Below are 40,939 nucleotides of genomic sequence, written 5' to 3'. Positions count from 1 at the left end.
CCACCGGTCACGCGTGACACCAGCCCGCTTTGCAGCAACACCGCCTGCCAGCGCAGAGCGGCGCTTGCGCCCTCGACGCGCAGCTCGAGCCGCAGGTTGACGCCCGCGCGCTCGATGTGCGCCAGGGCGAGCAACAGCGCGCCCGCCGGTGTGGCCGAGCGCAGCACGCGCGAGCGGAAGGCACGCGCGTCGCGCCAGCCCGCGAAGCCGCGCCCGTCGAGGAAGACCTGCGGCGTCGCGACGATCTTCGCGCCGGGCTGCGCCTGCGCGAGCGCCTGCTGCCGGTGCGACGATTCGGCCAGCGCAAAGCGGTCCTTCCAGCCCTGGTCGTCGAAGTAGTCCACATGCCAGACGACCGGCACGATCTCGCCATCCGCCTTCAGCCCGTTGAAGAAGCGCTCAGCCGGCGGGCAGGCGTCGCAGCCCTCGGAGCTGAACAGTTCGGCCAGCACGATGTGGCGCGCCGGTGGCGCCAAGCGGCAAACGAGCGCTGGCGCCGAAGCCGCGAGCGCCAACGCGATCAGGGTGCCGGTGGCGAACATGGCGGGCGGGTTCAGAAAGTCCAGTTGGCGCGCAGGTAGACGAAGCGGCCGCGCGGGTCGGCGTAGGTCGGGTCGTAGCCCGCCTGGAAGAAGGACTGTCCGCCGTTGTTGGTGTAGGGCGGGTCGGTGTCGAGCAGGTTCTTCACGCCCAGCGCCAGTTCGAACTGGCGGTTGAAGCGGTAGCTGGCCAGCAGGTCGTAGGTGGTGTAGTCGCTGACGTGGTGGTAGCGGTAGTTCGGGTCCTCGGTGTCGTCGAAGGTGCCGGGCACGTCCTTGTAGCCGGTCTGGAAGTTCTGCGCGAAGGTGGCCGACCAGGGCCCGAGGCGCCAGTTCAGCGCGAGGTAGTGCTTCCAGCGCGGCACGATGCCGGCCGCGTTCGCGCTGGCCAGGCTGTTCGCGTCGGCGATGCCGGGCGAGAACGTGCCATCCAGGTCCTGCACGTCATAACGGCTGAAGTACGTGCCACTCAGGCTCAGGCCGAAGCTGCCGAACTCGGTCCTCGGCAGGCGGATCTTCGCGTCCAGGTCGACGCCCTGGATCTTGGTCTGCCCGAGGTTCAACGCGATCTGGTCGATGCGGGTGATCGGCCCGGGCAGGTTCGGGAAATCCGGCTGCACCGGGCCGCGGTGCACGAGGTCGCCGAAGCGCTCGATGTCGCCCAGGATCGCGGCCACCGGCACGCCGGGGATGATCGTGTTCTTCAGGTGGATGTCGAACGCATCGAGCCCGATCGAGACGCCGCTGACCGGCTCGAGCACCAGGCCCAGCGTCGCGTTGCGGCTGCGCTCGGGTTTCAGATCCGGGTTGCCGCCGGCCAGGATGGGGAACTGCGTCGCGCAGTCGTTCGAGCTGTTGTTGCCGTCGATGCCGCAGCGCAGCGGGTCGCTCTGGCCATTGGCCGTGACGCCGCTGACCTGCGGGCCATACAGGTCGGTCAGGCTCGGCGCGCGAAAGCCCCGGCCGACCGAGGCGCGCACCAGCACCTGGGGCGTGGGCTGCCAGCGCACGCTGGCCTTCGGCGTGGTGGCCGAGCCCGAGCCCTGGTACTTGTCGTAGCGCGCGGCGACGTTCAGCTCCAGCCCTTTCAGGATCGGCGCGTTCAGCTCGCCGAACACCGCGGCCACCTTGCGCGAGCGGTCCACCGGCAGGAAATTGCCGCCGTAGCCGGTGATGTCGCCCGACTGGATCGCCGCGCTCGGCGCCGATTCGTAGGATTCGCGCCGGAACTCGCCGCCCAGCGCCAGGCCGAGCCCGCCGCCGGCCAGCGCCATCAGCTCGCCCGAGCCGCGGCCGGACAGGCTGGTCAGGCTGGTCTGGTTGACGTAGGCGTTGCCGTGGAACTGCGTGGCCTCGGCCAGCGCCTGCACCTCGGGCGTGTTGGGGCCGAAGAAGTTGACCTGCCCGCTGTTGAGCAGCGGCAGGATGCCGCTGTACGACGGGTAGCCATGGTTGACCCGCTCGGTGACCTTGGAGGCGCTGTGCAGCAGCGCGCCGTCCCAATCCCAGCCGGCGAAGGTGCCGCGCACGCCGAGCACGCCGCGCACCGGCTCGATGATGTCGGTGATGTCGCGGTCGCCGGCGAGCACCGCGCGGTAACGCACCAGCACGTCGGGCAGCGCCTGCCCCGCGCCGACCACGCCCTGCACGAAGTCGGTCGGATAGTAGGGCGAATCGGGCTTGAGCACGATGGTCGCGCTGCCGTTGTACGGCGCCACGTTGAACAGCGGGTGGTTCGGCGGCAGCGCGAACTGGTCGGAGATCGGCACCGGCTGGATCACCGTGTGCACCGTGTTGCGGGCCAGCGAGAACTCGCCGAAGGCTTCGAAGTCATGGCCCAGCGGCACGATTGCATTGGCCATGAAGCCCAGGCGTTCGGTCGGCGGGATCAGGCTCACCGACGGCGAGGGGTCGTAGCGGCACACGCCCGGCCCGAACAGCGGGCTGGACACCGAGGGCGCGCAATCCGGCGCCAGCGGGTTGTAGGTGTGGCCGTTGATGACGATGTTGGCCGGGAAGGCGTTGCCCGAGGTCACGTCGTTGTTGTGCGCGACGTTGATGCTCGAATCGGCGAAGTCGCGGTCGCGGCCGTACAGGCCGTCTTCCTTCTGGTAGGTGCCGATCAGCGTCAGGTTGTAGCCGTCGGCCGCGGCGTCGCCATGGCCCCAGACGGCGCTGAAGCGGCCGATCGCACCGTCGCCGTGCGTCGAGCTGCCGTACTCGGCCGAGAACTCGCCGCCGCGCAGGTCGCGCCGCAGCACGAAGTTGATGACACCGGCCACCGCGTCGCTGCCGTAGACCGCCGAGGCGCCGTCCTTGAGGATCTCGACGCGCTCGATCGCCGCCAGCGGGATCGAGTTGACGTCGACCGACACGCTGTCGCCGATCGCCCCGAAGGCGCTGACGCGGCGGCCGTTGATCAGGATCAGCGTGCGCGTGCCCGACAAGCCGCGCAGCGAGGCACTGGCGATGCCACCGGTCGTGGCGCCGGCGGCCATCGACGCGGTGACCACGCCGTTGCTGGTGGCCGCCGAGATGCGCGTGAGCAGCTGCTCGACGTTGGCGGCGCCGGTGGCCTGGATGTCCTCGCGCCGCAGCACCTGCACCGGCAGCGCGGTTTCGGCATCGATGCGCTTGATCGACGAGCCGGTGATCTCGACACGCTGCGGCGCCTGGCCGGCCGCGGGTTCCTCGGCGGCGGGTGCCTGGGCCAGCGCGGGCGCGGCGGCGCCGACGGCGATCAGGGCCAGGGTCCTCTTCACGCTCTTCAAGTTTCCCACGGCGTTCTCCCCACGGATGGATGCATCCGCTTCGCCGCGATCGTAGGAGTGGCCCATTGGCGCCGATGGGCCCATTCGGCCGGGGGCCCATGGGCCCATTGCAGGCGGTCGGCGACCGCGCGCGTCAGTCGTCTTCGCGCTCGCGCCGGCCGCCGCCGCGGCCGCGCTCGTCCGGCTCGACGCCCGGGTCGCGGTGGCACTCGACGCAGTCGGTGAAGTCGCTGATGCCTTCTTCTTCGTGCTCGCCGCGGATGTTGGCCTCGGTGTGCTCGTGGCAGCCGTAGCAGGTGTAGCGGCTGTAGTCGTTGGCCTCGTGGCAGGTCACGCAGTCGGTGTCGTGGTCACGGTCGAGCACGAAGAACCGGTCGTGCTCGAAGGTGGCGGGCTTCCAGCGATCGGCCGTGTGGCACGAGCCGCAGTTGCCCGTGATCTTGCGGTGCAGCTTGTCGTCCGGCGCGTCGTGGCAGCTGTCGCAGCGCTCGCGCACGATGGGGCGCAACAAGGCGTGCGAGAAGGGCTTGCGGCTGCGCTGGCTGAGCTTGGGGCCCTGGTGGTCGCTGTGGCAGGCCACACAGTCCTGCTCGATCAGCTCCTGGTGGAACGAGGTCTTCAGGCCCTTGCGCGGCAGCGCCACGCCCTTGGTCGTGCGCAGGCCGATGTCGGCCGTGGCGTGGCATTCGATGCACAGCGCCGACGCGGCGCCGCGCCAGGGCGCGTGGCAGGCGAAGCAGTCGGTCGCGAGCTCGGCGTGGCCGCGCGACAGGTGGCCGGGGCTGACCATGAACTCGGGATAGGCGAAGACCAGCCCCACCAGCACGGCCAGGTTGGCCGCGATGACGGCGAGCAGCCAGCGGCCCTTCATTTCCAGCCCCAGAACAGGAACACCGCGAGGATGTGGGCCAGCGCGAGCACGCCGAAGGCCAGCGTGATCGGGAAGTGGATCACGCGCCACTTGCGCACCGCGTCGAAGGTCAGGCTGTCCCAGTAGGTGCGGTCTTCCAGCTCCTCGGCCGACAGGCCCTGCTGGCGCATGTGCTGGCGGGCTGCCTCGAGGCGGTGGCGCGAGCGATCGAGCAGGAACTTGCCGGTCAGGCCGCTGGCGACATTGACCAGCATCGCGCCGACGGCCAGCCAGCCGAGGATCGCATTGAAGTGGATGCCGGCATGCACCAGCACCAGCAGCGAGCCCGACCAGGCCAGCGCCTCATGCCAGCGCAGCAGCCGGGCCGGCTGGCCCGAACTGATCAGCTTGCGCTTGCGCAGCGAGTAGCCGAACGAGGCCAGGATCAGCAGCACACCGGGGATACCCAGCCAGCGGCCCAGCCAGGCCAGCGAGAACAGGTGTAGCACGGTGTCGGCCAGCGCCGTCGCGCCGACCAGCAGCCCGAGATAGAGCACGAAGGGCAGGACCTCGCGCCGCATCAACCGGGCTTGGATCGGCATCAGGCCTCCAGCACCAGCGCCGACTGGGGCCGGCCGACGCACAGCAGGCAGTGGCCCGGTGCGATGTCGTGGTCCGGCGGCTCCGCGTAGCTCACCGAGCCGGACAACAGCCGGGTCTCGCAGCTGCCGCAGCCGCCCGAGCGGCAGCCCGATTCGACTTCGATGCCGTGCCGCTCGGCGAAGTCGAGCAGGTTGCCGGCCTGGGCATCCCAGTCCAGCGTGCGGCCCGAGCGCTCGAAGCGCACCTGCAGCGCGGCGGCCACGGTGGGGGCGGCCGGCTGCGCGGTGGGACGGCGCACCGCGGCCGGTCCGAAGGCTTCGTGGTCGATGTCGGCCGCCGGCACGCCCCATTCGGCCAGGCCCGGCACCAGCGTGTCCATCATCGCGGCCGGGCCGCAGACGTAGAACTGGTGGCGCCCGTGCGGCAGCGTCCCGCGCAACAGCGCGACATCGACGTGGCCGGCGTGCTGGTAGTCCACACCCTGCCGGTCTTCCGGCCGGGGCCGGCTGTAGGCCACGTTCAGCGTGAGTTGCGGGTGATCGGCGGCGAGCTGCGCCAGCGCCGTCTTGAAGGCCTGCTCACCGCCGTGGCGAACGCCGTAGTACAGGTGGACCGGCCGGCCAGGCTGCGTCGCCAGGCACCAGCCGAGCATGCTCATCATCGGCGTGATGCCGATGCCGCCGGCCACCAGCACCACCGGCACCGCGGGGTCGGGGTCGATGAAGAAGCGGCCGCCCGGCGCACGCACCTGCAGCACATCGCCCGCGTGCACCTGGTCGTGGAGGTGATGGGAGGCCACGCCCGGCGGCCACGCGGGCTCGCCGGGCGGCGCCGGGACGCGCTTGACGGTGATCCGGTAGTGCGTGGGCAGCGGCCGGTCCGACAACGAATAGCAGCGCGTGACCGTGCGTTGCCCGCCCGGTGCCGACGCGTCGGGCATCGGCAGCGCGAAGGTCAGGAACTGGCCGGGCTTGAACTCGGGCAGCGGCGCGCCGTCGACCGGCTCGAGGTAGAACGAGCACTGGGTGCCGGCGGCGTCCTCGTACTGGCGCGAGGCCACGCGAAAGGCGCGCGTGCCGGGCCAGGCGCCGGTGCTGGGCGCTGGCGGCGCCGCCATGAACGCCGGCTGCGCCGGCCCTGCCGCGGCAGGGCGCCGGCGCCACAGCGCGAGGCCGGCGCCGAGCGCGACCTGCAGCAGCAGCGCGAGAAGAATCCACGCCAGCAACTGGCTGGCGCTCGTGGGCGGAAGGTTGAAGCTGGGCATGGGGCGCCGTGTTGGTCGATTGTGGTCGGGGGCACCACCGGCCGGGCCTGACGGCCGTCAAGCCGGCCGCACGGCGCCCTGCGGGGCTCAGCCGTTCAGACGCTCATCGGCACGAAGTCGGCCTTGCCGACGTTGCAGTCGGGGCAGCGCCAATCGGCCGGCACCTCGGCCCACGGCGTGCCGGGGGGGATGCCGTGATCGGGCCAGCCGGCGGCTTCGTCGTAGACCAGGCCGCACACCATGCAGACGTAGACGTTCATCGTGATCTCCGGGGTTGGGTGAAGGGAAGGGGCGTCAGTCGTCGCCGCGCTCGTGCTCGGCCGTGGCGCCGCTCCAGGCCGAGGCCGGGATCAGGCCGCTGGGCGACTGCTGCCACTGCCAGGCGCCGAAGGCCAGCACGGCCAGCAGCAGCAACGCGGCCACGCCCTTGCGCGGCTGGCGAACGAGATCCGGGCCTGGGCCGGGGAGGCGGCCGGTGAGCATCGGCGCGGCCAGGTTGCGACGCCGCAGCAGGCTCAGGCCGGCGATCAGCGCCAGGTGCGCCAGCACGACGATCAGCACCGTGTTGCCGAAGAACTCGTGCAGCTCCTCGAGCCACTCGCCCCCGCCGAACACATCGCCCCAGTCGTCGTAGACGGCATAACCGCTGAGCGACAGGGGCAGCACCAGTGCGAGCAGGGCCACGACCGCCAGCGCCATCGCCAGGTTCTGGCCCTGTCGCCAGTCGATGCCCCCCGGCGCGCCGCGCCGGGCCAGCGAGCGCAGCCAGGCCGGTGCGCTGCCCAGCTTGCGCCACATCAGGCCCAGGCCGGCATGGCGCGGGCCGAACAGGCCGTAGAGCACGCGAAAGACGAGCAGGCCGGCCATGATGTAGCCGAGCGTGACGTGCATTGCGCGCCAGCGCTCGCCTTCGGCGCTGAGGTAGGCCCCGGCGAAGCTCAGTGCGAAGAGCCAATGGAACAGGCGGGTCGGCGCGTCGGTGACGCGGCGACCCGCGGCCGGCGCAGCCGCGCTGCGTGCCGGGCCGGCAGCCACCGGCTGAAAGGTCGGGTTGGAGCTGGTGGATGACATGGGCGTCCTTTCGTTGAATCAGTCGTTCCAGGCGCGGCGCTGGCGCGCATCGAGGCCGGCGGGGAGCTTCAGCCGGTCGTCGTCGAACTGGCCCTTGTCGGCGCCGATGTGGCAGGCCGCGCAGTTGGCGGCGCTCTGCACGCTGGGCAGCTTCCAGACCGCCAGGGCGATCTCGTCGTGCTTGCGCTCGAACCAGGCCGAGCGGGTGATGCGGTCCTCCGGCGGCGGCGTGGCGCTGACGCGCTTGTAGCGGCCGGCGTTGGCCTGCAGCCAGGTGGCGAGCTGCTGCACCGTGGCCGGATCGAGCGATGCATCGGTGCCGTAGTGCTTGTCCAGCCCGCCCATGATGCGTTGCCAGGACTTCGCCGGCAGCATGCCGGGCGGGTAGGCCGTGTGGCAGGACGCGCACTCGGCGACATAGGCCGGTGGCATGTCGGCCGGCATCTGTCGGCCGCTGTCGGCGCGCGCGGCGCCCAGGACAGCCAGACCGAGCACGGCGGCGGCCAGCCAGGTTCGGGGCAAGGAATCGAGCGTCATGGCATTTCCGGCAGTTGGGGGATGGGTCAGGGCTTCAGGCCGATCAGGTAGGCCATCACGTCGGCCTTCTCGCCGGCACTGCACTCGCGCTTGAGCACGTCGCCGCAATTGCGGCGGAACCACTTGTCGACCTTGGCGGTGTCGGTGAACGTGCGCGGGTTGAAGGCCGGTGCGAGCGGGTCGATCGCCTTGCCGGTGCTGGCGTGCTTGCCGCCGGCGGTGGGCGGGTTGCCGTGGCACGACGAGCAGCTCCACTCGCCGCCGTGCCGGCTGGTGAAGAAGGCCTGGCCGCGAGCCGCCTGGCCGGGCGTGCCGGCCGCGGTGTTCCAGCGCTCCTGCTGCTGCGCGGGCGAGGTGTCGGCGGCGCGCACGGCCATCGGCGCCAGCGCCAGGCCCGTCAACGCGGCGCACAGCAGGTGACGCCAGCTCGGGTTCGGGTGGGTCGATCTCATCGCAACTCCTGGTGGCACCGGCAAGGCGCCGGTCGATGGAGGGCATTCTTCGAGCGCGTGCTTGAAGCAATGCTGAAGGGCGCGTTCATCCACCGTTCAGACTCGCCTGCCCACAATGGCCACATGCCTTCCAGCCGCCTGCCTGCCCCTGTCGACCGCCCCGCGCGGCTGGGGCGGCGTGCGCGCACCGTGCTGGCCGGCTTGCTGGTCGGCTTCGCACTGCTCGCCGCCCAGGCGGGCGAGCGCGGGGACCATGAGCGGGCGCGCGCGGCCGTCCAGGCCGGCGAAGTGCTGCCGCTGCCCACGGTGCTGGAACGGCTGCAGCGCTCCCACCCCGGGCAGGTGTTGGCACTCGAACTCGACCAGGAGGACGGGCGCTGGATCTACGAGATCAAGCTGCTGCAGACCGACGGCCAGTTGCTCAAGCTCGACCTCGATGCGCGCACCGCCGAGGTGTTGACCATCCAACGCCGGCGCGGACCCACCTCACCAGACAGGAGAAACCATGAACCAACGCGATAGCGCAGAACACTACGGGCGGATGTCGATCGGGCTGCACTGGCTGATGATGGCCCTGCTGGCCGCGGTCTACGCGTCCATCGAGCTGCGGGGCCTGTTCCCCAAGGGCAGCGACCCGCGCACGGCGATGAAGGCCTTGCACTTCATGCTCGGCCTGACGGTGCTCGGCCTGGCCGTGGTGCGCCTGATGGCCCGCATCACCGCGCCCACGCCACGCATCGAGCCCGAGCCGTCCACATGGCAGAAGCGGCTGGCCACGCTGATGCACGCCGCGCTGTACGGGCTGATGATCGGCCTGCCGATCATCGGGTGGCTGCTCCTGAGCGCGAAGGGCACGCCCATCCCGTTCTTCGGCCTGGAGCTGCCGGCGCTGATCGCGCCGGACAAGGGCCTGGCGGAGCAGCTGAAGGAGGTGCACGAGGCGCTTGCCACGGCGGGCTACTTCCTCATCGGCCTGCACGCCGCGGCGGCCCTGTTCCACCACTACCTGGTGCGCGACAACACGCTGCTGCGGATGCTGCCCAGCAGGGGGTAGATTCGGCCTCATGAGAATCCTGCTGGTCGAGGACGAGCCCACGCTGCGCGCCCAGCTGCGCGCCGGCCTGCAGGATGCCGGCTACGTGGTCGACGAGGCCGACAACGGCCGCGACGCCCAGCACCTGGGCGAGACCGAATCGTTCGATGCCGCCGTGCTCGACCTCGGCCTGCCGGTGCTCGATGGCCTGAGCGTGCTCAAGCGCTGGCGCGAGGCCGGCATCACGATGCCGGTGCTGATCCTCACCGCGCGCGACAGCTGGCACGAGAAGGTCGCCGGCATCGACGCCGGCGCCGACGACTACCTCGCCAAGCCCTTCCACATGGAGGAGCTGCTGGCGCGGCTGCGCGCCCTGATCCGCCGCGCCCAGGGCCTGGCGTCGCCGCTGCTGCGCTGCGGTGCGCTGGCGCTGGACACGCGCAGCGGCCGCGTCACGCTCGATGGCCAGCCGATCAACCTGACCAGCCACGAGTACCGCCTGCTGTCCTACCTGATGCACCGGCCCGGCAGCGTGGTCTCGCGCACCGAGCTGACCGAGCATCTGTACGCACAGGATTTCGACCGCGACTCGAACACCATCGAGGTGTTCATTGGCCGCCTGCGCAAGAAGCTGCCTGCCGAGACCATCGAGACCGTGCGCGGCATGGGCTACCGGCTGGTCGCGCCGCCGTGAGCCCGTCTCGCCACCGCTGGACGCGCTCGCTGCGCTTTCGCCTGCTGGCGGCCACGCTGGTGGCCTTGCTGGTGGCCCTGCTGCTGGCCGGCGTGCTGCTCGCCGGCCTGTTCCGCGAACACGTGCAGGGCCAGTTCGCCGCCACGCTGCGCACCCAGCTCGACCAGCTCACCGCGCGCCTCGAGTTCGATCCGGCCGGCCGGCCGGTGATCGACCCGCAGGCGCTGACCGACCCGCGCTGGTCCAGCCCGTACTCCGGCCTGTACTGGCAGCTCGATGCCGCCGGTGCCACGCCGCAGCGCGGCGTGCTGCGCTCGCGCTCGTTGTGGGATGCCGAGCTGGTGGCCGAGGCCGACGCACTCGCGCCCGGCGCGGTCCACGTACACGAGATCGCCGGCCCCGGCGGCACGCGGCTGCTGCTGGTCGAACGCACCGTGCGGCGCGACGACCCGGCCCGCACGCCGTGGCGGCTGCTGGTGGCCGCCGACCTGCGCGAGACCGACGCCGCCGTGGCCCGCTTCAACGGCGTGCTGACCGTGTCGCTGGCCGCCTTGCTGGGCCTGCTCGGCGCCGCCGCGGTGGCGCAGGTGGCCGTGGGCCTCGCGCCGTTGCGCGCCCTGGAGCGCGCGCTGGCGGACGTGCACGAGGGCCGCGCGGCACGGCTGGAGGGGCGCTTCCCCGCCGAGGTGCAGCGCCTGACCGACGACTTCAATGCCGTGCTCGACCGCAACGCCGAGGTGGTCGCGCGGGCGCGCACCCAGGCCGGCAACCTGGCCCACGCGATCAAGACGCCCCTGGCGGCGATGGCACAGGCCGCCGACGCGGCGCGGCAGCGCCCCGAATCGGCCGCCGAGCTGGCTGCGCTGGTGCAGGAGCAGGTGGCCGTCGCGCGGCGCCAGGTCGACTGGCACCTGGCGCGCTCGCGCGCGGCCGCGGCGCAGGGCGTGCCGGGCGCGCGGGTGGCGCTCGCGCCGGTGTTCGCGGGCTTGTGGCGCGTGCTGCAGCGGGTGCACGCCGAGCGTGGCCTGATGCTCGCCGGCGGGCCGATCGACCCGGCGCTGGCCTTTGCCGGCGAGGCGCAGGACCTGCACGAGATGCTCGGCAACCTGCTGGACAACGCCTGCAAGTGGGCGCGGCACGAGCTGCGCGTGTCGGCGGCGCCGCTGGCCGATGGCCGGCGGCTGCGCATCGTGATCGACGATGACGGCCCCGGCATCGACGCCGGCCGCCGTGAGGCGGTGCTGGCGCGCGGGGCGCGGCTGGACGAGTCGGTGCCCGGCAGCGGCCTGGGCCTGGCCATCGTGCAGGAGCTGGCAAGCCTGTATGGCGGCGAACTGGCCCTCGGCCGCGCCGACGCGGGCGGCCTGCGGGCCGAGCTGACCCTGCCGGCGGCGCCGGCCGTCAGCGCCCCAGCAGCCCCTTGAAGACACGCCCGACGCCCTCGACCACGCCTTCGAGGCTGACGCCCAGGGCTTCGGCCAGGCCGGTCGCGAAGCGCATCGCCAGGCTGTCGTTGATCGAGAAGCCGGGGTCGTCGAGCCGGCCTTCGAGCGTGAACCTCAGCTCGATGCGGTCCTGCCGCTTCAGCGCCACGAGCGCGGCCTGGCGCGACATGCCTGCGAAGCGGTCGAGCACGCCGGGGCCCTCGGCCAGCTCGAGCCCGGTCAGCGTGATCTGGCCCGGTGCCTTCAGGTGCTGGTCGTGCACGCGGGCGTCGAGCGTCAGGTCGAGCAAGCCCTTGCGGATGCCGCCCTCGGCCACCTTGAGCAGGTAAGGCTGCAGCGCGAGCAGGTCGGCGCCCTGCAGGCGCGCTTTCAACTGCGCCTCGCGGGTGGCGGGGGTCAAGGTACCGTCGAGCGACAGCCGGCCGTCATGGGTCGGGCCCTTGAAGACGGCATCGAGCTCGATCTGCATCGCTTCGTCGAGGGCCGGCAGCGCCAGCGTGTCGAGCGTCGCGTTCAGGTCGGCCAGCCGCACATGGTGCGGCCGCGGCAGGCGCAGGCTGGCGTCGTAGAGGTCGACCTGCACGTGCCGGAGCTCGACGTGGTCGATCCGCACGCGAATCGGCTCGGCCGGTGCGCTGGCCGCAGGTGCCGGCGCATGCGCGGCGGACTCCAGCATCGACGGCAGCACGCGCAAGCGCCCGTCGCGCGTGCGCAGCAGCACGATGCGCGCGTCTTCGATCTCGATGCGCTGCACACGCCAGGCGCCGCTGAAGACGCTGCCGAGGTCGGGCCGCACGTGCACGGCACGCGCATACAGCTCCTCCTCGGCCGGCCAGCCGGGGCCGGCACCCGCACGCAGCTCGCGCACCGTCAGGCCGGTCAGGCCGAGCTCGATCGCGCCGACGCTGGCGCGTGGGCCCAGTGCCTGCAGCAGCGCGCCGTTCAGGCGTTGCAGCGCGACGCGGTAGACGACGAACAGCGCCGCGAGCAGCGCGAGCACGATCAGCGAAACGATCAACGGGCGACGGTGAGACATGGTGGCATTGTCGGTGGGGCCGACAATGGCTCGCGATGAACACCCGTCCGGTCTCGCAGGGCCAGGCGCCGCGGCTGCTGGGCGTCGATTTCTCCAGCGCGCCGCGCGCGGCCAAGCCCATCGTCGTGGCCTGGGGCCGCTGCGCGGGCGCCGTGCTGCGGCTCGAGGCGATCGACACGCTGCCCAGCCTGGAGGGCTTCGAGCAACTACTGCACCGACCCGGCCCCTGGGTCGGCGCCTTCGACCTGCCCTTCGGCCTGCCGCGCGAGCTGGTCGAGTCGCTCGGCTGGCCGGCCGAATGGCGCGCGCTGATGCAGCACTATGCGGCCTTCAGCCGCGACGAGATCCGCGCGACCTTCGCCGCCTTCTGCGCGGCGCGGCCGGCCGGCGCGAAATTCGCCCACCGTGCCTGCGACGGGCCGGCCGGCTCGTCGCCCAGCATGAAGTGGGTCAACCCGCCGGTGGCCTTCATGCTGCACGCTGGCGTGCCGCGCCTGATCGACGCCGGCGTGCACCTGCCGGGCCTGCACGCGGGCGACCCGCAGCGCGTGGCGCTCGAAGCCTACCCCGGCCTGCTGGCGCGCGAGCTGATCGGCAGCCGCTCGTACAAGAGCGACGACAAGGCGCGCCAGACCCCCGAGCGCCTCATTGCCCGCAAGGACATGGTCGACGCGCTCGAGCAGGGCCGCACCCGGCTCGGCTTGCGGCTGAAGCTCACCCATGCGCAGCGCGACGCGCTGGTGGCCGACGCGAGCGGCGACCGGCTCGATGCGGCGCTGTGCCTGATGCAGGCCGGCTGGGCCAGCAGCCGACCGAACTGGGGCCTGCCGGCCGACCTCGATTCGCTCGAAGGCTGGATCGTCAGCGCGTGACGCGCGCCCTCTGCCACGGCTTGTTACAGTCGGCTCAGGTTGTGGGGGGACGGGATTGAACTTGCTGCTGGTGGATGACCACGTGCTGTTTCGCGATGGTTTGGCGATGCTGCTGGCCCACCATTGGCCGGCCTGGCGCCTGCACTGCGTGGGCACGATCGCCGAGGCGCTGGCCGCCGTTGGCGAGCATGCGGATCTGGATCTGGCCGTGCTCGACCTGGCGCTGCCCGACAGCGCGGGGCTGGACGGCCTGGTGCGCCTGCGCGAGGGCGCGCCGGAGCTGACCGTCGTCGTGGTCTCCGCCGACGAGCGGCGCGAGACCGTGCTCGCCGCGATCGACGCCGGCGCCGCCGGCTTCATCGGCAAGACGGCCGACACGGCGGTCTTCCTGGGGGCCTTGCGCACAGTGCTCGGCGGCGGCGTGTGGCTGCCGGCCTCGGTGGTCGGCGAACCGCCGGCATCGTCGGCCGCTGCGGACGAGGCGCTGCAGAGCCTCACGCCCCGCCAGCGCGAGGTGCTGTGGCGGATCCTCGAAGGCAAGTCGAACAAGCACATCAGCCGCGACCTCGACATGGCGCCATCGACCGTCAAGACCCACCTGGCCGAGATCTACCGGCGGTTGGGCGTGCGCTCGCGCACCCAGGCCGTGGTGGTGGCAGCCCGCCTGGGACTGCGGCTGGAGCGGGTCACACTGGCACGTTGAGACGGTCGGCTGCCAGCAGCCCGGCCAGCGCATCGACCAGCCGCGCGCCGTCGAAGGGCTTGTGCAGCACCGGCACGCGCAGCGCGGCCTGGCGCGCCAGGTCCTGCGGTGCGGTGCTGCCGGTGATCAGCACGGCGGCGACGGGCAAGGGCGCGCCCGCGCGCACGAGCGCGATGCAGCCAGCGCCGTCGCCGTCGCCGAGATGGTCGTCGCAGACCAGCGCGTCGGGCCAGTTCTGCGCCTCGGCCAGGTGGGCCGAGAGCGCGGCATGGCCGTCGAAGGCCCGGACGCGCGCACCACGCCGCGCCAGCAGCTCGGCCAGGGCCTCACGCAGCGGGGCTTCGTCCTCGACCAGCCAGATGGTCGGCTCGCCCGGCCATGGCGCCGGCGCGGCCGGGGCGGCGGCGGGCCGGGTTTCTTCGCGCGGCGCGGGCTCGGCGCGCGGCAGCTCGACCCAGAAGCACGAGCCACGGCCGAGGCGCGACCGCACGCCGCGCGCGTGGCCGAGTTGCCGCGCCGCGCGGTCGACGATCGCCAGTCCCAGCCCCAGGCCCTTGCTTCGCCGGCCGGCGGGCGAGGGCAGCTGCGCGAACTCCTCGAAGATCAGGCCGTGGTGTTCGGGCGCGATGCCCTGGCCGCGGTCCCAGACCTCCAGCCGCACGCCCTGCGCGCCGCTGCGTCGCACGCCCACGAGCACGCCGCCGCGCTCCGTGTAGCGCAGCGCATTGCTGACGAGGTTGCGCAGGATCTGCTCCAGCAGGGCCGGGTCGCTGTGCACCCAGGCGCTCGTCGGCCGCAAACGCAGCGTCAGGCCGCGTGCCTGGGCATGCGCCAGCTCGTGCCCGGCCACCGCGTCGAACAGGGCCTGTACGGCGACCGGGCGCCGGTCCGGCGGCCGCGTCGGTGCGTCCATGCGCGACAGGTCCAGCAGGCGGTCGAGCAGCGCCCCGAGCGTCGAGGCCGCTTCGTGTGCGCGCTCGACCAGCGCACGCAGGGCCGGTGCCATCGGCGTGCTGCGCGCCATCTCGAGCAGCAGGCCCAGCGTCGCGGCCGGTTGGCGCAGGTCATGGCTGGCGGCCGCGAGAAAGCGCGTCTTGGCGGCGTTGGCGGCTTCGAGCTCGCGTGTACGCTCGGCCACGCGCTGCTCCAGCCGATGCGTCAATCGCTCGGCCTCGTCCATGCTGGCGATCATCCGGTCGAGCAGGATCAACGCGTTGACGCTCAGCGCCACCGGCATCACGTAGGCCAGCGCGAAGGTGTGCGTGATCGGCAGCCATCCGTTCTGGAACATGTAGTCGTGCACCCCGGCCGCGACGCAAGCCAGCAGGCTGGCCGCGAGCACGTAATGCACGCGTCCGCCGGCGAGGTGGGCGGCACGCCAGATTTCGCGCACCGCCAGCAGCGCGAGCCCGATCACGAACGGGTAGACGACCACCCGCAACGCCTGCACGGCCGAGGTCGGCGTGGCCGCCGCGAGCAGCACGGGCGCCGCCATCGCCAGGCCGAGCCAGCGCGGGGCGCCGCGCCCCGGGGTCAGGCTGCGCGCGTAGGCGAACAGCAGCAGGGCCGTCCATGGCTGCGCGCAGAAGAAGGCACGCTCGACGATCCAGGCGGGCGCGCCCGGCAAGTCGCCGAAGTAGCTGTAGTTGCGCAGCGCCCCGATCAGCCCCAGCGCGCCGAACAATCCCAGCGACACCTCGCGCGGTCGGCGCCAGCGCACCATCAGCATGGTCAGTGCGATCACCATCGTGGCCATGTTCGCCGTGCGCGGCACTTCGCGCTCCCAGACGAGGCCCATTTCGTGCCGCTGCCGCATCAGGCCGGCCGGGCCGAGCTCGACGACCGACAAGCCGCCGCGCACGTTGTAGTCGACCTCCAGCCGCAGCTCGTTGCTGCCGGCGCGCAGAAACTGGGACGGCAGGTCGATCAGCGCCGGCACCGGGCCTCGCCGATTGCGGGCCGGTTCGTCCTGAACCGGCGTGCCGTTGATCCACAGCTGCCGTGTCGGGCTGACGCGGGCCAGCCGCAGCGCCCACAACCCTTGCGGAGCGGCCGGCAGCTCGAACTGCAGGAGGTACTCGCCATGACCGCTCGTGTGGCCCAGGCGCGTCCCCCAGGCATCGGGCAGCAGCACCTCGCGCGCGGGATCGTCCGGGCGGGCGCGAAAGGCCGCCGTGGCCAGCCGCTGCACCGCCGCATCGCCTGCCGGCGCGCCGGCGTCCGGCGCCGGCGCGGTCTCGGGCGCGTGCCGCCAGGCCCACAAGACGCCCAGCACCGCGAGCACCAACGCCACGGCCCAGGTTCGGGCCCCACGGCCCCGCGCGATCGATGTCATGGCGCCGAGTATCCGGGCACGCGCGGGTGAGGTGCGAGTCCGGCCCTCAGGAGCAGGCGTCGGACCCGGCGCTGTAGGTGCCGTTGCCGATGGTCGCCGAGTTGCCCGACACCGAATACGACTCGCGATACGGGCCCTCGCTGATGGTGCCCGAGTCGTAGTTGTAGTCGCTGTTGCCGGTCATCTGCTGGCGGGTGATCGTGTAGGTCACCGAGCTGCTCGAGTTGTCGACGGTGTAGCTGATGTCGCTGATCAGGCATGACCCGCCGTCGAACGAAAGCGTGCGGATCTCGCCGCTGCCGCTGGCGCTGCTGCTGCCGCCGGAGAAGGTCCAGCTGGTGGTGAGGCTGCTGCTGTACCAGGTGCCCGCCAGCGGGTTGGCCGGGCCGGCGTCTTCCCCGCCGCCGCAGCCGGCGGTGCCGGCCAGGGCCAATACCGCCAGCGACATGCACAACGCGCGGCCCTTCGACAGGGCCTTCGAAATCCTGGCCCCGGCTGTCGAGGCGGGCATGGCAACGAGATTCTTCATCATGAGCTCCGTGGAGGGTGAGGGATGCGTGCCCACCTCCGGCGGGGCACGTGCAGTCACGTTAGGAAACCGCTGCGGCCGCAGGCATCGGCCATTCGGTGGATGCCGCCACAATGCAGCGCATGAACAGGGCGGATGCGCGGATTCCTTCACGGCGCTTGGCAGCCGCTCGCCGGTCGTCCGCCGTGCCGAATGAGCGGGCACGCTGAGGCCTGGTTCGCCCGCCGCGGCTGGCAGGCCTTTGCCTTCCAGCGCGAGGTCTGGTCGGCGATGGCGGCCGGCGAGAGCGGCCTGCTGCACGCCAACACCGGCGCCGGCAAGACCTACGCGGTGGCCTTCGGCGCGATCGACCGCATCGAGGCGGCTTCCGGCCGAGGCGCGCCGCCGCTGTCCGTGCTGTGGATCACGCCGATGCGCGCGCTGGCGGCCGACACGCTGCGTGCGCTGCAGTCGCCGCTGGCTGAACTGGTGCCCGCGGCGACGCTGGGCCTGCGCAGCGGCGACACGCCCTCGGCCGAGCGCGCCCGCCAGGACAAGCGCTGGCCGACCGTGCTCGTCACGACGCCGGAGTCGCTCAGCCTGATGCTGACCCGGCCGAACGCTGAAGGCGAATTGCGCAGCGTGCAGACGGTGATCGTCGACGAATGGCACGAACTGATCGGCAGCAAGCGCGGCGTGCAGGTGCAACTGGCGCTGGCGCGGCTGGCGCGCTGGAACCCGGGCCTGGTCACCTGGGGACTGTCGGCGACGATCGGCAACCTGGGCGAGGCCATGGCCACGCTGCTCGGGGGCGATGGCGGGCGCCTGGTGCAGGGCCGCGTCGACAAGACGCTGGTGATCGACACGCTGCTGCCCGACGAACCCGGCCGTTTCACCTGGGGTGGCCACCTGGGCGCGCAGATGCAGCCGGCGGTCGTGCGCGAGATCGAGGCCAGCCCGGGCACGACGCTGATCTTCACCAACGTGCGCTCGCAGGCCGAGATCTGGTACCAGCTGCTGCTCGCAGCGCGGCCCGACTGGGCCGGGCAGATCGCGCTGCACCACGGCTCGCTCGACAAGGCCGTGCGCGAGTGGGTCGAGGCGGGGCTGAAGGCCGGCACGCTGCGCGCGGTGGTCGCGACCTCGTCGCTCGACCTGGGCGTCGATTTCCTGCCGGTCGAGCGCGTGATCCAGATCGGCTCGGCCAAGGGCATCGCCCGGCTGCTGCAGCGCGCGGGCCGCTCGGGCCATGCGCCGGGGCGGCCGAGCCGGGTCACGGTGGTGCCCACGCACACGCTCGAGCTGGTGGAAGCAGCGGCCTCGCGCGAGGCCGCGCTGGCCGGCCATGTCGAGCAGCGCCGCTCGCCCGACAAGCCGCTGGACGTGCTGGTGCAGCACCTAGTCACCGTGGCGCTGGGCGGCGGCTTCACGGCCGACGCGCTCTTCGACGAGGTCCGGCGTGCCTGGGCCTACCGCGGCCTGGCGCGCGACGAGTTCGACTGGGCGCTGGCCTTCGTCGAGCGCGGCGGCGTGAGCCTCACCGCCTACCCCGAGTACCACCGCGTGCGCTGGGTCGAGGAGGAGCAGAAGTACCGCGTGCCCGACCGCGGCATCGCGCTGCGCCACAAGCTGCAGGTGGGCACGATCGTCGGCGACACGGCGATGAAGGTCGCATGGCTGTCCGGCGGCACGCTGGGCACGATCGAGGAGAGTTTCATCGCGCGCCTGTCGGCGGGCGACTGCTTTGTCTTCGCCGGCCGCGTGCTCGAGTACGTGCGAACCCGCGAGATGACCGCCTACGTGCGCAAGGCCACCAAGCCCAAGGGCCGCGTGGCGGTGTGGAACGGCGCGCGGATGGCGTTCTCCACCGAGATGGGCGATGCGGTGCGCACCGCGCTCGAGCGCGCCGGCAGCGGGCCCGGCGGCAGCCTGGTGCTGGACAGCCCCGAGCTGAAGGCGGCCGGCCTGATGCTCGATGCGCAGCGGCGCCTGTCGCGCCTGCCCGAGCCGGGCCGGTTGCTCGTCGAGCGCTACCGCTCGCGCGAAGGCCACCACCTGTTCGTCTACCCGTTCGCCGGCCGCAACGTGCACCTCGGCCTGGCGGGCCTGCTGGCCTGGCGGCTGGCGCGCGACGAGCCCAACACCTACTCGCTGGCCTTCAACGACCTCGGCTTCGAGCTGCTCGGCGCCAAGCCGATCGCGACCGAGGCGCTCGAGGCCGGTCATGCCTTCGCGACCGACCATCTGCTCGACGACCTGCTCGCGAGCCTCAATGCACGTGAGCTGGCGCAGCGGCGCTTTCGCGAGATCGCCCGCGTCGCCGGCCTGGTCTTCACCGGCTACCCCGGCGCCAGCAAGGGCGCGCGCCAGCTCCAGGCCTCGTCGTCGCTGTTCTACGAGGTGTTTCGCAAGTACGACGCCGGCAACCGGCTGCTCGCCCAGGCCGAGCAGGAGGCCTTGTCGCAGGAGTTGGAGCTTGCCCGCATGGGCCAGGTGCTGGAGGCGCTGGCCGCGCAGCGCATCGCCTGGGTGGAGCTGCGCGCGCCAAGCCCCTTCGCGCTGCCGTTGATGGTCGAGCGGCTGCGCGAGCGCCTGACCAACGAGAAGATGGCCGACCGGCTGGCCCGCATGATCGCCGAGGCCGAGCAGCGTCTCGACGCGCCGGCGGACACGCGGCGGCGCGGGCCCCGCTCCTACAATCCGACGCCAACATGAGCCCATTCGGCAAGGCCTGGCGCCTCGCAGCCAAGACACGGCTGGCGACTTACCTGATCGCACTGTGGCAGTTGGTGCGCCACCCCGAGACGCCGCGCGCCGCCAAGCTCGTCGCCTGGGGCGTGCTGGCCTACGCGCTGAGCCCGATCGACCTCGTGCCCGATTTCATCCCGGTGCTCGGCCAACTCGACGACATCATCCTGATCCCGCTCGGCGTCGCGCTGGTCGTGCGCCTCGTGCCCCAGCCGCTGTGGCAGGCCTGCCTGCGTGAAGCCGAAGCCCGCGCCGAACGCCTGCCCAGCCTGTGGTGGGGCGCGCTGCTGATTGTGCTGGTGTGGCTGGCGCTGCTCGGGTTGGTCGTCTGGTGGGTGGCGACGACGGTGTCAGCAAATCCTTGATGCCGGCGGCGACGGCGGCCCGGTAAGATCTGGCGCCTGAAAATAGCCACCCAGGGAGGGGAAATGCGAGCTATTCGAGCCTGCGCGACAGCGCTGGTAAGCCTGTGCCTGTTCTTGAGCGCCTGCGGCGGCGGCGATCGGGGGGTGACTCCCCCTGCGGAGTTGCCGGGCGCCATCAGCATCGCCGGCACCACCACCGTAGAGGCCGATGCACCGACGCCGTTCAGCAGCGATGTTGAGACGGCGGACGATCGATTGACGTTCACCTGGGATTTCGGCGACGGCGGCACGAGCCGCGAGCCGTCACCCAGTCATCAGTTCCGGGCCCCCGGTGAGTACGAGGTGACGCTGACAGTCAGCAACGACGCGGGCGACTCTCGACGCGCTGCGCTCAAGGTCACCGTCGGCCACTACGCGATGGTGCAAGACCTCTTGTGCAGCGGCCCGGACCAGAAGGGCTGGTGCTGGCAGCGACCGCGGCCCATGGGCAACACGATCGAGGACATTGCCTTCGTCGATGCGACGACCGGCTGGGCGGTCGGTGAGGCCGGGCAGATTCTCAAGACGGTGGATGGAGGCACCACGTGGTCGGCGCAGGCATCGCATGTGACCGATCGCTTGATCAAGGTTCGGTTCGCCAGCGCCACCGTGGGTTGGGTGGCGGGCGACAACGGTGCACTCCTGCGGACCAGCGATGCCGGTGCCACGTGGACGCGCCAGACTTCGGGCATGAGTCAGCCGTGGGGCTCCTACAACGTGGGGCTGGTGGTTCTGGATGAGCAGCGCGCGGTCGTGACGCCAGGGTATTGGGGCTCGCGTTCAACCATTGACGGAGGGCAGACCTGGATCGACGCCGCGGTGACGCCGAACCAGGTGACCGCGGACGGCACGCTGTGGGAGATGGACTTCTACTGGCTACGCAAATCCGGCAATCTTGGCGCCGATGAATCGACCGTATCGTTCGACGGCAGCCTGGCTGGGCAGTATCTGCGACGGTTCACGATGGGCAGCGAGCGCCATGGTCTGCTGATGGTCTACGACTGGAATACCTCGACCGAGTTGATGAGGCGAACCTCTGACGGTGGCGCGTCGTGGATGACGATTGCCGCCACTGGCCTGCCTGGCGATGTGAGCTATCTGAAGCTCTTCGGCGCCAATGATGCTTGGGCCGTGGCCAGCGGGGGCATGTATCGCAGCACCGATGGGGCCAGTTCATGGATACCCGTCGCGCGCCCGACGGGCGCCTCCTACTGGGAACTCGACGCGCTCAGCGCCCAGGACGCGCAGACGGCGTGGTTCCCCCACGAAAACGGCTACTACTTGACCAGCGATGCGGGCGCGCACTGGACCTGGCTGCACGTCGAACAGGAGCCGTCTTGGCCGACGAGCCTGGCGAGCAGCGCGGGTGCCTTGTGGCTCCGCTACTCGGAGCGCATGTACCGGTCGACCGATGGCGGCACCACCTGGACCCAGGTGTTCGGTGCAGCGCCCGATGAGAGCGCGTCCGGCTTGAGTGCTGTGTGGTTCTTCGACAGCAAGAAGGGCCTGGCAGTGGGCACGGGGGGCTGGATGTTCGAGACGGCCGACGGTGGCCGGCAGTGGGCGCGCAAGTCACTGACGGGGCAGCCAGGCTACCTCAACAGCAGGCTGCAGTTCCAGTCGTCGTCGTTGGGGTGGATGTCGGGCGCCTGGGGTGTCAGCAAGACGACGGACGGCGGTGCAAGCTGGTGGTCGCCATTGACGAGCGCCGGGTTCGCGTACGTCGAGGACTTCCACTTCGTCGATGCCAGGAACGGCTGGGCCATCTCGAATCGGCAGGACGTTTACCGGACCACCGATGGTGGCGACAGCTGGAGCTTGCAGGCGAGGCTGCCCTCGTCCAGCCTTGGCGTGCGTTTCGTTGACGACAGGGTGGGGATCGTCGTGGGCTATGGCGGGGCGATTCGCCGGACCAGTGACGGCGGCGCGACCTGGAGCCTGCGCCCGACCGATGTCTTCGCGGACCTGCGCCGCGTTGCGTTTGCCGATGCGAGCACCGGCTGGGCCGTTGGCGACGGTGGCGCGGTGGTGATGTCTGCCGATGGTGGCCTGACGTGGTCGCGCGTGCCAGTCCCGACAGCGGCCAACCTGCACGATGTGACTTTCGTCGACCCGATGCACGGCTGGATCGTGGGCGACGGGGGCACGGTGCTGGCCACTGCGGATGGCGGCACTACCTGGAGTGTGCAGTCCAGCGGCTCGGCGCTGGGAGTGTTGAGTGCCTTTTTCCTTGACGCCTATACCGGCTGGCTTGTCGGCGAGGGCAGCGCGGTGCTGGCCACTGCCACCGGCGGGCGCTGATCTCCGGGGCGGGACGCTTTCGCTGACGGCTACTTCACACTGACCCAGCGCAGCTCGGCCGTGTCGTTGGCCCACTGCACGAGGCTGACCTTCTTCGCCATCGCCCAGGTCAGCGTTCGGCGGTACAGCGGCACCATCGGGAGATCCTCGCCGATCAGGCGCAGCGCGTCGCCGGTCAGCGCGCGGCGGCGAGGCAGGTCGGGCTCGATGCGGATGGCGTCGATCAGGGCGTCGAGCCGCGGGTTGCTGTAGTTGCCGGCGTTGAAGGTCCCGGCGCCCCCGGGGCCGCGGGTGTGGAACAGCGCAAACAGCGTCGACCACGGGTCGGGCTGGGGCGTGAAGCCGAACTCGACGAAGCTCGCGCTGGCCTGGCTCAGCTTGGGGAAGAACTGGTTGGTCGGTGACGAGCGCAGCGCCGTGCGGATGCCGACCTGCGTCAGCATCGCGGCGGCGGCCTGGCAGACGTTTTCGCGGTAGGCGATGTTCACGCAATCGAGCGTGACCGAAAAGCCGTTCGGGTAGCCCGCCTCGGCGAGCAGCGCGCGGGCCTTCGCGGGGTCGTAGGGCAGGCGGCGGTCGAGTTCGCGTGGCGAGCCGTCGAGCAGCGGCGAGACGAAGGCGCCGGTCGGCCTGGCCTGGCCGCGCAGCACCTTGGCGACGATCAGGTCGACGTTCAGCGCGTGGTAGACGGCGCGGCGCACGCGCAGGTCCTTGAAGGGGTTGCGGCCCTTCAGGTTGGAAAATTCGAGCTCGTCGCGCTGCTGGTCGAAAGCCAGGTACTGCTCGCCGATGTCGGTCGTCTGCGCGAGCTTGAGCTGGCCCTCGCGCTTCAGGCGCTCGACGTCCTGGAATGGTGGGTCGAGCACCAGATCGACCTCGCCGGAGGCCAGCGCCGCCAGGCGCGTGGCATCGGAGCGGATCGGCACGAAGCTGACCTCGTCGACGTTGCCGTTGCGCTTGTCGCCGCGGCCCCACCAGACGGGGTTGGCCTTCAGCACGGCCCTCACGTCGGGCTCGTAGCGCTCCACCTGGTAAGGGCCGGTGCCGTTGGCGTTGCGCACCGCGAAGGTTTCCTGCTGGCCGGCGAAGTCCTGCGCCTTCTCGACACCGTGCTTCACCGCCCAGGCACGGCTCATGATGCACCAGTACTGCAGCTTCTCGGGCAGCATCGGGTCGGGCGCGGCGAGCAGCAGATCCACCGTCAGCGGGTCGAGCGCGCGGGCGCCCGTCACGCCCTGGAGCTGGAAGCCGCGCTGCGAGGGCGGCGCGAGCGCGCGCTCGACCGAGAAGACCACGTCGTCGGCGGTGAAGGGCGTGCCGTCGTGGAACTTCACGCCAGGGCGCAGCTTGAAGCGCCAGGTCGTCGGGTTCGGCTGGCTCCAGCTCAGTGCCAGCGCCGGTTCGAGCCTGAAATCGGCATCGCGGCCGACCAGCGATTCATAGACCTGGTAGACGACGCGCGAGTGGTACAGCAGCGCCAGCGCATGCGGGTCCATCGTCTGCGGGTCGAACCCGCTGGCGATGCGCAGCGTGGCGGCTTGGGCGGGCAGCAGGCCGGCGGCCAGCAGCAGGGCGCCGGCCAGCCGGCGCGCAGTCGAGAGCAGCAGGGGCATGGGCGGCGGGCCTTCGGTGCGGTTCCGCCGCAGTGTCGGGGCCGCGGCCCCGCGCTGTCAAAGGTTGGCCAGCAGCAGTTCGTTCCAGAGGAAGGGCTGGATCATCGCCCACCACTTGCTGGACAGGTCGATCGGCACGGTGTGGCCGCCGTTCGGCGTGGGCACCTTGGTGCAGCTGTCGCCGGCATTGTTGAAACTGTCGCAGGTGGGCACCACGTTGCCGTCCCAGGTGGCGCCGGTCGTGCCATCGGTCGGGTCGGCGTGGAACATCAGCACCGGCGCGTCGGAAGCGTCGAAGTGCAGCAGGCCGCTCGAATCGAACTGGTCGTCGATCAGCGTCGCACCGGTCGAGACCACCGCATTGACCTTGGCCGAATAGCCCGTGTAGTCGTTGGACGTGCCGGTGAGCTCGTCCGCCTGTACCGCATCGATCAGCCCCAGGGCCCCACCTGCCGAGGTGCCGACGATCGCGACGCGCGTGGTGTCGATATGGTAAGTCGCGGCGTTCTTCTTCAAGAAGCGGATGGCGTTCATCACGTCGTCGGCGGCCTCGACGATCGCGGTTTGCCGCAGCTCGGGACTGTCGGTGTTGTTGGGTGTCAGCCGGTAGTTGACCGAGGCGGTGACGAAGCCGGAGCTGGCGTAGCTCAATGCGTCGGCAGTACGGTCTTCCTTGCCGCCCGAGTTGAAGCCGCCGCCATGCACGAACACCACCAGGGGCATTGGCGTGACGCTGGTCGCGTTCGGCGGGACCCAGACATCCATCAGCAGCGTCAGCGTGCCGGTGCCCAGCTCGCTCGCCTTGCGGGCGTCCGAGGTGTACTGCGCGCCCGCGGCATTCGGCCGCTGCGAGAACTCGATGTTGCCGTGACTCTGGATCTGCGCCGCCTGGAAGACCGCCGACTGGAAATACTGGGCAACGCCCTGGCTGCCGTTGCCGCCGCCTCCGCAAGAGGCGAGCATGCCGAGCAGCGACAAGGTCAGGGCAGAGAAGTAGGTACGCATGGTGGGAGCATCCGAGTCGGGATTGGCGGTATTGTGACCAGCCCAGGCAACGCGCATGCCCACGAGACTGTTGTCGGTGGTGAACGGGTGTTACGTCAAGATTTGTGTCGCGCCGCGCCTGCCCTCGGGGCGCGTGGGGGCTCACTTCCTCATCAGCGTGCTCTTGCCGAAGAGGCTCTCGATCAGGTCGACTGCGATCGTGGCGGTCTTGTTGCGAACGTCCAGTGCCGGGTTCAGCTCCATCACGTCGAGGCTGGCCATGCGGCCGGTGTCGGCAATCATCTCCATGCACAGCTGGGCTTCGCGGTAGGTCGGGCCGCCGGGCACGGTGGTGCCCACCCCGGGCGCCACGTCGGGGTCGAGGAAGTCGACGTCGAAGCTGACGTGCAGGTGGGTGTTCGCGTCCAGCGTCGCGAGCGCCAGCTCCATCGTGTGGCGCATGCCCATCTCGTCTATGTAGCGCATGTCGAACACCTCGAGCCCGACCTCGTGGACGAATTTCTTCTCGCCCGCGTCGACCGAGCGGATGCCGATCTGGCGGATCCACTTCGGGTTGATCGCCGGCACCTGGCCGCCGATCTCGATCAGCTCTTTCGGGCCATGGCCGCACAGGCAGGCCACTGGCATGCCGTGGATGTTGCCGCTGGGCGTGAGCTCGTGGGTGTTGAAGTCGGCGTGGGCATCGAGCCACAGCACGCGCAGCTTCTTGCCGGCGTCTCGGCAGTGGCGCGCCACCGCGCTGATCGAGCCCAGGCCCAGGCAGTGGTCGCCGCCGAGCAGGATGGGCATGCGCCCGCCGGCGAGCTCGCTGTAGACGGCCTCGTGCACCAGCCTGTTCCAGGTCACCACCTCGTCCAGGTGGCGGTAGCCCTCGACCGGCGCCTGCCAGGGATTCGGCGGGCCGTTGAGGTTGCCGCGGTCGATCACCTCCAGCCCATGGCTCTCGAGGATCGGGCCGATGTTGGCCACGCGCAAGGCCTCGGGGCCCATGCTGGCGCCGCGCGCGCCGGCGCCGATGTCGGTCGGCGCGCCGATAAGGGAGACTTTCTTCAGCATGGCGGCGATTGTGCGGGTTTCGGCCCGGAGAAGAATGCGTCCGATGGGCCGTCAGGCCGGATTTTCGTCGGCCTCGTCGAGGCCGTAATCTTCGGCCAGCACATCCCATGCCTCGTCAGCGGTTTCCACGAAACGGAACAGCTTTTCGTCGCCCGGGCTGATCATGCCGGTCTCGATCAGCAGGTCGAAATCGATCAGCCGCGTCCAGAACTCGCGGCCGAACATCAGGATCGGGCGGCGGCGGCACTTGCCGGTCTGCATCAGCGTCATCGCCTCGAACAGCTCGTCGAGCGTGCCGAAGCCGCCGGGGAAGCACACCAGCGCGACCGAGCGCATCAGGAAGTGCATCTTGCGCAGCGCGAAGTAGTGGAACTGGAAGCACAGCTCCGGCGTGATGTAGGGGTTGGGCTGCTGTTCGTGCGGCAGCACGATGTTCAGGCCGATGCTCTTGCCGCCGATCTCGTGGGCGCCGCGGTTGCCCGCTTCCATGATGCCGGGTCCGCCGCCGGTGCAGACGTAGATCGGCCGCGCCATCCGGCGCGAGCGCTCGGTGACCAGGCTGGCGAAGCGCCGTGCCTCTTCGTAGAAGCGGCTCATCGAGACCTGCATCTCGGCGCGCCGCACGGCCGCCGCGTCGCCGGCCGCGCTGGCATCGGCCAGGCGCGCGTCGGCCACCTCGCGTGGCGGGATGCGCGCGCTGCCGAAGATCACCACGGTGCTGCGCACGCCCTGGGCTTGCTGGACCATCTCGGGTTTCAACAGCTCGAGCTGCATGCGCACCGGCCGCAGCTCGGGCTGCAGCAGGAAATCGGTGTCGGTGAAGGCCAGCCGGTAGCTGCTCTCGGGCCCGCCGTAGAGCGCCGGCGGGGTCACGGCCTGGGCCTCTTCCTCGGCGCTGGGGAAATTGCGGGCGGTCAGGTCGACGGGGGTGTCCATCCTGGGTGGTCGATGCACTGAAAGGGGGGAGGCAGCTTACTCCCCCCACCACGCCAGGAGTGGGCAGGAGGCGCGTTGCGCCGTCAGGCCGTGCGGTATGGCGCGCAGACCGGGCAATCGGCCTGCCTGGCCAGGCGGATCTCGTCCCAGTGCATGCTGCGCGCATCCAGCATCAGCAAGCGCCCGGCGAGCGATTCGCCGACGCCAGTGAGCAGCTTCAGCGCCTCGGCCGCCTGGGTGGTGCCGATGATGCCGACCAGCGGCGCGAACACGCCCATCAGCGCGCAATGCGCCTCTTCGGTGGTCGCGTCGGGCGGGAAGATGCAGGCGTAGCAGGGCGCGTCGGGCTGGCGCGTGTCGTAGACCGAGATCTGGCCGTCGAAGCGGATCGCCGCGCCGGCCACCAGCGGCGTGCGGTGCCTGACGCAGGCCGCGTTCACCGCGTGGCGGGTGGCGAAGTTGTCGCTGCAGTCGAGCACCACGTCCGCCTCGGCGACCAGCGTGTCGAGCAGGGCGGCATCGGCGCGCCGGCAGATCGTGCGGACGTCCAGCGTCGGGTTGATCGCCAGCATCGCGCTGCGTGCCGACTCGGCCTTGGGCGAGCCGACGCGCGCCATGGTATGGGCGATCTGGCGCTGCAGGTTGGTCAGGTCGACGCTGTCATGGTCGACCAGCGTGATGCGGCCGACGCCAGCCGTGCCGAGGTACAGCGCCACCGGCGAACCCAGGCCGCCGGCGCCGATCACCAGCGCGTGCGCGGCCTGCAGCCTCGCCTGGCCCTCGATCCCGATCTCGTCGAGCAGGATGTGGCGCGAGTAGCGCAGCAGGTCGTCGTCGGTCAACGCCGGGCCGCTCCCAAGTTGACGCACCCCCTCGGGGGGCGGGGGCGCCGCAGGCGCTTCCTGGGCGCGCCCATGAGTCAATGCTCTGTTTCGCCTTCCACCGGGCGCTCGGTCATGGTCTTGCTGACCATCACCGGCCGGTTCTTCAGGCGGTTCAGCGCCTGGGCGAGCTGGAAGTCGTCGGTGCTGCCGAACTCGGGCAGCGGCTTGATCGTGCCGTCCTTGATCTTCTCGGCCTGCTCCTCGAGCTTCTTGCGCGCTTCCTCGCGCGCCTTCTCGCGGGCTTCGTCCTTGGCTTCACCGGGGATGGCCAGGTGCTTGTCGAGATCGGCCTCGCGCATCCGCAGCGCGGCGAAGACGTTGCCCTCGGCGGTTTCGTCGAGCCAGACGTCCGGCACGATGCCCTTGGCCTGGATCGAGCGGCCGGCCGGCGTGTAGTAGCGGGCGGTCGTGATCTTCAGCGCGGTTTCGGCCGACAGCGGGCGGATGGTCTGCACCGAGCCCTTGCCGAAGGTCTGCGCACCCATGACGATGGCGCGCTTGTGGTCCTGCAGTGCGCCGGCCACGATCTCGCTGGCCGAGGCCGAGCCTTCGTTGACCAGCACGATCAGCGGCACGGTCTTCACCGCGGCGGGCAGCTTCTTCAGCGGGTCGACGCCGCCGCGGCGCATGTAGTTGTCAGGCGAGGCGTGGTAGGTGAACTTCGAGTCGGCGATCTGGCCGTTGGTGCTGACGACGACCACGTCGGTCGGCAGGAAGGCGGCCGACAGCGCCACCGCGCCCTCGAGCAGGCCGCCCGGGTCGTTGCGCAGGTCGAGTACCAGGCCCTTCAGGTTGGGCTCCTGCTTGAAGATCTCTTCGAGCTTGCGGCTGAAATCGTCGATCGTGCGTTCCTGGAACTGCACCACGCGCAGCCAGGCGTAGCCGGGCTCGATGACCTTGGCGCGCACGCTCTGCACGCGGATCTCCTCGCGCACGATGCTGACCGGGAAACTGCGGTTCTCCGACTTGCGGAACACGGTGAGCACGACCTTGGTGTTCGCCTCGCCGCGCATGCGCTTGACGGCCTGGTCCATGCCCAGGCCCTTGACGGGGGTGTCGTCGATCTTGGTGATCAGGTCGCCGGGCTTCAAGCCGGCGCGGAAGGCCGGCGAGCCCTCGATCGGCGAGACGACCTTGACGACGCCGTCTTCCATGCCGATCTCGATGCCCACGCCGATGAACTTGCCCGAGGTGGACTCGCGGAATTCCTTGAAGCTCTTCTTGTCGAAGTACTGCGAATGCGGATCGAGCCCGGACACCATGCCCGACAGCGCGTCGTTGATCAGCTTCTTCTCGTCGACCGGCTCGACGTAATCGCTCTTGAGGATGTCGAAGGCGCGGGCGAGTTGCTGCATCTCCTCCAGCGGGATCGGCGCGTAGGTGTTACGCGCGATGGCCGTCAGCTGCATCGTCGTCAATGCGCCGGCCACGGCACCCAGGGTCAGCAGACCCGCCACTTTCAGTTTCGCACCCATCTTGTCCCGCCTTCCACCGCCGCGCCCATACCTGCAGGCACATGCCAGCCAAGTATAGGTCGCCCGGTATTCCCGTAGTTCCCGTTACACCAGAAAAGTTGCTTGAACGACGTGGCAAAAGTCGTCAGCGGGTACTCACAATTCGAGACGAAATTCAGCTCGATTCGCGCGGGAAAGTGACGACGTGCTCGACCTGCGGGCGGATGCCGATCCACTCGCCGAGCTGGTGGTCGTGGTGCGAAGGCACGTGGGCCAGCACCTGCTCGCCGCTGGCCAGGCGCAGCGTGTAGAGGAATTCCGAGCCGCGGAAGGCCTTGCGTTCGATGCAAGCCTTCACCGGCGCCTCGTCGTCGTGGACGATGTCGTCGGCGCGCAGCAGCACGTCGCATTCGCCGCCCGGGTAGGCATCGGGCAGCGGGCATTCGCCGGCGTCGTCCAGGTCGCCCAGGGGCGTGCGCACCCGCGGGCCGCCGGGCATGTCGACGATGCGGCCGGGCGCGAACACGCCGTGGCCGATGAACTGCGCGACGAAACGGCTCGCCGGGCGGTGGTACAGCGCGTAGGCGTCGTCCCACTGCTCGAGCCGGCCGTGCTGCATGACCCCGATCAGGTCGCCGATCGCAAAGGCCTCGAGCTGGTCGTGGGTGACGAACAGGGCCGTCGCGTCGATCTGCTTCAGGATCGCGCGCACGTCCTGCGCCAGACGCTCGCGCAGGTCGACGTCGAGGCTGGAAAACGGCTCGTCCAGCAGCAGCAGGCGCGGGCGGCGCGCCAGCGCGCGGGCCAGGGCGATGCGCTGCTGCTGGCCGCCCGAGAGCTGGTGCGGCGCGCGCTTGGCGGCGTGGCCCAGGCCGACCAGATCCAGCATTTCGGCCACCCGCGCCTCGCGCTCGGCGCGCGGCAGATGGGCCAGGCCGAAGCCGATGTTGTCGGCCACGCTCAGGTGCGGGAAGAGCGCGTAGTCCTGGAACACCATGCCGATGCCACGGTTCTCCGGCGGACGGTGCAGGCCGCTGGCCGCGTCGCTGAGCAGCTCGCCGGCCAGCCGCACCGCGCCGCCGGCCAGGCGCTCCAGCCCGGCCACCGCGCGCAGCAGCGAGGTCTTGCCGCAGCCCGAGGGGCCGATCAGGACGCCGATCTGGCCGCGCGCCAGCGACAGCGAGGCCGCCGCGACGGCCGCCTTGCCGCGGCCATTGCGGCCGTAGGCGACGCTGACGCGGTCCAACTGCAAAAACATGCGCCTATGATACCGACGCAATGGAAATGAGCATCGTTCGTATTTGCTCTGGATCAAGACGCCGAGGAGGGGCTCGATGAGGGCGGCGCTGATTGGGTTGGCGCTGCTGCTGGCGCTGCCGGTGCTGGGGGTGATGGGGGCTTGGCTGGGGCTGGACGGCGGCTCGCTGGACGTGTTGCGGCAGCTGGCCGACACGGTGCTGCCGGCCTATGCCGGCCAGTCGCTGATGCTGGTGATGGCGGTGGCTTTCGGGGTGGCGGTGGTCGGTGGCGCGACGGCCGCGGCGGTCACGCTGTTCGACTTTCCCGGCCGGCGCGTCTTCGAATGGGCCTTGCTGCTGCCGTTGGCAATGCCGGCCTACGTGCTGGCCTACGCCTACACCGATGCGCTGCAGTACAGCGGGCCGCTGCAGGTCGCGCTGCGCGCGGCGACCGGTGCCAGGGGGGCGCTGTGGCCGGACGTGCGCAGCCTCGGCGGCGCGATGCTGCTCTTCGTCGCCTGCCTGTACCCCTACGTCTACCTGCTTGCGCGCACCGCGCTGGCCGAACAGGCGGCGCCGATGATGGAGGCTGCCCGGCTGCTCGGCGCGCCGCTGCGGCGCCGGGTGCTGGAAGTGGCGCTGCCGATGGCGCGGCCCGCGCTGGCTGCCGGCGTGGCGTTGGCGCTGATGGAGACCCTGGCCGACTACGGCGTCGGCTCCTACTTCGGGCTGACCACCTTCACGACCGGCATCTACAAGGCCTGGCTGGTGCTGGACGACCACATCGCCGCGGCGCAGCTCGCGAGCATGCTGCTGGCGGTGGTCGCGCTGTTGATGTGGGCCGAGCAGCGCGCGCAGGCACGGCTGCGCTTCACCGCCAGCCGGCCGTCGGCGGGCAGCGGCAGCCTGAGCGCGCGGCCCATCGCGCTGCACGGGAGCGGCCGCCTGGCCGCCTGGGCGGTGTGCGGCGTGCCGGTGCTGCTGGGTTTCGTGCTGCCGGTGGCCTGGTTGACCCGCCTGCTCTGGCAAGAGGCCGGCGGCGGGGATGACGGCGGCGCGTCGCCGGTCCTCTCGGTCGGCTACCTCGCACGCTTTGCCGACTGGGCGGCGGCGACCTTCCGCCTGGCCACCATCGCCGCGGCGGCCGCGGTCCTGTTTGCGCTGTTGCTGGCCTTCGCGCTGCGCCGCGCGCAGGGGCGCCGGGCGCGCTGGCTGCGCGGCGCGGCGCACGTCGTCTCGCTCGGTTACGCGGTGCCGGGCGCGGTGGTGGCGGTCGGCATCCTGCTGTGGACCGGCGCGCTGCAGGTCTGGCAGCCGCAGTGGGGCGCCGCCGCGCTGGTCACCGGCACGGTGTTCGGCCTGCTCTACGCCTACTTGGTGCGCTTCTCGGCGGTGGCGCTGCAGTCGGTCCAGGCCGGCTACGCGCGGGTGCCGGTGTCGATCGACGAATCGGCCCGCCTGCTCGGCGCCGGCCGGCGCCGCACCTTCGTCGAGCTGCACCTGCCGCTGCTTGGCCGCACCGCGCTGGCCGCAGCGCTGCTGGTCTTCGTCGACACGATGAAGGAGCTGCCCGCGACGCTGGTGCTGCGCCCCTTCGGCAGCGACACGCTGGCGGTCGTGGCCTACCAGTTCGCCCGCGACGAGCGCCTGGCCGAAGCCGCGCTGCCGTCGCTGGCCATCGTGGTGGTCGGGTTGATCCCGGTGCTGCTGCTGTCGCGGGCGCTGCGAAGCCGCTAGAGCCACGGGCCGGCGCGGCGCCCTGACGGGCTGCCTTGGCGACTTCGCCCGCATGCCAGCGCATGCAAGTCTGGCGCCCCCGGCAGGAATCGAACCTGCATCTGAGACTTAGGAGGTCCCCGTTCTATCCATTGAACTACGGCGGCGAGGGGCGGATTTTGGCATGCAGCGTCGCGGTCGCCGGTCCAGCGCGCCGCGGGGGTACGGGAATTGCCCCGCTTCGAGGGAACGCCTCAGGAAGGAGCGCCCATGCCGACCGACACCGACCGCAACCGCCACGCCGGCCAGGTGCTGGGAGGATGGTGATGAACGCCAGCGCCTTCGATGCCCAGGCCTGCGAAGCCGTGCGCGCCGCGGCCGTGCCGCTGTGCGGCGGCGAGCGCGACCACGACGCCCTGGTCGCGTTGGCCGGTGCGGCGCGTTTCGTGCTGATCGGCGAGGCCTCGCACGGCTCGCATGAGTTCTACCGCGAGCGGGCGCTGTTGACCCAGCGGCTCATCGCGCAGCATGGCTTCCACGCGGTGGCGATCGAGGGTGACTGGCCCGATGCCTATCGCGTCAACCGCTACGTTCGAGCCTTGAACGACGACGCATCCGCCGAGGATGCGCTGGCCGGTTTCCGCCGTTTCCCGACCTGGATGTGGCGCAACGCCGTGGTGACCGAGTTCGTCGACTGGCTGCACGACTTCAACCAGACCCGCACGGCCGAGGAGCGCGCCGGCCTCTACGGCCTGGACCTGTACAGCCTGCACAGTTCGATGAGCGCAGTGCTGCAGTACCTGGCGGCGGCGGATCCGGCGGCGGCGCAGCGGGCGCGCGAGCGCTACGCCTGCTTCGACCAGTTCGGCCACGACAGCCAGGTCTACGGCCTCATGGCCGGCCTGGGCACGTCGAAGAGCTGCGAGCGGGAGGTGATCGCGATGCTGGTCGATCTGCGCCGGCGCGCGTCGCAGGCGCTGCCAGGCGGCCGCGGCAACGGCGAGCAGGCCTTCGATGCCGAGCAGAACGCCCGCCTGGTGATGAACGCCGAGGCCTACTACCGCTCGATGTACCTGAGCGATGTGTCGAGCTGGAACCTGCGTGACCGTCACATGATGGAGACGCTCAACGAGCTCGAGCACCACCTGACTCGCGGCGGCATCGAGCGGCCGAAGATCGTCGTGTGGGCGCACAACTCGCACCTGGGCGATGCGCGGGCCACCGAGATGGGCCAGCGCGGCGAGCTCAACCTGGGCCAGCTGGTGCGCGAGCGCCACGGCACCGAGGCGTTCCTGATCGGGTTTTCCACCCACACCGGCAGCGTGACGGCGGCCAGCGACTGGGATGGTGCCGCCGAGCGCATGCTGGTGCTGCCCTCGCGGCACGACAGCTACGAGGGGCTGATGCACGAGGTGGGGCTGGAGCGCTTCATGCTGCCGCTGCGTGGCGCCAGCCGCCAGGCCCAGTTGCTCGGCGTGCCGCGCCTGCAGCGCGCGATCGGCGTGCTCTACCGGCCCGACACGGAGCGCCAAAGCCACTACCTGCTGGCTCGGCTGCCGCAGCAGTTCGATGCGCTGATCCACATCGACATGACACGCGCCGTCGAGCCGCTGGAGCGCAACGCCGAGTGGAGCATCGAGGCTCCCGAAACCTACCCCGCCGGCCTATAACCCACCGGTCCGCCCCCGGAAGGGGGCGTGGGGGCCAATCAATCCCACCGCCAGGACCAGATCAGGTCGAGCGCGCTGTCAGTGCCGGATTGCGCACGCAGCGTGAAGCGCTGGGCGATGCGGTAGATCAGCTGCCAGGTGCCGGTGGTGGCGTTGATGCTGCGCTCGTAGCCCACGTACCAGCGACGCGAGAGCTGCTTGCCGAGCGACACGACGGTGGTGGCCTCGGTGCCTTCGCCGGTCTGGCGCACGCCGAAGTCCGACAGCCCGATGTTGGCCAGGAAGGCGTCGGTCGGCGCCTCGCCCTCGCCGGCCAGCAGCGCGATTGCCGCGCGTTGCAGCAGCGCGGAATCGGCGCGGCCCAGGCCGTCGGACGCGCGCCCGAGCACGAGCCAGCTCAGCTTGTCGGTATCGCTCATGTCCGGGTCGCTGTACAGCCGCACGCGCGGGTTCAGCGCACTGCCGGTGACCGCCACGCCGACCTGCATGTCGAGGTTGGGCCGCACCGCGAGGATGTCCAGCCGCGGGTCCTCGACCGGCCCGGTGAAGGACAGCAGGCCGCGTTCGATCTCGAGCTTCTGGCCATAGGCGGCGTAGGTGCCGCGCTCGGCGCGCACATCGCCGCGCAGCGCCAGGTGGTTGCCGGGGTTGGCCAGTTGCAGGCTGCCGCGCAGGTAGGTGTCGAGCCCGCGGCCCTTGACGTGCAGCGCGGGGCCGAGGTCGAGCGCCATCTCGAGCCGGGTCTCGAAATCGCGGCCGTTCGCCGGCGCTGCGGCGGGCTCACCGGGGGTGGGCGTCGTGGGGGCGCGGCCGACGATGCGCACGTCCTCGTCCAGCGTCGGTGCGTCGCCCCGGCTGACATCGATCAGGCCCTCGTCGATGCGCAGGGCGCCCGCCAGCTTGGCGGAGCGCGGCGCGAGCGACAACGTGGCCTGGCCTGTCGCGACGAGGCGGCGGTCGAGGCGGCCGAGCAGGCGCAGCCGCTCGGCCTGCAGCTTCAGCTCGGCATGTGCGTCGCGGCCGAGCGCGGCCTCGCCGCTCATGGTCAGCGTGCCGTCGCCGCCGCGCCAGGCGAAGCGCTCGATGCGCGCGCTGTCGCCATTGAAGGCGATGTCGACCGTGCCGTCGCTCAACTGCACGCCCTGCAGACCGTTGCGCACCTCGAGCTGTCGGCCGGTCAGCCGGCCGCTCAGCTCGGGGGCGCCCCAGCGGCCGTTGAGCGTGGCAGCGCTCAGCAGGTCGCCACCCAGCCGCCAGCCCGGCGGCACCCAACCGCCCCAGGCGCCAAGCTGCGCCACGTGGAGCTGGAAGGTGCCGTCCAGCGGCGCCTCGGGTGCCGGCCAGCGCGCCTGCGGCGTGGTGCGCACGGTCGCCACGCCGGCCATCTCGCCCAACTGCCGGCCGGCGAGGCCGGCGGTGAAGTGCCACGTGCCGTCGTGTGCGCTCAACGCCACGCGCAGGTCGGACAGGCCCAGCGCGCGGTGCGCGGTGGCGGTGTCGCGCACGTCGTCGGCCACGCTCAGGTCGCCGCGCACGCGCTCGAACACGATGTCGGCATCGACGCGCTCGTTGGCCCGCAGTCGGATGTCGCCGGCCAGCACCAGATCGCCACGCCAGCCGAGCTCGGGCTGGGCGCGTGCCAGCAGCGGCGCGAGCTCGAATGCCTCGAGCTGGGCCGTCAGCGCGATCTCGCCGGGCGCGTCGGGGCGGCGGGCATCGGCCTGGTAGTGCGCCTCGCTCCAACGCAGCGCGGTGCCCGGCAGCACGATCCGCCCGGGCTCGGCCTGGGCGTCGAGGAGGCGGCCGCTGTCGTCCCAGGCCAGGGCGAGGCCGATGTCCTGGCCGGCCAGCCAGGGCTGGCCCGAACCGTCGCTGGCGCGGCCCTGCAGCTCCTGCAGCCGGCCCTGCCAACGGCCGGCGTCGAACGGCCCGCCGCCCGGGGCCGCGGGCTGCCAGCGGCCACTGGCGGCGAACTGCAGCCGGGTGCCGCTGCCGGTGCGCGCCCCCAACAGCTGCTCGGCCCAGGCGGGCGGGCGGGCCGGGCTGTGCAGCACCAGACTGGCCTGGTGCTCGCGCAGGCTGCCCTTGAGTTCGGCGCGCACCGACTGGACCTGCGCCACGCGCCAGGCCAGGCCCTCACCGGCCAGCGTGGCGTTCAGGGCGCCCTCGCCGAGGCCGCTGCCCTGGGCCTGGGCGTCGAGCCGGTCGGCATGCCAGGCGGGGTTCACCAAGGCGCTGGCGTGCAACTGGCCTTGCCATTGCGGGGCGTCCGGGGCGCCCGGCCAGCGGGCACCGGCGCTGGCCTGCAGCTTGCCGGCGCGCGGCAGCCAGACCAGGGGATCGTTCTTGTCGAGGCTGGCCAGCCACGGGGCGAGGGCCTGGAGCGCCGGCGCGTCGATGGCGAGCTCGGCGCTTCGAGCCGCCGGGCCGCCATCCTGCCCGCTGGCGGTCAGGCGGTTGCCGGCCAACTCGATGCGGGCTTGCGCATTGCCGGTGCCGGCCTTGTCGCGGGTGGCGTTGACCTCCCCTTGAAGCGGCAGGCCGGCCCATTGGCTGGGCCGCAGCGTGAGGCCCAGCTTGCCGTTCAGGCCGTCCAGGCTGGCGAGCAGCCCGGTGCCGCGCGTGCCGGGCTGCCAGCGGCCTTCGCTGTCGAAGACGGCGTTGAGGCGGTTCGGGCCGCGGCGCGCCCCGGGGGCGGGCCCGGGCCACCAGACGAGCGGGTCGAAATCGGCCAGCTCGCCCTGGGCCTGCCATGCCCACGGGGCCCCGTTGCCGCTACCGCCGAAATCCAGCCGGCCCTTGAGGCGGGCGCTGGCGCTGCCGGCGCGGGCCAGCGATTCGTTCAGTGTCAGGTGGCGCCGGTCCAGCTCGGCCTGCCAGGCCAGTTGAACGGCGGGCCGGGCAGCGGCGGCCTTCTTGCCGCCGGTGGGTTCGAGCCGCCCTTCGAGTTGGCCGGTCAGGCGGGCTTGCCAGTTGTCCAGCGGGTCGCTGGGGGTGGCTGGGGTGGTGGAGGTGGTGGGGGTGGGCGTGCCTGGCGTGGTGGCCTCGGCGAACGCGGGCAGGCCGTGCAGGTCGAGCGTCAGCGGCCCACTCAGCACCATCGCCGGCAGGCGCTTGTCGAGGGTGGCGGGGCGCAGGCCCTCCAGCGTCAGCTGCAGCGTCAGGCGCTCGGCGCCGTCGGCAGGCTTGAGTTCGCCGCGGCCCTGCAACTGGCCGCCGGGCGCACTGCCGCCCAGATCCAGCACCAGCGTCTGCAGGCTCAGTTCGCCCAAGGCCTGCGGCTGGCCCTGGGCGACCAGGTGCAGGCGGCGCAGCGGCAGCTTGCCCTCGTCCCAGCGACCGGGGGCATCGTTGTCGAGCGTGGCGTCGACCTCGGCGGGCGCGCGCAAGCCGGTGGTGCGAACGTGCGCCTGGCCGCGCAGCCGGGTCTGCGGCGCATCGGCGTGCAGCGCGGCGAGGTCGAGCGCCTCGGTGCGCAGGTCCAGCGCGGCCAGGGGCCAGGGGGCGAAGGGCTCGATCGCAGCCGTCGCATCGAGCGCCGGGGGCTTCGCGCCCGAGCCGGCCAGGTGGGCGCGTGCCTGCAGCCGGGCGAGGGGGCCGTCGGCGTCGAGGGTGGCCTGCCAGGGGCGGGCCGCGCCATCGGCGCTGCGCAGCCGGCTGCGCAGGTCGAGGGCGAGCGGCGCGTCGGTCCCCAGCGTGACGTCGGCCTCGGCCAGCCAGCGCGCGCTGTGAAAGCGCAGGCCGGTCAGCCGGTGGCGCGCGCCGCGGTCGTCGCCGAACGCGGCCTTGGCCCGGACCTCGGCCAGGGCGGGCAGCTCGTCGACCTGCAACCGGCCGATGGCCAGCCGGTCGACCGTGAGCGAGAAGGGCAGCCGCAGGTCGGTCGGCGGCGCGGTGGGGGTGGGGCTCGGGCCGGGCGGGCCGGAGCGCCAGGTGGCCGCCTCGGCCGACAGCGCGTCCAGGTGCAATTGCAGCCAGGGTTCGCGCGCGCGGGGGCGGGTGGTCCAGTCGCCGACCAGGCCGGCCAGGCGCACGCGCTGCAGCTCCAGCACGTTGCCGTCGATCTCGTAGCGCAGGCGCTCGGCCGTCAGCTCGTCGCCCAGCAGCGCGCCGCGCAGGCCCTCGACGCGCAGGCCCGGCACCTGGCCCAGCAGCCAGGCGCCACCGCCTTCGCTGCGCGCCAGCCAGGCGCCGCCGGCGACGAGCGCGCCGACCAGCACCACGACCAAGGCCAACAGTTCCCACGCGAGCTGGCGCAGCCGGCGGCGCTCGGCGCGCGGCAGGGGGGCGGCCTGGGGCGGGGCGGGCGCGTTGTTCATTGGCGCATGCCCGTCAGAACGCGATGCCGACGCTCAGGTGCAGCCGCCATTGCCTGAGCTCTTCGCCGTAGGCGATGTCGAGTTTCAATGGCCCCACCGGGCTGCGCCAGCGGGCGCCGACACCGTAGCCGATCGCCGGCTCGCGAAGGCCGCGGAGGGTCTTGCTCGAATCGCTGGGGTCCACGGTGCGGCCCATGCTGTCCGCCGCGCGGCCGGCGTCGACGAAGGCGGCCCACCAGACGCTGGGCAGGCTGCGCGAGATCGGGTGCGCCACCTCAGCGCTGGCCGTGAACAGCAGCTTGCCGCCGGTGATGCCGCCCTCGGGCGTGGTGGGTGCCAGCGTGCGGTAGTCGTAGCCGCGCACCGATTCGTCACCGCCGGCGCGAAAGCGCTGCGAGTCCGGCACGATCACGTCGTTCTTGACCAGCACGCCGCCGAGCTCGAGCCGCGCCTCGCTGAAGAAGCCGCCGGGCAAGGGCCAATAGCCGGTCGCGCGGCCGTACAGGCGCGTGTAGGGGCCACTCGCTGGCTGATCCTGCGGCTCGCGGCCGGGGGCCTGGCCGGTGGCCCAGCCGGCGCCGACCTGCGCGTTGAGCGTGTAGCCGCGTGTCGGCAGCAGGGCGTTGTCGAGCCGGCGCCAGGTGGTGTGCAGGTTGCCCGATGCCGCCTTCACGGTCAGCGGGTCGATGCAGGGCGTTTCGACGTAGGTGCACTCGTTGCTGCGCTCGAACTGGACGAAGGCCAGGCGCTCCAGGCGCGGCAGGTCTTCCGCGCGGCCCAGGCGCAGCCGCTGCGAGATCGTGCGGTCTTCGTCTGTCTTCAGCAGCTCGTAGGTGCCGCCGACGAGCCAGCGCTGCATGTGCTCGTTGGGGTGAAGCGAGACCTCGCCGTCCCATGCCTGCTTGTCGCGGCCGTATTCGATCTTGTTGCGCGCCGTGGCAGCGAAGCCGAACACGCGGCGGTGCACGTACTCGCCGGTGACCCGCGGGCCGGTGTTGGTGCCGTAGCCGAGGCCGATGGTCGCGTTCTGCAACGGTGCCTCTTTCAGTTGCACCAGCACGCGCGACTGGCCGGCCTGCGCGGCGTCGGAATCCAGGCTGACGGCGACCTGGTCGAACAGGCCGGTGCGCACGAGCCGTTCCTGGTAGTCGAGCAGGCGCGTCTCGGTGAGCGGCGCACCCTCGCCGAAGCCGGCCAGGGCGCGAACACGCTCGGCATCGTGCACCGCCAGGCCCTGGACCGTGATCGAGTCCGGCCCGCCGGCGAGAAACCGAGGCCCGCTGTCGGCGACGGCGAAGATGCGCACGCGGGCCGGTGCGCCGCCGCTGGCCGCGGCATCGGCCGTCGCGTCCGCGTCAGTGATGACCTCGGCGCTGGTGCCGCTCCAGGTGGCGGCGGCATACCCTTCGGCGCGCAGGCGGCCGATCACTGCGTTCTTGGCACTGGCCCAGTCGGCATTGCGAAACGGCGCACCGACCGGCAGGCCCCAGTCGGCCAGCAGCCTCGCGTGCAGCGCGCGGGCATCGGCGTCGCGCCGCTCGAGCGATTCGCCCAACTCACCCTGGATGTCGATCACCAGCTTCTCGACGCGGGCGACCGGGCCGGGCTCGAGCGTCAGGCGCACATGATGGCCTTCGCGCTGGACCTGCGCCTGCGCGGCGAAGAAGCCTTCGGTCTGCACCAGGCTGCGCGCCTGTGCAGGCGCCGCCGCGATCAGGCGCGACCACTCGGCCTCGTTGATCTCGATGCCGGCGTCGGCCGAGGGCGCGCTGGCCCCGGCGGCCGGCGGCGCCGCCTTGGCGGCCTTCGCCGCGGCCTGCTGGTCGGCGATCGCGCGGGCCAGGTCGAGGTGGCGCTCGAGCAGCTGGCGCAGATTCCCCGGCGCGACGATCTCGAGCTCGGGGATCGTCGCGGCGGCTGCAGTGGCCACGGGTGGGGCCGGCTCGACGGCCGGTTCCGGCGCCTGCGCCCACACGGCCACCGGAGCCGCGAACACGCAGGCCAGCGCAAGAGCGAGCCGCCGGGCTGCGGCGCGGGCCCGGCTCATTTGCTCAGCAGGCGCATCGCTCCTTCCAGCCCGGCCAAGGTGAGCGGGAACATGCGCTGCTGCATCAGCTGCTGCACGATCGAGATGCTCTGCCGGTACTGCCAGACGCCCTGTGGTTCGGGGTTGATCCAGGCGTACTTCGGAAATGCGTGCGTGAGCCGCTGCAGCCATTCGGCGCCGGGCTCCTCGTTGTTGTATTCGACGCTGCCGCCGGGCTGCAGGATCTCGTAGGGGCTCATCGTCGCATCGCCGACGAAGATCAGCCGCCAGTCCTTGTTGTACTTGCGCAGGATGTCCCAGGTGGGTGATTTCTCGCTGAAGCGGCGCCGGTTGTTCTTCCACATGAAGTCGTAGACGCAGTTGTGGAAGTAGTAGAACTCCAGGTGCTTGAACTCCGCCTTCGCGGCCGAGAACATTTCCTCCACGCGGTGGATGTGTTCGTCCATGGTGCCGCCCACGTCCATCAGCAGCAGCACCTTCACGTTGTTGTGGCGTTCGGGGACCATCTTGATGTCGAGCCAGCCCGCGTTCGCGGCCGTCGACTTGATGGTGTCGTCCAGGTCCAGTTCGTCGGCGGCGCCCTCGCGCGCGAACTTCCGCAGGCGCCGCAGCGCGATCTTGATGTTGCGGGTGCCCAGCTCCTGGGAATCGTCGTAATCCTTGTAGGCGCGCTGGTCCCAGACCTTGACGGCACTGCGGTTGCGCCCCTTGTCCTGCCCGATGCGGATGCCCTGCGGATTGAATCCATAGGCGCCGAACGGCGAGGTGCCGCCGGTCCCGATCATCTTGCTGCCGCCCTCGTGGCGCTCCTTCTGCTCCTCGAAGCGCTTCCTCA

Annotated in this window: 33 protein-coding genes and 1 tRNA gene; 11 read left to right on the top strand and 23 right to left on the bottom strand. The window is 71.4% G+C overall.

Annotation, left to right across the window (positions count from 1 at the left end; genetic code table 11):
* The 9 genes from VJ693_RS07970 to VJ693_RS07930 form a co-directional block, all read right to left on the bottom strand.
* On the bottom strand, positions 1-542 hold a 542-nt coding region (locus VJ693_RS07970; RefSeq protein ID WP_324153083.1), incomplete at its 3' end, for a DUF1223 domain-containing protein.
* An 11-nt stretch (positions 543-553) separates the two neighbouring features.
* Positions 554-3,319: a TonB-dependent receptor gene (locus tag VJ693_RS07965; RefSeq protein WP_324153082.1), complete on the bottom strand. Its 2,766-nt coding sequence runs from the start codon at positions 3,317-3,319 to the stop codon at positions 554-556.
* 124 nt (positions 3,320-3,443) lie between these two features.
* A complete protein-coding gene (locus tag VJ693_RS07960; RefSeq protein WP_324153081.1) occupies positions 3,444-4,181 on the bottom strand; it encodes a cytochrome c3 family protein in 738 nt (245 codons plus the stop codon).
* Positions 4,178-4,762: a hypothetical protein gene (locus VJ693_RS07955; protein WP_324153079.1), complete on the bottom strand. Its 585-nt coding sequence runs from the start codon at positions 4,760-4,762 to the stop codon at positions 4,178-4,180. Before VJ693_RS07955 ends, VJ693_RS07960 begins: the two co-directional genes overlap by 4 nt.
* Complete coding sequence (locus tag VJ693_RS07950; protein ID WP_324153077.1) at positions 4,762-6,027, bottom strand: 2Fe-2S iron-sulfur cluster-binding protein; 1,266 nt, start codon at positions 6,025-6,027, stop codon at positions 4,762-4,764. Before VJ693_RS07950 ends, VJ693_RS07955 begins: the two co-directional genes overlap by 1 nt.
* Positions 6,028-6,122: 95 nt before the next feature.
* Positions 6,123-6,287 (bottom strand): rubredoxin, encoded by a 165-nt coding sequence (locus tag VJ693_RS07945; protein ID WP_324153075.1) that lies wholly within the window; start codon positions 6,285-6,287, stop codon positions 6,123-6,125.
* Positions 6,288-6,321: 34 nt separating this feature from the next.
* A complete protein-coding gene (locus VJ693_RS07940; protein ID WP_324153073.1) occupies positions 6,322-7,098 on the bottom strand; it encodes a cytochrome b/b6 domain-containing protein in 777 nt (258 codons plus the stop codon).
* Positions 7,099-7,116: 18 nt separating this feature from the next.
* Positions 7,117-7,635, bottom strand: coding sequence for a diheme cytochrome c (locus VJ693_RS07935; protein WP_324153072.1), 519 nt, complete (start codon positions 7,633-7,635; stop codon positions 7,117-7,119).
* Between the two features lie 26 nt (positions 7,636-7,661).
* The gene (locus VJ693_RS07930; protein ID WP_414652240.1) at positions 7,662-8,087 is read right to left on the bottom strand and encodes a DUF1924 domain-containing protein; all 426 of its coding nucleotides are present in this window, start codon (positions 8,085-8,087) and stop codon (positions 7,662-7,664) included.
* A gap of 123 nt (positions 8,088-8,210) precedes the next feature.
* On the opposite strand from VJ693_RS07930, the gene VJ693_RS07925 reads away from it, so the two are divergent.
* The 4 genes from VJ693_RS07925 to VJ693_RS07910 are packed head-to-tail and all read left to right on the top strand — an operon-like array spanning position 8,211 to position 11,238.
* Positions 8,211-8,609, top strand: coding sequence for a PepSY domain-containing protein (locus VJ693_RS07925; protein ID WP_324153070.1), 399 nt, complete (start codon positions 8,211-8,213; stop codon positions 8,607-8,609).
* Positions 8,593-9,141: a cytochrome b gene (locus VJ693_RS07920; RefSeq protein WP_324153069.1), complete on the top strand. Its 549-nt coding sequence runs from the start codon at positions 8,593-8,595 to the stop codon at positions 9,139-9,141. Before VJ693_RS07925 ends, VJ693_RS07920 begins: the two co-directional genes overlap by 17 nt.
* A 10-nt stretch (positions 9,142-9,151) precedes the next feature.
* Positions 9,152-9,814: a response regulator transcription factor gene (locus tag VJ693_RS07915; protein WP_324153067.1), complete on the top strand. Its 663-nt coding sequence runs from the start codon at positions 9,152-9,154 to the stop codon at positions 9,812-9,814.
* Positions 9,811-11,238, top strand: coding sequence for a sensor histidine kinase (locus tag VJ693_RS07910; protein WP_324153065.1), 1,428 nt, complete (start codon positions 9,811-9,813; stop codon positions 11,236-11,238). The genes VJ693_RS07915 and VJ693_RS07910 overlap by 4 nt, the downstream gene beginning before the upstream one ends.
* Here the strand turns inward: VJ693_RS07910 and VJ693_RS07905 are convergent.
* Positions 11,216-12,295, bottom strand: a complete 1,080-nt coding sequence (locus VJ693_RS07905; protein WP_324153063.1) for a DUF748 domain-containing protein — start codon at positions 12,293-12,295, stop codon at positions 11,216-11,218. The two genes, VJ693_RS07910 and VJ693_RS07905, sit on opposite strands and share 23 nt — an antisense overlap.
* Before the next feature lie 35 nt (positions 12,296-12,330).
* On the opposite strand from VJ693_RS07905, the gene VJ693_RS07900 reads away from it, so the two are divergent.
* Together VJ693_RS07900 and VJ693_RS07895 are read left to right on the top strand one after the other, a co-directional pair.
* A complete protein-coding gene (locus tag VJ693_RS07900) occupies positions 12,331-13,167 on the top strand; it encodes a DUF429 domain-containing protein (protein ID WP_324153062.1) in 837 nt (278 codons plus the stop codon).
* Between the two features lie 55 nt (positions 13,168-13,222).
* On the top strand, positions 13,223-13,870 hold the full coding sequence (locus VJ693_RS07895) for a response regulator transcription factor (RefSeq protein WP_324153060.1): 648 nt from the start codon (positions 13,223-13,225) through the stop codon (positions 13,868-13,870).
* Here the strand turns inward: VJ693_RS07895 and VJ693_RS07890 are convergent.
* Entirely contained in the window at positions 13,854-16,205 is a 2,352-nt protein-coding gene (locus VJ693_RS07890; protein ID WP_324153058.1) for a hybrid sensor histidine kinase/response regulator, read from the bottom strand. The two genes, VJ693_RS07895 and VJ693_RS07890, sit on opposite strands and share 17 nt — an antisense overlap.
* A gap of 46 nt (positions 16,206-16,251) precedes the next feature.
* The gene (locus VJ693_RS07885; protein ID WP_324153056.1) at positions 16,252-16,734 is read right to left on the bottom strand and encodes a hypothetical protein; all 483 of its coding nucleotides are present in this window, start codon (positions 16,732-16,734) and stop codon (positions 16,252-16,254) included.
* Positions 16,735-16,926: 192 nt separating this feature from the next.
* Here VJ693_RS07885 and VJ693_RS07880 point away from each other — a divergent pair, with 192 nt between their 5' ends.
* The 3 genes from VJ693_RS07880 to VJ693_RS07870 all read left to right on the top strand — a co-directional run bounded on the left by VJ693_RS07880 (position 16,927) and on the right by VJ693_RS07870 (position 22,166).
* Entirely contained in the window at positions 16,927-19,428 is a 2,502-nt protein-coding gene (locus tag VJ693_RS07880; RefSeq protein ID WP_324153055.1) for a ligase-associated DNA damage response DEXH box helicase, read from the top strand.
* Positions 19,425-19,826, top strand: a complete 402-nt coding sequence (locus VJ693_RS07875) for a YkvA family protein (protein WP_324153053.1) — start codon at positions 19,425-19,427, stop codon at positions 19,824-19,826. Before VJ693_RS07880 ends, VJ693_RS07875 begins: the two co-directional genes overlap by 4 nt.
* Before the next feature lie 63 nt (positions 19,827-19,889).
* On the top strand, positions 19,890-22,166 hold the full coding sequence (locus VJ693_RS07870; protein WP_324153051.1) for a YCF48-related protein: 2,277 nt from the start codon (positions 19,890-19,892) through the stop codon (positions 22,164-22,166).
* Positions 22,167-22,195: 29 nt separating this feature from the next.
* On the opposite strand, the gene VJ693_RS07865 is transcribed toward VJ693_RS07870, so the two are convergent.
* The 7 genes from VJ693_RS07865 to VJ693_RS07835 all read right to left on the bottom strand — a co-directional run bounded on the left by VJ693_RS07865 (position 22,196) and on the right by VJ693_RS07835 (position 30,372).
* Positions 22,196-23,779: an ABC transporter substrate-binding protein gene (locus tag VJ693_RS07865; RefSeq protein WP_324153050.1), complete on the bottom strand. Its 1,584-nt coding sequence runs from the start codon at positions 23,777-23,779 to the stop codon at positions 22,196-22,198.
* A 57-nt stretch (positions 23,780-23,836) separates the two neighbouring features.
* The gene (locus VJ693_RS07860; protein ID WP_324153048.1) at positions 23,837-24,784 is read right to left on the bottom strand and encodes an alpha/beta hydrolase; all 948 of its coding nucleotides are present in this window, start codon (positions 24,782-24,784) and stop codon (positions 23,837-23,839) included.
* A gap of 141 nt (positions 24,785-24,925) precedes the next feature.
* Positions 24,926-25,840: an arginase gene (rocF, locus tag VJ693_RS07855; RefSeq protein WP_324153047.1), complete on the bottom strand. Its 915-nt coding sequence runs from the start codon at positions 25,838-25,840 to the stop codon at positions 24,926-24,928.
* A gap of 51 nt (positions 25,841-25,891) precedes the next feature.
* On the bottom strand, positions 25,892-26,776 hold the full coding sequence (locus VJ693_RS07850; RefSeq protein WP_324153045.1) for an LOG family protein: 885 nt from the start codon (positions 26,774-26,776) through the stop codon (positions 25,892-25,894).
* An 83-nt stretch (positions 26,777-26,859) separates the two neighbouring features.
* Entirely contained in the window at positions 26,860-27,618 is a 759-nt protein-coding gene (locus tag VJ693_RS07845; protein ID WP_324153043.1) for a molybdopterin-synthase adenylyltransferase MoeB, read from the bottom strand.
* Positions 27,619-27,695: 77 nt separating this feature from the next.
* Complete coding sequence (locus tag VJ693_RS07840) at positions 27,696-29,135, bottom strand: S41 family peptidase (RefSeq protein WP_324153041.1); 1,440 nt, start codon at positions 29,133-29,135, stop codon at positions 27,696-27,698.
* A 154-nt stretch (positions 29,136-29,289) separates the two neighbouring features.
* A complete protein-coding gene (locus VJ693_RS07835; RefSeq protein ID WP_324153038.1) occupies positions 29,290-30,372 on the bottom strand; it encodes an ABC transporter ATP-binding protein in 1,083 nt (360 codons plus the stop codon).
* A 76-nt stretch (positions 30,373-30,448) separates the two neighbouring features.
* Here VJ693_RS07835 and VJ693_RS07830 point away from each other — a divergent pair, with 76 nt between their 5' ends.
* Positions 30,449-32,089: an iron ABC transporter permease gene (locus tag VJ693_RS07830; protein WP_324153036.1), complete on the top strand. Its 1,641-nt coding sequence runs from the start codon at positions 30,449-30,451 to the stop codon at positions 32,087-32,089.
* Between the two features lie 71 nt (positions 32,090-32,160).
* On the opposite strand, the gene VJ693_RS07825 is transcribed toward VJ693_RS07830, so the two are convergent.
* A tRNA-Arg gene (locus VJ693_RS07825) sits at positions 32,161-32,235 on the bottom strand.
* A gap of 159 nt (positions 32,236-32,394) precedes the next feature.
* Here VJ693_RS07825 and VJ693_RS07820 point away from each other — a divergent pair.
* A complete protein-coding gene (locus VJ693_RS07820; RefSeq protein WP_324153034.1) occupies positions 32,395-33,738 on the top strand; it encodes an erythromycin esterase family protein in 1,344 nt (447 codons plus the stop codon).
* 38 nt (positions 33,739-33,776) lie between these two features.
* Here VJ693_RS07820 and VJ693_RS07815 read toward each other — a convergent pair whose 3' ends face one another.
* The 3 genes from VJ693_RS07815 to VJ693_RS07805 form a co-directional block, all read right to left on the bottom strand.
* Entirely contained in the window at positions 33,777-38,057 is a 4,281-nt protein-coding gene (locus VJ693_RS07815; RefSeq protein ID WP_324153032.1) for a translocation/assembly module TamB domain-containing protein, read from the bottom strand.
* Positions 38,058-38,070: 13 nt separating this feature from the next.
* Complete coding sequence (locus VJ693_RS07810) at positions 38,071-39,987, bottom strand: autotransporter assembly complex protein TamA (protein ID WP_324153030.1); 1,917 nt, start codon at positions 39,985-39,987, stop codon at positions 38,071-38,073.
* Between the two features lie 113 nt (positions 39,988-40,100).
* Positions 40,101-40,939, bottom strand: an 839-nt coding sequence (locus VJ693_RS07805; protein ID WP_324153029.1) for a hypothetical protein, incomplete at its 5' end; no start/stop codon positions are given.

It is taken from the genome of Ideonella sp. (assembly GCF_035254525.1).
Lineage (GTDB): Bacteria > Pseudomonadota > Gammaproteobacteria > Burkholderiales > Burkholderiaceae_C > Ideonella.
This window is presented reverse-complemented; position numbering and strand designations above follow the sequence as displayed.

Excerpts from the sequence above, each read along its gene's own strand:
- VJ693_RS07875 (WP_324153053.1), top strand. The coding sequence starts at position 19,425 with ATGAGCCCATTCGGCAAGGCCTGGCGCCTCGCAGCCAAGACACGGCTG.
- VJ693_RS07935 (WP_324153072.1), bottom strand. The coding sequence starts at position 7,635 with ATGACGCTCGATTCCTTGCCCCGAACCTGGCTGGCCGCCGCCGTGCTC.
- VJ693_RS07830 (WP_324153036.1), top strand. The coding sequence starts at position 30,449 with ATGAGGGCGGCGCTGATTGGGTTGGCGCTGCTGCTGGCGCTGCCGGTG.
- VJ693_RS07840 (WP_324153041.1), bottom strand. The coding sequence starts at position 29,135 with ATGGGTGCGAAACTGAAAGTGGCGGGTCTGCTGACCCTGGGTGCCGTG.
- VJ693_RS07865 (WP_324153050.1), bottom strand. The coding sequence starts at position 23,779 with ATGCCCCTGCTGCTCTCGACTGCGCGCCGGCTGGCCGGCGCCCTGCTG.
- VJ693_RS07900 (WP_324153062.1), top strand. The coding sequence starts at position 12,331 with ATGAACACCCGTCCGGTCTCGCAGGGCCAGGCGCCGCGGCTGCTGGGC.
- VJ693_RS07890 (WP_324153058.1), bottom strand. The coding sequence starts at position 16,205 with ATGACATCGATCGCGCGGGGCCGTGGGGCCCGAACCTGGGCCGTGGCG.
- VJ693_RS07870 (WP_324153051.1), top strand. The coding sequence starts at position 19,890 with ATGCGAGCTATTCGAGCCTGCGCGACAGCGCTGGTAAGCCTGTGCCTG.
- VJ693_RS07905 (WP_324153063.1), bottom strand. The coding sequence starts at position 12,295 with ATGTCTCACCGTCGCCCGTTGATCGTTTCGCTGATCGTGCTCGCGCTG.
- rocF (WP_324153047.1), bottom strand. The coding sequence starts at position 25,840 with ATGCTGAAGAAAGTCTCCCTTATCGGCGCGCCGACCGACATCGGCGCC.
- VJ693_RS07950 (WP_324153077.1), bottom strand. The coding sequence starts at position 6,027 with ATGCCCAGCTTCAACCTTCCGCCCACGAGCGCCAGCCAGTTGCTGGCG.
- VJ693_RS07835 (WP_324153038.1), bottom strand. The coding sequence starts at position 30,372 with ATGTTTTTGCAGTTGGACCGCGTCAGCGTCGCCTACGGCCGCAATGGC.
- VJ693_RS07920 (WP_324153069.1), top strand. The coding sequence starts at position 8,593 with ATGAACCAACGCGATAGCGCAGAACACTACGGGCGGATGTCGATCGGG.
- VJ693_RS07945 (WP_324153075.1), bottom strand. The coding sequence starts at position 6,287 with ATGAACGTCTACGTCTGCATGGTGTGCGGCCTGGTCTACGACGAAGCC.
- VJ693_RS07940 (WP_324153073.1), bottom strand. The coding sequence starts at position 7,098 with ATGTCATCCACCAGCTCCAACCCGACCTTTCAGCCGGTGGCTGCCGGC.
- VJ693_RS07915 (WP_324153067.1), top strand. The coding sequence starts at position 9,152 with ATGAGAATCCTGCTGGTCGAGGACGAGCCCACGCTGCGCGCCCAGCTG.
- VJ693_RS07885 (WP_324153056.1), bottom strand. The coding sequence starts at position 16,734 with ATGAAGAATCTCGTTGCCATGCCCGCCTCGACAGCCGGGGCCAGGATT.
- VJ693_RS07820 (WP_324153034.1), top strand. The coding sequence starts at position 32,395 with ATGAACGCCAGCGCCTTCGATGCCCAGGCCTGCGAAGCCGTGCGCGCC.
- VJ693_RS07925 (WP_324153070.1), top strand. The coding sequence starts at position 8,211 with ATGCCTTCCAGCCGCCTGCCTGCCCCTGTCGACCGCCCCGCGCGGCTG.
- VJ693_RS07955 (WP_324153079.1), bottom strand. The coding sequence starts at position 4,762 with ATGCCGATCCAAGCCCGGTTGATGCGGCGCGAGGTCCTGCCCTTCGTG.
- VJ693_RS07960 (WP_324153081.1), bottom strand. The coding sequence starts at position 4,181 with ATGAAGGGCCGCTGGCTGCTCGCCGTCATCGCGGCCAACCTGGCCGTG.
- VJ693_RS07860 (WP_324153048.1), bottom strand. The coding sequence starts at position 24,784 with ATGCGTACCTACTTCTCTGCCCTGACCTTGTCGCTGCTCGGCATGCTC.
- VJ693_RS07850 (WP_324153045.1), bottom strand. The coding sequence starts at position 26,776 with ATGGACACCCCCGTCGACCTGACCGCCCGCAATTTCCCCAGCGCCGAG.
- VJ693_RS07815 (WP_324153032.1), bottom strand. The coding sequence starts at position 38,057 with ATGAACAACGCGCCCGCCCCGCCCCAGGCCGCCCCCCTGCCGCGCGCC.
- VJ693_RS07880 (WP_324153055.1), top strand. The coding sequence starts at position 16,927 with ATGAGCGGGCACGCTGAGGCCTGGTTCGCCCGCCGCGGCTGGCAGGCC.
- VJ693_RS07930 (WP_414652240.1), bottom strand. The coding sequence starts at position 8,087 with ATGAGATCGACCCACCCGAACCCGAGCTGGCGTCACCTGCTGTGCGCC.